This window comes from Roseomonas haemaphysalidis (assembly GCF_017355405.1).
GTDB classification, from domain to species: Bacteria; Pseudomonadota; Alphaproteobacteria; order Acetobacterales; family Acetobacteraceae; genus Pseudoroseomonas; species Pseudoroseomonas haemaphysalidis.
The window spans coordinates 394,657-441,338 of the sequence record NZ_CP061178.1 but is presented as its reverse complement, the minus strand read 5'-3'; the positions used below and the strand labels follow the sequence as shown (position 1 = coordinate 441,338).

The following is a 46,682-nucleotide window of genomic DNA, read 5'->3' as shown; positions in this document are numbered from 1 at the left end:
GGAAATCAAGCCGGAATGGCCGAGTTGGATGCATCCAACTCGGCGCTCAACTGCCGGCGATCACGCCCTTGCGGATCAGAAAGTCGCCATAGGGGCGGGCGTCGCCCACCTGCACTACCGCGAAGCCGGCACGAGCCGCATCGTAGAACGCGAAGCGCTCGATGCCCACCAGGGAGCGGGGCTGGCCAAGCGCGTGGTTCACGGCGTCCTGCACCTCCTGCTGCACGGGGGGAACCTGATCGGGGTGGTCCACCATCTCCATGCGTCGCACCGGGTCGGGCACGAACGTATCGACCGGCAGCACGGACAGGATGGCGCGCGCCACGGCCCCCATGCGCAGGCCCGGCAAGCGCACCAGGCGCCGGCTGGCGGTCACGTGGGCGATCGCCTCCGCCGGGAAATTGGCGTCCACCAGCGCCAGGTCGTCGCCATGCCCCATGGCGGCCAGGACCCACAAAAGGTCTGGCGTCAGCAGGGGGTCCATATGCTTCAACATCCCGCAAGCCTCCTTCCCCGACGTTCCAGATAGATCCGCGCTGCCGCGCCGCCCAGGATGGCCTTGCGCTCCGCGGCGCGGAGTGGTTGCAGCAGCGTTTCCGTCACTGCCACCCAACGGTCGTAATCCGCCGCCAGGTTCAGCACCGGCCAGTCACTGCCCCACAGCAGGCGTTCCGCACCGAAAATCCGCAACAACTGCGTGAAGACCGGTGCCACGACCGCGACATCCGCCCCCGGCGCAGCCTCGGTCAACAGCCCTGACAGCTTGCAACACACCAAGGGGCGTGCGGCCAGGGCCGCCATGTCCGCCGCCCAGCGCTCATTCCAGGCGGCGCGCAGGTCGGGCTTGCCGGCGTGGTCGATGACGATGCGCAGCTCCGGGCAGCGGTCGGCCAAAACGAGGATCCGCGACAGGTGCTGTGGCCGCACCAGCGCATCGAACACCAGCCCATGCCGCGCCATGGCCTGCAATGCGGGCGGCAGTGCGTCCCCCAGCACCCAGTCGGGGTCGTCTAGGTCGTGTAGCATCGGCCGCAATCCGACCAGCAGAGGGTCGGCCGCCAGGGCGGCGACCTGCGCCACGGCATCCGGTGCCGCAAGCGGTGCCCAGCCGACCACGCCCGCCACGCTCGGCGTGGCAGCCGCGAGGTCGAGCAGGAAGCGCGTTTCCGCCACGGTGGGCGCCGCCTGCACCAGAATGGTGGCATCGATCCGGTGACGCAGCAGCAGGGGCTGCAGGTCGGCCGGACCGAAATCCCGGTGGATCGGCGCCAGGGCGGGGGAAAGCCAACCGTAGTCGCCGCGGGCGGTGCGCCAGTAATGCTGGTGCGCGTCGATCCGGGCGGTCATGCCGGAACCGGTGCGTCGGCGTCCAGAAGCCGCTCGTCCTTCAAAGCCTGCCAAAGCGCGGCCGGCACCGGCTCTGCTGCCGCAGCGGCGTTGGCCGCGACCTCCTGCGGTGTCACGGCGCCAAGCACGACCGAGGAAACCGAGGGATGCCCGAGGGGGAATTGCAGTGCCGCGCGCGCGAGTGGCACGTCGTGTGCCCGGCATACCGCCTCGATCCGGCGCACCCGCTGCAGCACTGCCGGCGGGGCAGGGGCGTAGTTGTAGTGCGCGCCCTCCACCGCGCCGGTCGCCAGGATGCCGGAGTTGAACACGCCGCCCATCAGGATGCCCATGCCCTTGCGTCGCGCGACCGGCAGGAAGCGCTCCAGCGCCGGCTGTTCCAGGAGCGAGTAGCGGCCGGCCAGGAGCATGGTGTCGAAGTCGCCGGCCTCGGCGAAGCGCGTGGCGATGTCCGCCTCGTTGACGCCGATGCCGATGCCTTTCACCACCCCCTCGGCCCGCAGGCGTTCCAGGGCCGGGTAGGCACCTTCCATGGCTTCGCGGATGCGTCCCTCGATGGCGTCGGGGCCATGCGTCCAGACATCGATATCGTGGATCAGCAGCAGGTCGATGCGGTCGGTGCCGAGCCGCAGGAGCGACTGCTCGAAGGCGCGCATGGTGCCATCGAAGGAATAGTCGAAGGCCGCCGCGTGCGGCAGTCCGCCCGCGAAGCCAGGGGAGATGACGCCGGCCGGCGGCGGCGCCGGGGCGCGGCGCGGGTCCATCACCCGCCCGACCTTGGTGGACAGCACGACCCGGTCCCGTCCGAAGCGGCGCAACGCGGTGCCGACGCGGTGCTCCGCCAGGCCGTTGCCGTAGTGTGGCGAGGTATCGAACAATGTGATGCCGGCGGCGGCCGCCGCCTCCACCGTGGCGATGGCCGTGCTGTCGTCGAGCTTGGCGTAAAGGTCGCCCAGGGGTGCGGCGCCGAAGCCGATCGTCGAAACGCTCAGGCCTGTGCGGCCCAGGCTGCGCTGGGATATCACGACGTTGTTCCTCCCCGGCCGCTCGTGTGGTGGCGGCCTCGGCGCCGAGGCTACCACGCACCGGCGGGGGAGGGGAGGCGGATCAGTCCACCGCGGTTTCCACCGAGCCCAGGCCAGGGAACTCGGCCAGAACGCGGGTGCCGGGCTCGATCATAAGCAGGCCGGTGCAGCTGCCGGTGGTGATCACCATGCCGGCGGACAGGCCGCCATAGGCGCGCGCGCCCGTGTCGGCCAGCCATTGCAGCAGGCGCACCGGGTCGCCGGCGGTGTTGCCGCCGACCTGCTCCAGGACCGTCTTGCCGTCGAAGGACAGGCGCACCGGTTGGTTCACCGGGTCGATGCCGCGCCAGTCCGCCAGCGCGGGGCCGATCACCAGGGCGCCGTGATTCACCTGGTCGGCCGTGTGGCTCAGCGGGTCGGTGCTCTTCAGGCGCTTGAAGCGGGTGTCCACCAGCTCGATCACCGGGTGCAGGCTTTCCACCGCGTCCAGCACCTCCTCGCGCGTGTAGGGCGCGTCGCGCGGCGGCAGGTCGCGACCCAGCAGGTACGCGATCTCGGCTTCCACGCCGATGACGTTGAAGCGGCTGGCGGGCAGGGGGCCGGGCGTCATCTGCAGATCGGCGGCGTTCAGCGGCGCGCCGCCCGGCGTCGCCTGCGGGTTGGCGGCGCCGACTTTCCAGCCGCCCACCGGGCCACGCGCCTCGGCGACGAGGCGCTGGATGGCCGCGGCTTCCTCCAGCGTTTGCGGGCGGGCGCCCTCGGGCAGGGCATCCAGCCAGACGCCGCTTTTGCGGGCCTGCAACAGGGCTTCGGCGGCGGCGGCAATATCGGTTGGCATAGAGGACTCCTTCCCTTTGTTGCTTTGTGCCGCGCCGTGCGGCCGGCAGCCAGCCCCGCTGGCTCAGATAGCGAAGTTGAGGGCTTCTGGGGTGGGGCGGCGGAGGCCCTTGGCGGCGGCCTGCTGCAGCAGCTGCGCGACCGTGGTCTCGCCCAGCCGGTCCAGCAGCAGCGCTTCCAGCGCGTCCCACAGCGGCGCCACCACCGCGGCATTCAGCGCCCCGCCCGCCGGTGCTCCGCCTGCCGGTGCTTCGCCTGCCGGTGCTTCGCCCGCCGCGCGGCCCGCGCCGGGCCCCGCCGCGTCGCCGTCCTCCTCGCTGGCCCCGCTCACCGCCCCCACCACCTCCGACAGCCGCATGTCCCGCGCCGCGCGCCCCAGCCGGTAGCCCCCCTTCGGGCCCCGCGTGCTGCCCAGCAGCCCCGCCCGGCTCAGCGCCTGCAGCACCGGCTCGATCCCCCGCCGCGCTTCCCCCAGCCGCTCCGCAATGTCGCCCGCCGGCACCGTGCCCCCGCGCCCCGCGTGAAACGCCACGTCCAGCACAATCGACACCGCCACCATCGCCCGGTCCCGCCGCAACAACATTTTTCCGCCCTTTCCCGCGATCCACGCCTGCATCACGTGGTATAGCGCCCCATGCCCCACGGTCACATGCCCCCGCCGCGGCCCGCCGCACCCCGCCTCTACAACAGCATCCTCGACACCGTCGGCCACACCCCCCTGGTCCGCCTGCCCCGCCTCGAGGCCGAGCGGGGCCTGACCGCCCGCCTCGCCCTCAAGCTCGAGTTCTTCAACCCGCTGGCCTCGCTGAAAGACCGCATCGGCCGCGCCATGATCGACGACGCCGAGGCCAGCGGCGCCCTCCGCCCCGATGCCAGCCCGCCGCAGACCATCGTCGAGCCCACCTCCGGCAACACCGGCATCGCCCTCGCCTTCGCCGCCGCCGCCAAAGGCTACCGCCTGGTCGTCACCATGCCCGACGGCGCCTCCGCCGAGCGCCGCAAGATGCTCCGCCTGCTCGGCGCCGAGGTGGTGCTGACCCCGGCCAGCCAGGGCATGGCCGGCGCCATCAGCCGCGCCGAGGCCATCGCCCAGCAAACCCCCGGCGCCTGGATGCCCCGCCAGTTCGACAACCCCGCCAACCCCGCCATCCACCAGCACACCACCGCCGCGGAAATCTGGGACGACACCGCCGGCACCGTGGACGTCGTGGTCGCCGGCCTCGGCACCGGCGGCACGCTGACCGGCATCGGCCGCGCCCTCAAGCCCCGCAAGCCCGGCCTGCTGCTGGTCGGCGTGGAGCCGGCCGAATCCGCCGTGCTGTCCGGCGACGACCCCGGCCCGCACGAGATCCAGGGCATCGGCGCCGGCTTCAAGCCCGCCGTGCTCGACCTCGAGCAGGTGGACACCCTCAAGCGCGTCACCGAGCGCGACGCCTTTGCCGCCGCCCGCCTGTGCGCCCGCAGCGAAGGCATCCCCATCGGCATCTCCTCCGGCGCCGTGCTCCACGCCATGCTCGACCTCGCCGCCCATCCCCAGCACCACAACCACCTCATCGTCGGCATCGCCGCCTCCTTCGCCGAACGCTACCTCTCCACCGATCTCTTCCACGGATTGTGAGCGGCTGACGCAGGGATGATGTGACGGCCCGCAAACCCCATGTGAGGCTCAGCCAATCCAGGGAGACGCCCGATGATCCAGCGCATGGCCATGGCCCTGCTCGCCGCCGCCGCCACGGCGGTGCCCGCCATGGCGCAACCCGCGCCCGCGCGCCCCACGCTGCTGCCGACCCGCGACGTCGCCATCACCTATCGCCTGGAAGGCAGCGACAAGGTGCGCGGCGACATCGATGCCAGCTGGTCGGCCAGCCAGCGGCTGCTGCGGGTGGACAATGACTCCGCCCCCGGCTGGGTGCTGGTGGAGGAACGCTCGCGCCGTGCCTCCATGGTCATGCGGCAGGGGCTGGTGATGCGCCTGCCGGACTCGCCGGAGATCGCCATGCTGATGGACGACCCGTCGTCCCAGGGGCAGGTGACGCGCCTTGGTCCGCGCACCGTGGCGGGGCTGCGCTGCACCGATTGGCGGCTGGACCGCAGGGACGGCAAGGGCGGCACTGCCTGCCTGACCCCGGACGGCGTGCTGCTGCGCTTGCAGCAGACCGGGCGGCGGGAAGTGCTGCTGGCCACGCGCGTCGCCTATGGCGCGCAGGACCCGGCGCGGTTCCGCCTGCCGAGTGGCGCGCCGCAGATCACGCTGCCGCAGGGGCTGCGAGGCCTGCGGCTGCCGGGGGGCTGAGGCCCCCGCGTTCTTTGCGGTCGGCAGGCTGAGCGTGCCCAGCTGCAACCCGTCGCGAGCAGGCGCGGCAACAGGCGGGCAGGGGTGAACCGACGCGGCGTTGGAAGCATCGTTTCCTCGGCAGCGACGATCTTTTATGCCGGAATGGTCGCACCCGGCGCGGAACCGCGTCAGTCGCCGCGTCCGGGCTCCAGGAACAGCGGCCGCGCGGCCGGGTCCCAGGCGATGCCGGCCGCGCGGAGCGAGGGTGCCAGCGCCGCGGCCGGCAGCCGCATGTAGCGTTCCAGCAATTGCAGGTAGAGGCCCATGAAGCGCGGCCCGTGCCCGTCGCTGTGCCCTTCCGCCGTGCTGCTCAGGGCATGCGCCAGCTCGTGCAGCAGCAGCCAGTCTGGCCATTCCGGCGGCAACCGCAGCCGCAGCCGGTTGGCATCGGCCTGCAGGCGGCGGGACTGGCGGGGCAGGGGCTCCACGGCGGGCGGGTGGCGCAGCCCTAGGTCGCGCCAGATGGCATCCACCATGGGTTGGGCCCGGCCGAAGGGCTGCGTGCCGCCGCCGCGCGGGGCCACCTCGGCATCCTCCCAGGCATACACGCGGGCGCGCTGCCGGTCGGCGGGGCGGCGCATCAGCCCAGCAGCCCGCCGCCCCCGCCGCCGTCGCGCAACGGGCGATTGAGGTTGACGCGGCTGCCGGCGGCCTCGCCGTGGCGGAAGGCGGCATCCTGGCGCAGCGGGCGCCGCCCGCCGGACACCAGCCGCGTGCCGGTTTCGCGAAAGGCGTCGTCCACCACGCGGTGCTTGACCAGCATCAACGCGCCGCCCTGCTGGCGCTGCTCGCCCACCTCGGCCTCGCGCGCCGCGTGCAGGGCCTCCAGCCGTTCGGCCAGGCGCATCGCCATGCCCTGCTGGAAGCTGATGGAGCCGCGGCGCAGCGGCGTGCCGCGCAATGCCGGGTGCGCCGCGCGAAACGCCACCAGCTCAGCCGCCATGGCGCGGCCGATGACCTCGTAAAGCCAGGCGGCCAGGGCGGTGTCCGTTTCAAAGCCGAAGAAGACGTAGCGCGCGGTGCCGCCGTCCCGCGCCAGCCACACCTTACAGTCGCAGAAGCGCGCGATGGCCGGCACGCAGCCGTCGATCGGGCGGCGCTGCCGGCCGGACAAGGGCACCTCCACCTGGGTGCAGCGCGCTTGCCGCAGGTCGATCTCCTGCATGCTGAGCGCGTAGCGCTCCAGCAGGCGGCCGACCATCTCAGCGGCCGCCATCGCCTCTGCCTCCGTACAGCCGTTGGATACGGTGCGTTCGGCCAGCGCGCGGATGCGCGCCTTCACGCGGTCGATCTCAGGGTCCTGGATGGTCGCCATCGCCGGGCGCGATCAAAGGCCCAGCCGCTCCAGCGCCCGCCGCAACTCGGCATTGGCGTAGGGCTTGGGCAGGAAGTCGATGCCGCCGTGGCGGTCGAAGCGCTGGCGCAGCTCCTCCGTGTCGGCGCCGCTGGCGATCAGCACCGGCACCTCCGGCCGCTGGGCGCGGATCTCCTGCACCATGTCGCGGCCGGCGGCGCCGGGGATATGCACATCCAGCAGCACGGCCCGGAGCGTGCCCTCGGCCGGGTCGATGCAGCTCATCAAGGCCGCGGCCGTTGCGGCCTCGACCGCCCGGAAGCCCATGTCCTCCAGCATCGCGACCGTGACCATGCGCACGATCGGCTCATCCTCGACCACCAGAATGGTCGGACGACTGGTATCGGCGAGGTCGTCAGCAGGCATGGCAATCTTTCCAACAGATAGCAGCGGTTGGTCCACCGCCAGCCCCATATGGGCAAGCCAAGCCGTTGCCAAGAGCCAAGGCCGGGGCAGGACACGCAAACGTGTGGTTCCTGCCGTAGGAACCTTTCATCGGCCACGGGGTTGCATGCCGATGGCGCTTCGGGTGCCCCGGCCCGTGAAAACATCGCCCCGGGCGCTGGACCGCACCCTGCCGCGCGGGCATTGAAAGGCTCCGCCATTCCAGGAGACAGCATGACCCCCACGGATATCGACCGCGTCCAGACCTACCTGCGCCGTTTGCTCGGCGCCGAGCGGCTCCGCATCGTGCCGCCGGCCCGCCAGGGCCTGTCGGTCGAGGTCGCCGTGGAGGACGAGGTGATCGGCACCGTGCACAAGGATGTCGACGAGGGTGAGACATCCTATTCCGTGCACCTCACCATCCTGGAAGAAGACCTGCCGCCGGTGCCGCGCAGCGCGCCCAAGCGCCCGGCGCGCTGACACCCGGGCGGGGGCCCGCCGCCCCCGCCCTCAGGCCTTCGCCACGCCCATGAAGGCCAGGGAGTCGTCCAGCGTCGGCGCCAGAAAGCGCACCGGTCCGGCCAGGGCGCCCGCGATGGTCGCGTGCCCCACGCCGGGATAGATCCGCTCCTCCACCCGCCCGCCCCGTTCCCGGATGCGCACCGCCAGGTTGCGGGTGTTGCGCGGCCCGACGGTGCTGTCCGCGTCGCCCTGCAGCAGCAGCATCGGCGGGGCCTGGCCATCTACGAAGTTGATCGGCTGGGTGCGGGCCAGCTGCTCCTCGGGGCCTAAGATCTGCTGGAGCTCAGCATCCCGCAGCGGCAGGAAGTCGTAGGGGCCGGCGATGCCGATCACCCCCGCGAGGTCGCGTTGCGGCCGCATCCCCACCGGGTCCAGCCATCGCGGGTCCAGACCCAGCATGACGGCGTTGTAGGCACCGGCCGAATGTCCCATCAGGAACAGCCGCCCCGGGTCGGCGTGCAGCGCGGTGCGCTGGTCAAACGCCCAGCGCGTCGCCTTCGCGCAATCCTCCAGGAAGTCGGGAAAGCGCACCTCCGGAAACAGGCGATAATCCGGGATCACCACGATGCAGCCGCGTTCCGCCAGGCTGGCGCCGACAAAGCGGTACATCGCCCGGTCGCCCGAGGACCAGTTGCCACCATAGAAGAACACCACCACCGGGGGCGAGGCCACGTCCGGCCGCGGCTGGTACAGGTCCAGCTTCTGCCGGGGCAGGGGGCCGTAGGCGATCGCCTCGCCCGCCAGCCGTTCCGGTGCCAGACCGTTCAGCACCCGCACCGGCGAGCAGGCGGCGGCCAGCAGCAGCCCCGCCGCGCCCAGGACCCGCCGGCCGCCGGACCAGCCGGCAGGGGCATCGGGCCGCCGGGCGGGGCGGGGGGGCGTCGTTGCTTCGGACATGGGAAGGGCGGCCTGCGGGCGGTTGCCGGCTGTGAATGGCCCAGCCTGCCAGCAGTTGCGCGGAACGACCGCGGAAGGGAGCAGATCCCCCCTTGGCCGCACCGCCCCGCGCCAGGCGCTCCGGCGCCCGCCGCCGCAAGCCGGGTTCGCGGCGGCTTTGGAATAGAAGGGTCGTTTCAGCGGGCGCTGTGCACGCCGGTCGCGACCGTTTCCTCGTCCAGGCGCGGCGTGTAGGTCAACCCGCGGCGCGTGGCCCAGACGCTCTTCTGGGTATGCAGCGGGATCACGGCGACGTCGTCCATCGCGATCTTCATGGCCTGCTGCATCAGCTTTTCGCGCGCCGCGTCATCCAGCGTGCGCATCGCCTCCTCGGTCACCTTGTCCATGGCCGGATTGGAATAGCGCCCGTAGTTGGACAGGCCGAGGCTGCTGCCTTCCCCGCGCGAGCCCATCACGGCGCGCAGCGAGGTGGACGGCTCGCCCGTGCTGTTGCTCCAGCCCAGCAGGTAGGCCGAGGCCTCGAAACGGTTCAGCCGGCCGATCAGCGTGGCCAGTGGCGCCGCCTCCACCTGCGTCTTGACGCCGACGCGCGCCCACATCTGCGCCACCACCTGCTGGATCTGGCTGTCGTTGATGTAGCGGTCGTTGGGGCCGCGCAGCGTGACGCTGAAGCCGTTGGGGTAGCCGGCCTCGGCCAGCAGCTTGCGGGCGCGGTCGGGGTCGAAGCGCGGCACGGGAATGGCCGGGTTGTAGCCGAAGGAATTGGCCGGCATGAACTGCCCGGCGGCCACCGCCACGTCCTCCATCACCCGCTGCACGATGGCCGGGCGGTTGATGGCGATGCTCAGCGCCTCGCGCACGCGGCGGTCGCGCAGCGGGTTGCTGTCCAGTGCCTCGCCGTTCGGCCCGCGCACGTCGGGCGTGGTGGTGCGCTCGGTGTCGAGGCCCAGGAAGATCAGCCGCAGGCTGGTGCCTTCCGAGATGCTGACGCGGTCGTTGTTGCGGATGCGCGCGACGTCGGCGGTGGGCACGTTGTCGATCACCGCGACATCGCCCGACAGCAGCGCCGCGACCCGCGCGCCGGAATTGGTGATGATGCGGTAGTTCACCCGCTCCCACTCGGGCTTGTTGCCCCAGTAGCTGTCGTTGCGCGCCATCTCGACCCGGTTGTTGGGGTCGTAGGACACGAAGCGGAACGGCCCGGTGCCGATCGCGGCCTTGCCGGAGTTGAAGTCAGACGACGGCACGTTCTCGCCGATCGCGCGGGGCACGATGAAGATCTGCGCCAGGTCGTTGGCCAGCAGGGGGTAGGGCGTCGCCGTCTTGAAGCGGATGGTCAGCGGGTCCACCACCTCCACGCCCGTGATGGCGCGCGAATACACGGCAAAGGAGCTGGGGCTTTGCACCGTCGGCACGCGCTTGAGCGAGAAGGCCACGTCCTCGGCCGTCAGCGGGTCGCCGTTGTGGAAGGTCACGCCGGCGCGCAGCTTGAATTCCCAGGTCAGGTCGTCCACCAGCCGCCAGGATTCGGCCAGCGACGGCTGCACGCGCACGTTCTCGTCGCGCCGCGTCAGCGCCTCGAACATGTGGCGCGACACCTGGATGCTCGGCGTCAGCGTGTAGTAGTGCGGGTCGATCGAGGCGGGCGGGGCGCTCACCGCCATGGACAGGGGCTGCGCCACGGCGGGCAGCGCCGCGAGCGGAAACAGCAGGGCGCAGCCCAGCAGGGCGGCGCGGCGGCAGAACGGGATCGGGCTCATCGGTCTTCCAGGCTCAGTTCCTGCTGCACGAGGCTCGCCCAATAGGCGGCGCCCAGGCCCAGGATGTCGTCGTTGAAGTCGTATTTCGGCGTGTGCACGTTGTGGAAGCTGCCATCGGCGTTGACGCCATTGCCGATGCGCATGAACACCCCGGGCCGCTGCTGCAGCATGAAGGCGAAGTCCTCGCCCCCCGTGCTCATGGGAAACTCGCCGAGGTTCTCGGGGCCCACCAGCGCCAACGCGGCGGCATTGGCCACGGGCACCTTTTCCGGCGTATTCACGGTGGGCGGGCACAGCGCCTCGTAGCTCAGCTCTGCCTCGCAGCCATGCGCCGCCGCCAGCGTCCGCGCCAGCTCGCCCAGGCGCTGGCGGATCACCACCTGCGCCTCGGGCCGGAAATAGCGCGCCGTGCCGCGCACCACGATGCGCGACGGCATGACGTTGGGCGAGCCGAAGGTGCCGCCCGACACATGGCCGACCGACAGCGCCGCCGCCTCGGTGGGCTTCAGGTTACGCGGCAGGATGGTTTGCACGCCCAGCAGGAAGTGGCCCAGCACCACGGTGGTGTCGGTCGCCAGATGCGGCGCGGCGCCGCCATGGCCGCCGGTGCCGGTGAAGGTGACACCCCAGAAGTCGGCGCCGGCCAGGATCGGCCCCGGGCGCGTGGCGAAGTGGCCGACCGGCATGCCCGGGGTGTTGTGCATGCCGTAGACGGCGTCCACCGGGAAGCGCTCGAACAACCCGTCCTTGAGCATCGCCGCGGCGCCCGTGCCGGCTTCCTCGGCCGGCTGGAAGATGAAGTGCACGGTGCCGGCGAAGTCCGGGTTGCCCGCTAGGTAGCGGGCCGCGCCGAGCAGCATGGTGGTGTGCCCGTCATGGCCGCAGGCGTGCATCTTGCCTTCCACTCTGGAGGCATGCGCGAAGTCGTTCTCCTCCTGAATGAACAGCGCGTCCATGTCCGCCCGCAGGCCGATCGCCCGCTGGCCGGGGCGGCGGCCTTGCAGCGTGGCGACCACGCCGGTCTGCCCAATGCCTTCTTCCACCGCCAGCCCCCATTCCCGGAGCTTGCTGGCGACGATGCCGGCGGTGCGGACCTCCTCGAAGCGGGTTTCCGGATGGGCGTGGATGTCGCGGCGGATCGCCACCAGCTCCGGCTCGAATTGCCGGATCGTGTCGAGGATCGCTTGCCGGGACATGCTGGGTCGCTCCATGGCGGGGTCGGGAAAGGCTGCAGAGTGAGGGCCTACCGGGGTTCGGTCAATCTCAGGCGGGAATCAACGGGTCGCGTGAGCTTGGCCGTCTGGAATGGAGAGGTCGTTTTTGCTGCTGCCTCGACGACCATTTTCCGCCGCGAGTCGCGGCGTGGTGGGAATGGAAGGGTCGCTATGCGGTGATACCGGCGTCATATGGACGCCGCAGGCCAACCGGGGCCGCCTCGGCCGGCCAAACCATCCACAGGCACGGTCAGTCAGTGTCTGATTCTCAGTCTATTTAGAAAGTCTATTTCGAAAAAGTTCGTTTGTTTTCCGAAGGCTGTTCCGTCGAAACGACCCGTTGCCTCCGGAATCCGACCCGGCTGTTCCCGTTGGCGACCCCGCCATTCCCAAAAGCGACCCCTCCCTTCAATCATCCACCAGGCTGTCCACAGCGACCGGCTGCCGGGCCAAGCCAAGAGGCGCAAAACGACCCGTTGATTCCCCACAGGTGCAATTTGGCGCCCGGCAATGCTAGCCTGCCGGGGCCTGCGGGAATCAAAGGGTCGGAAATCGTGTCGACAAGCAGCAGCGGCCAGGACCTGACGGAAGCTGAGCGCAAGCGCCTGGAGCGCTTTGAACGCGCCAAGGCGAACCGCCGTGGCCGCAAGGCGCCCACCGTCATGCCATCCCGCCTGGCACGCACCTCGGCCTTCGCGCCGCGCAAGAAAGGGCTGATCACCGACAGCGGCTTCCAGCGCCTGTACGTGGTGCGGCCACATACGGTGGTGGAGGTGCGTGGCCGCGAACTGGGCTCGCAGCACCGCGACGCGCTATACGCGCTGTTCCGCATGCGCGCCAAGCGCACCGAGATGGCGCCGCAGAACGGCGCGCAGCCGCTGCCCTACTATCACACCGAGACCACCTGGCGCGCGTTGCTTTCGGCCACCGGGCGCACCGCCCATGTCAACAACCTCGGCACCATGCTGCGGGTGTTCGAGGAGCTGCGCTCGGTGTCCTTCCGCTTCTACCAGGGCGATTTCGCGCAATACGAGGCCGCGACGCAGTCGGGCCGCCTTGCCGCCGCCGGCTATTCCGACAACCTGCTGGGCCGCATCGAGTGGGATGGCATCACCCTCGATTCCCGCGTCAAGGTCGCCTACGGCGAATGGGTGCGGGACATGTTCGAAAGCCGCACGCTGGCCAGCATCGACGGTGAAACCTATTTCAAGCTGCGGTCCGACTACGCCAAGGCCTTCTGGCCGTTCATCGATTCCCAGCCCGACTACACCTGGGTGGCCGTCGAGATGCTGTCCGAGCTAGCGGGGCGCGACTACAAGGCCGAGACCACCCGGCAACGCCTGAAGTTCCGCGAGGAGTGCCGCCAGGCCTTTGACGACATGATCAACGCCGGCGGCCTGGCGTCCTGGACCTGCGAGGAAGTCGGCAGCGGCCGGGCGAAGTCCTACCGCTACCGCTACGTGCACGCCTTGCCCAAGCAGGGCTCGCTGGACCTGGCAGCCGGAATCAACGGGTCGTAAGCGGCGGAATAGAAGGGTCGGAACGCCTGGCCATACGATCGGGTTTCACTGCAAGCCGCATCTGTCCTGATGCCCCGGCTTCCCCCCAAATGCACCGACGCGGTCTGGGCCCCGACCCCTCAACCTCGCGATCAGTCAGAAAAAAGATGGGGGCTTGGGGGAATTCCTTCCCCCAACCTTTCCCGGCCCCTCAGTCGCTGACCTTCACCAGCAGCTTGCCGAAGTTCTTGCCTTCCAGCAGCCCCGCGAAGGCCTCCGGCGCCCGGTCCAGCCCGTCCACCACGTCCTCGCGATAGCGAACCTTTCCTTCCGACACCCATTGCCCCATCTCGCGCAGGAAGTCGGGCTTCCTGGCCGCGAATTCCGTCTGAATGAAGCCACGGATGGTGAGGCTCCGCGACAGCACCTGCCGCATCAGCGCCGGCAGGCGGTCCGGGCTTTCCGAGGCAGCGCCGTTGTACTGCGATACCAGCCCGCAGACCGGCACGCGGGCGAACTTGTTCAGCAGGGGGAAGACCGCGTCCCACACCGCGCCGCCGACGTTCTCGAAGTAGACATCGATGCCCTCGGGGCAGGCGGCGGCGAGCTGGGCCGCGAAGTCCGGCGCCCGGTGGTCGATCGCGGCATCGAAGCCGAATTCCTCGCGCAGGGCGCGGCACTTGTCCGGCCCCCCGGCGATGCCGACGGCGCGCGCGCCGCGCAGCTTGGCGATCTGCCCGACCGCCGAGCCCACCGGGCCGGTGGCCGCGGCGACCACCACGGTTTCGCCCGCCTTGGGCTGGCCCAGCAGCAGCAGCCCGGCCCAGGCGGTGAAGCCCGGCATGCCCAGCACGCCAAGCGCCGTGCTGACCGGCGCGATGCCGATGTCCAGCTTGCGCAGGCTGTCGCCCGGGGCGGTGGCATGGGTTTGCCAGCCGGCATGCGACAGCACCACGTCGCCCGCCCGCAGGCCGGGGTGGCGCGATTCCAGCACGCGGCTGACGGTGCCGCCTTCCATCACGGCACCGATCGCGACCGGCTCGGCATAGGATTTGGCGTCGCTCATGCGGCCGCGCATGTAGGGGTCGAGCGACAGGAACAGGGTTTGCAGCAGCACCTCGCCCTCGGCCGGCGCGGCGACGGGGTGCTCCTCGAAGCGGAAGTGTCTGGCCTCGGGCCGGCCGTCCGGGCGGGCGGCGAGGCGGATCTGGCGGCTGGTCTGCGTCATGCTGTGCTCCATCGGTTGGTGCACCAGATGGGGGCGCCGGGCCCCCGATGGAACTGCCGCATGGATACATCCAACCGCCGCCGCCGGCGCTCAGCCCGGCAGCAGCTCCTGCACGCTGTCGAAGCCCTCGAACTGCGGCGGGCCCAGGTAAAGCGCGCGGTTGCCGCCGGCGCCGCGGTGCGCGGCGCGAAACGCCTCGGACTCCGTCCAGGCCTCGAAGTCGGCGCGCGAGCGCCAGACGGTGTGGGACGCGTACAACATGTGGTCCTCGGCCGCCGCGCCGCGCAGCAGGTGGAAGGACACGAAGCCCGGCACCTCCCGCAGGTGAGAATCGCGGCTGGCCCAGACCTCCTCGAACGCCGCCTCGGCGCCGGGCACGATGCGGAAGCGGTTCATGGCGATAAATGGCACGGACATCTCCATTTGAACTTGCGACTAATTCGCAATGTGCTAGGCCTAAGGACATGGCCCTTCAGCGCAACGCCGGGATCCGTCCGCCGATGCAGGTCCCGTCCGGGATCGTGTCGGTGGCCGACTACGCGCCGCACGCCCGGGCCCGCCTGGACGAGGCGGCCTGGGCCTATGTGGAGGCCGGCGCGGCCGATGGCCTGACCGCCGCCGACAACCTTTCCGCCTTTGCCCGGCTCAAGCTGAACGCCGCCGTGCTGGCCGACCTCGGGGGGGCCGGCACCCACCTGCATCTGTTCGGCCACGAGCACCGCCACCCCATCCTGGTGGCCCCCACCGCCTTTCACCGCCTGCTGCACCCGGAAGCCGAGCTGGCCACCGCCACGGGCGCGCGTGCCATGCAGGCGGGGTTGGTGGTCAGCGCCCAGGCCAGCACGGCGCTGGAACCGGTGGCCGCCCTGGCCGGGCATGCGCCGCCCCCCTGGTTCCAGCTTTACGTGCAGCCGGACCGCGGCTTCACCCTGGCGCTGCTGCGCCGGGCGGAACAGGCGGGCTTCGGTGCCATCGTCCTGACGGTCGATGCCGGCGTCAGCCTGCGCAACGCCGAGCAGCGTGCCGGCTTCCGCCTGCCGCCGGGCGTGGAGGCGGTGAACCTGCGCGGCATGCCGGCAGCGCCGCGCGCCGCCAACAGCGATACCTTCGCATTGCTGAGCGATGCCCCCAGCTGGGCCGATGTCGCCGCCCTGCGCGCCGCGACGCGGCTGCCGCTGCTGCTCAAGGGCATCATGACCGCGGCCGATGCCCGCCGCGCGCTGGATGCCGGCGCGGACGGGATCGTCGTGTCCAACCATGGCGGCCGGGTGCTGGACGGCGCGCCCGCCAGCATCGACGCCCTGCCTCCCATCGCCGCCGCCGTCGCCGGGCGCGTGCCGCTGTTGCTGGATGGCGGCATCCGCCGTGGCACGGACGTGCTGAAGGCTCTGGCGCTCGGGGCCCGTGCCGTGCTGGTGGGGCGCCCGGTGCTGCATGGCCTGGCCGTGGCGGGTGCCGCCGGCGTCGCGCACGTGCTCAGCCTGCTGCGCACGGAGCTGGAGATCGCCATGGCCCAGACCGGCTGCCCCACCCTGGCCGACATCGGCCCCCATGTGCTGTGGAACAGGCCATGACGCCGGATATCGACGCCCTGCTGACCGGCCCGCTGAGCTTCGCGCATGGCTACCTCGCCCTGGTGCCCGGCGATGGCGAGGTGATCCGTGGCAGCCAGCTGCGCCGGCCGGAGGTGCTGCGCACCCTGCTGGACCGCTATTGCCAGCAGTTCGGCGAGGCCGACCGCCGTGCCGGCGTGTCCATGTGGATGCAGAGCTATGCCGTGCGGCTGGTGTACCCCGTGCTGGCCGCCAACCTGATGGCCGGGCGCGACCTGCCCCTGGCGCTGGACGACGTCACCCTGCTGGTCGGCCCCGAGGGCGGGCCGCGTGGCTTTGTGCTGCCCCATGCGGGCGGCGCCGTCGCCGCGCGGGGCATGGCCCGCTTCGCCCCCCTGGTGCGCGACCACCTGGCGCCGCTGATCGAGGCGCTGTCCGCCGCCGACCGCATCACGCCCCGCCTGGCCTGGAGCAATGTCGGCGTCCGCATCGCCGGCACCGTGGATCTCGCGCGCCGCGCCGGGCGCCTGGGGGCCGAGGCGGAACAGGATGCGGCGATGCTGCTCGGCAGCGCCAGCTGGCCCGACGGATGGGCCAACCCGGTGCACGAGCCACTGCGCGCGCCGCCCGGCGGCGGCCCGGCGCAGCGGCGGGTGTGCTGCCTGCGCTACCTCCTGCCCGGCTTTGCCGGCTGCGGCGCCAGCTGCCCGGTGCCGGGCGGGCGGGCCGAGGCACGCGAAGCCGCCTGAGGCACCGCGGCGCCGATACGGCGGGCGGGGCCGTCGCCCCTCGCTGATTTCCCTGTCGCGTTGTTTGCTTTAAGCCGGGCGCCAAACAAGGAACGCCCCGATGACCCCCGCCCCCACCGCCCCCCGCCCTGCCGGCGGGCGGATGCGCGAGCTGCGCGCCATGCTGGCCCTGGCCTGGCCGCTGGCATTGACCAATCTGTCGCAGATCGCGCTGCTGCTGACCGACACGCTGTATCTCGGCCGGCTGGGCGAGGTGCCGTTGGCGGCGGCGACGCTGGGCGGCAACCTGTATTTCATCACCCTGTCCCTGCCATTCGGCCTGGCCTTCGCGGCCACGGCGATGCTGGCGCAGGAAAAGGGCCATGTGCGCCACCACGTGCGGGAGATGCGCCGCACCTTCCGCCAGGCGCTGTGGCTCGGAGTGCTGGGCTTCGTGCCGATCGGGCTGCTGCTGTGGCACGGCGGCGCGATCCTGCTGGCCTCGGGGCAGGAGCCGGCGCTGGCGCAGGAAGCAGAGCGCTTTCTGCGCGCCATCCTGTGGGGCGTGCTGCCGTTCTACGGCTTCATGCTGCTGCGCGGCTTTCTGTCGGCCCTGCAGCGGCCGCAGATGGCGTTGTGGGTGTCGCTGGCGGCGATCGGGTTGAACGCCTTGCTGGGCTACGTGTTCATCGCCGGCGGCTTCGGCGCGCCGCAGCTCGGCACGCTGGGGGCGGGGCTGTCCAGCGCCGGGTCCAACCTGTTCATGTGCGTGGCGCTGGCTGTGTTGATGTCGCGCGACCGGCGCATCGCCCGCTTCCGGCTGGCCGGGCGCTTCTGGCGCACCGATTTGCGCCGCATGGCGGAGATCGTGCGCGTCGGCCTGCCGATCACCGGCACCATGCTGCTGGAGATCGGGGTGTTCAGCGGGACGGCGCTGGTGATGGGCTGGTTCGGCTCCACCGCCGTGGCCGCGCATGCCGTGGCGCTGCAAGTGGCCAGCGCCACCTTCATGGTGCCGATGGGCGTCAGCCAGGCGGCCACCGCCCGGGTCGGGCTGGCCGCCGGCGCGCTGGACCGTGCCGGCGCGCAGCTGGCGGGCTGGACGGCGATCGGCATCTCCGTCGCCTTCATGGCGGCGACGGCGGTGATGCTGCTGGCCGTGCCCGGCACCATCGCCGCGCTGTTCCTGCCGCCCGAGCTGGCGCCGACGCGGGAGCTGGCGGCCTTGCTGCTGATGGTCGCCGGCGTGTTCCAGCTGGCGGACGGCGTGCAGGCCACCGCCGCCGGCGCGCTGCGCGGGCTGAAGGACACGCGCATGCCGCTGCTGTTCGCGGCGCTGGGCTACTGGGGGTTGGGGTTGCCCTTCGGCCTCCTGATGGGCTTTTCCGCCGGGATGGGGCCGGTGGGGGTGTGGTTCGGGCTGGCCGCGGGGCTGGCGGTGGTGGCGGTGCTGATGACGCTGCGCTGGCGGCGCATGTCGGCATTGCCGCCGGAACAGCTGGCGGCGCGCGCCCTGGCGGCGTGAACCGCAACCCGGCGGCGCCTCGGGGCTTTTCCTTCGCAGGACCGGCGCCGCCGTCGCGCGCCGGCCGGGGGGCTGCTCCATGCCATCCGCGACACTCGACCGTTACAACGCCAAGCGCGACTTCACCCGCACGGCGGAGCCGCCGGGCAGGGCAGGCCGCAAGCGCGGCGGGACGCTGTCCTTCGTGGTGCAGAAGCACGACGCCACGCGGCTGCATTTCGACTTCCGGCTGGAACTGGCCGGCACCCTGAAAAGCTGGGCGGTGACGCGCGGCCCCAGCCTGGACCCGGCCGACAAGCGCCTGGCGGTGCAGGTGGAGGACCACCCCCTCGATTACGGCACCTTCGAAGGCACCATTCCGGACGGCGAATACGGCGGCGGCACCGTGATGCTGTGGGACCAGGGCACCTGGGACAGCCTGGATGCCGACCCCGAGGCGGCGCTGGCCGATGGCAAAATGAAGTTCCGGCTGCACGGCGCGCGGCTGCGCGGCGGCTGGACGCTCGTGCGCATGCGCCCCCGCCCGCGCGAAAAGACCCCGCAGTGGCTGCTGATCAAGGAACGCGATGACGAGGCGCGGCCCGGGGAAGGCGAGGCGCTGGTCGCCGAGGATTCCTCCGTCGCATCCGGCCGTAGCATGGCGGAGATCGCCGCCGGCAAGAAGGCCAGGGCGCGCAAGCCCGCCAGGCCGCGCGGTTCCGCCGCCGCCAAGGCCGTGCCCGCCCCCGCCGAAACGGTGCCCGACGGTTTCCTGCCGTTGCAGATGTGCGACAGCGCCGCCAGCGCGCCCGGCGGCGAGGGCTGGGTGCATGAGATCAAGCTGGACGGCTACCGGCTTCAGCCGCGCATCGCCGGCGGCAAGGCGGTGCTGTTCAGCCGGTCCGGACTGGATTGGACCCATCGCTTCCCGGAAACCGCCGCGGCACTCGGCCAGCTGCCCGACATGGTGCTGGATGGCGAGGTGGTGGCCATGGACGCCGAGGGCCACCCCGACTTCGCCGCCCTGGTGGGTGCGCTGGAACGCGGCCGCACGGACGCGCTGCGTTTCTTCGCCTTCGACCTGCTGGCCGAGGGCACGCGCGACTGGCGCCCGCGGCCGCTGCGGGAGCGCAAGGCGCGGCTCGCGGCACTGCTGGACGAGGCCCCCGGGGCGGTCAGCTTCGTGGAGCATTTCGAGGCTTCGGGCACCGCCATCCTGCAATCCGCCTGCCGCATGGGGCTGGAAGGGGTGGTGTCCAAGCGGCTGGACGCGCCCTACCGGGCCGGGCGGGGCGGCGACTGGGTGAAGGCCAAGTGCCGGGGGCGCGACGAGTTCGTGATCGGCGGCCATGGCACCGGCCCCAAGGGCAGCATGACCCTGTTGCTGGGCGCCTGGCGCGACGGCGGGCTGGTGTATCTGGGCCGCGTCGGGTCGGGCATTTCCGGCGCCCGCGCGGCGGAGCTGAAGCGCCTGCTGAAGCCGCTGGCGCGCGGCGACACGCCCTTCAGCAACAAGCCCGCCCCGACCGACCGGCGCGGCGCCCACTGGGTGGAGCCGCGGCTGGTGGCGGAGGTGGACTACGCCGGCTGGACAGGCGAGGGCCGCATCCGCCAAGCCTCGTTCAAGGGCGTGCGCGACGACAAGCCCGCCGCGACCGTCCGCCCGCCCGCGCCCGCCGCCGGAAAGGACGGGGCGAAGCCCGGCGGGACGCGGCTGACCCACCCGGACAAGCTGCTGTGGCCGGAAGACGGCATCACCAAGCAGGAACTGGCGGATTACTACGCCGCCGTGGCGCCGCGCCTGCTGGGCTACGCGGCGCATCGCATGGTGGCGCTGCTGCGCATGCCGGACGGCACCCACGGCCCGCGCTTTTTGCAGCGCCACCCAGGCCAGGGCACGTCCAGCCTCTTGCGGCGGGTGGAGCTGGCGGGCGAGGCGGAGCCGTTTCTGGCGATCGACAGCGATGCCGCGCTGGGCGCCCTGGCGCAGGCGGCGGTCCTGGAAATCCACCCCGGCGGCGCGACGGAAGCGGATTTCGAGAAGCCCGACCGGCTGGTGTTCGACATCGACCCGGATGAGGGGCTGGGCTTCGACGCGGTGATGGAGGCGGCCGGGACCCTGCGGAAGCAGCTCCAGGCCATTGGCCTCGCCGCCTTCGTGAAGACCACCGGCGGCAAGGGCCTGCACGTGGTGGTGCCGTTGCAGCCAAAGGCGGAATGGCCGGCGGCAAAGGACTTCTGCCACGCCCTGTGCGCCGTGATCGCGGAAGCGGAACCGAAGCGCTACACCACCAACATCAGCAAAAAGGCGCGTCGCGGCCGGCTGTTCCTGGATTACCTGCGCAACGACCGCGTGGCCTCGGCCGTGGCCGCGTGGTCGCCGCGCGCCCGGCCGGGGGCCACCGTCTCGGTGCCCGTGGCGTGGGAGGAACTGCGACCCGGCTTCGACCCGCGCGCCTTCACTATCCGCACCGCGCCCGCGCGGCTGGACGGCCCGGACCCCTGGGCCGGCTATGCCCGCGCGGCCCGGCCGTTGCCCGACCTGCAAGGAAAGTCCAAGCACCGATGAGCGAACGTCCCCTTTGGCGCGGCACGCTGCGCCTGGCGCTGGTGTCCTGCCGCATCGCGCTGCTCAGCGCGCGGCAGGAGCGCAACAACCTGCACTTCAACATGATCAACCCCAAGACCGGCAACCGCATCCGCAACGAGGCGGTGGATGCCGAAACGGGCAAGGAGGTGCAGCGCAGCGAGCTGGTGCGCGGCTTCGAGGTCGAGAAGGGACAGTACGTGCTGCTGTCCGACGAGGACTTCGACAACGCGCGGGTGGAAAGCAGCCACACCCTGTCCATCGGCAAGTTTGTTGCCGCCGCCGATGTCGGGCCGCTGTACTTCGACACCAGCTACTATCTGGTGCCGGACGATGACGAGGGCGCCGATGTCTATGCCGTGCTGCGCGATGCGCTGGCCGAAAGCCGCATGATGGCGCTGTCCCGGCTGGTGCTGTTCCGCCGGGAACGGGCGGTGGGCATTCTGCCCCTGGGGCGCGGACTGGTGCTGCACACGCTGCATGAGCAGGGCGACCTGCGCGCCTCCGAGGACGCCTTCGACGCGGTGCCCAAGGCCAAGCCGGACAAGGAGATGGTCAAGCTGGCGCGGCAGCTGATCAAGCGCCAGGAAGCCGGGTTCGACCCCGCCGACACCGAGGACCGCTACGAGAACAAGCTGCGCGAGGTGATCGAGGCCCGCCGCCAGGGCAAGCCGCCGGAGCCGGAGCCGGACGAGGCGCCGGACAAGGGCAACGTCATCGACCTGATGGCCGCGCTGCGCGACAGCCTAAAGCAACGCGCGGCGGCCAAGCCCAAGAAGGCGGAAGCCAAGCCGGGCGCGAAGCCTGCCGCGCGCCGCAAGCGGGCATGAGCGAGACGGCCGCGCAGCACTTCGCTACAAGCGCCGCATGACCGATTCCGAGAACGGCCCCGCCCCGCGCCGCACCACTCTGCTGGGCATCCCCATGGACGCGGGCACCCACGTGCCCGGGGCGCGCATGGGGCCGGACGCGCTGCGCATCGCGGGGCTGGCCGGGCTGCTGCGCGAGCTGGGCCACGAGGTGGAGGACGCGGGCGACCTTTCGGCTCCCTCACCGCAACCCGTGGCGCTGGCGGCGGCGGACGCCGCGCGCTGCCTGAACCTGGAGGAGGTGGCGGGCTGGACGCGGGACATCCATGACCATGCGCACCGGCTGGCCGCCGCCGGCCGGCTGCCGATCTTCCTGGGCGGCGACCACGCGCTGTCCATGGGCAGCGTCAGCGGCATCGCCCGCCATTGCCGCGAGGCGGGGCGGGAATTGGCGGTGCTGTGGATCGACGCGCATGCGGATTTCAACACGCCGGCCACCACGCCGTCGCGCAACATGCACGGCATGTCGCTGGCGTTTCTGGCCGGCGAGCCCAGCTTGCAGCCCCTGTTGCCGGACCGCCCGCTGGCGCCGCTGACCCCGGGCGCGGTGTCCATCATCGGCCTGCGTTCCATCGACACGGAGGAGCGGCGCAACGTGCAGGCGCGCGGCGTGCGCTGCATCGACATGCGCGCGATCGACGAGGAAGGGGTCGCCGCGCCGATGCGCGCGATGATCGAGGACTGGCAGCGGCGCGGCGTGCACCTGCATGTCAGCCTGGACGTGGACATGCTGGACCCCTCGCTGGCGCCCGGCGTCGGCACCACCGTGCCCGGCGGCGCCACCTACCGGGAAGCGCACCTGATCATGGAGATGCTGTGCGATTCCGGCCTGCTCGGCTCGCTGGACATCGTCGAGCTGAACCCGTTCCTGGACGAGCGCGGCCGCTCCGCGCGGTTGCTGGTGGAGCTGGTGGCCAGCCTGTTCGGCCGCACCGTGTTGGACCGCCCGCCGGTGCGGATGCGCGCCTTCTAGGGCGCCTGTGGCAACCTTGCCCCGCCATGGGGCTTGAAACATGCAAAACACAAACGCCGGCGGGTGCCTCACATGACTTTCGCTTCGCTTTACCGCCACGGTTTCGCCCGCGTTGCCGCCTGCACCACCCGCGTGCAGCTCGCCGACCCGGCGGCCAACGCCACGGCTATCCTAGAGGCCGCGCGTGACGTGCACGCGCGGGGCGCGGCGGTGGCCGTGTTTCCGGAACTGTGCCTGTCCGGCTACGCCATCGACGACCTGCTGCTGCAGGACGTGCTGCTGGATGCGGTGGAGGATGCGGTGGGGCGCATCGTGACGAAATCCGCGTCCCTGCGGCCGCTGCTGCTGGTCGGCGCGCCGCTGCGCCACGCGGGCCGGGTGTACAACACGGCGCTGGCCATCCAGGGCGGCCGGCTGCTGGGCGTGGTGCCCAAGGTGCACCTGCCCAACTACCGCGAGTTCTACGAGCGCCGGCACTTCGCCAGCGGCGCCGGCACCGAGGGCCAGAGCATCCGCGTGGCGGGGCAGGACGTGCCCTTCGGCCCCGACCAGCTGTTCGCCGCCGAGGACCTGCCCGGACTGGTCGTGCATGCCGAGGTGTGCGAGGACCTTTGGGTGCCGGTGCCGCCCAGCGGCTTCGGTGCGCTGGCCGGGGCCGTGGTGCTGGCCAACCTGTCCGCCAGCAACATCACCGTCGGCAAGGCCGACACGCGCAAGCTGCTGGCCCAGGCGCAGTCGGCGCGCTGCCTCGCCGCCTATGTCTACGCCGCGGCCGGCGCCGGTGAATCCACCACGGACCTGGCCTGGGACGGCCAGCTCTCGGTCTTCGAGAACGGCGTGGCGCTGGCGGAAAGCGAGCGCTTTCCCGCCGAGGGCCAGGCCGTGCTGGCCGACGTGGACCTGGACCTGCTGCGGCAGGAGCGCGCGCGGCAGGGCACCTTCGATGACAACCGCCGCATCGCCGGCACCGGCGGCTTCCGCACCGCCCGCTTCCGCCTGGACCCGCCGGACGAGGACCTGGGGCTGGAGCGCCCGGTGGAGCGTTTCCCCTTCGTGCCCGCCGACCCGGCGCGGCTGCACCAGGATTGCTACGAGGCCTACAACATCCAGGTGTCGGGGCTGGTGCAGCGGCTGCGCTCGACGCGCGGCAAGATCGTCATCGGCGTGTCCGGGGGCCTGGATTCCACCCAGGCGCTGATCGTCGCCGCCAAGGCGATGGACCAGCTCGGCCGGCCGCGCACGGACATCGTGGCCTTCACCATGCCAGGCTTCGGCACCAGCGCCGGCACCCGCACCAACGCCCATGCGCTGATGGACAGCCTCGGCGTTGCCGCCAGCGAGCTGGACATCCGCCCCGCCGCCACGCAGATGCTCAAGGACCTCGGCCATCCCTTCGGCCGGGGCGAGCCGGTCTACGACGTGACCTTCGAGAACGTGCAGGCCGGGCTGCGCACCGACTACCTGTTCCGCGCCGCCAACCTGCACGGCGGCATGGTGCTGGGCACCGGTGACCTGTCGGAGCTGGCGCTGGGCTGGTGCACCTATGGCGTGGGCGACCAGATGTCGCACTACAACGTCAACAGCGGCGTGCCCAAGACGCTGATCCAGCACCTGATCCGCTGGGTGGTGGCGTCGGAGCAGTTCGACAAGGCGGTGGGTTCCATCCTGCTGTCCATCCTGGGCACCGAGATCTCACCCGAACTGATCCCGGCCGAAGGCCAGGCGCTGCAGAGCACCGAGCAGAAGATCGGCCCCTACGCGCTGCAGGACTTCAACCTGTTCCACACGCTGCGCTACGGCTTCCGCCCGTCCAAGACCGCGTTCCTAGCCTGGCGCGCCTGGAGCGACGCCTCGCGCGGCCGCTGGCCCGCCGGCTTTCCGGAAGACATGCGGCCGGAATACGACCTCGCCACCATCCGCCACTGGCTGGAGGTGTTCCTGGCGCGCTTCTTCGGCTTCAGCCAGTTCAAGCGCTCGGCCATGCCGAACGGGCCCAAGGTGGCGGCCGGCGGGTCGTTGTCGCCGCGCGGCGACTGGCGCGCGCCGTCGGACGGCACGGCCACCGCCTGGATCGAAGAGCTGCGCCGCAACGTGCCGGAGTCCTGAACCATGTCCGCGCCCGACCGCCCGCTGCAAAAGCCCCTGGGTCCGAACTGCGTGCACCTGTGCATCGACATGCAGAACCTGTTTTCCCAGGGCTCGGACTGGTTCACGCCCTGGATGCCGCGGGTGCTGCCGCTGGTGGTGCAGCTGGTGGAGGCGCATCCCTCCCGCACCGTCTTCACCCGCTTCATTCCCGCCGCCAGGCCGGGCGAGGGGCGAGGCACCTGGGCGGATTACTACCGCCACTGGCCGCAAATGACGCTGGAGGCCCTGCCGCCCGAGGCGGTGGAGCTGGTGCCGGGGCTGCTGCGCTTCGCGCCGCCGGCCAGGGTGGTGGACAAGGCGGTGTATTCGCCCTGGATCGGCACCGGGCTGGACCGCGGCCTGCGCGACGCGGGCGTGGACACACTGGTGATCAGCGGGGCGGAAACCGACGTCTGCGTGCTGGCCGCCGTGCTGGGGGCGGTGGATTTTGGCTACCGCGTGGTGCTGCCGCGCGACGCCATGTGCTCATCGTCCGACGCCATGCACGACGCGCTGCTGGACCTGTACCGGCACCGCTACGGCCGGCAGGTGGAGGTCGCCTCCGTCGCGCATATCCTGGAGATGTGGCGCTAGCGTCCCTGGAACGCCGGCGCGCGCTTTTCCGCCCAGGCGCGGCGGCCTTCCCCGAAGTCGGCGGACGCCGCAACCCCGGCGGCCCGCGCGGCGATCAGGGCATCGTCGGCCGCGCCGCACGCGATGTCGTTCAGCGCCGCCTTCATGCCGCGCACCGCCAGGGGCGCCAGGGCGGCGATCTGCGCGGCCAATGCCGCCACCCGCGCGTCCAGCGCCGCGGCCGGCACCGCCTCGTCCAGGTAGCCGCAGCCGAGCAGCGCGGCGGTATCCATCGGCTCGGCGGCGAGAAACAGTTTCTTGGCGGCGCCGAGGCCGAGGCGGCTGACAAAGCGGCGCAGGCCGCTGGGGTAGTAGTGCAGCCCCAGCCGCGCCGCCGGCATCACCAGCTTCATGCCCTCCACGCCGATGCGGAAGTCGCAGGCCAGCGCCAGGTCGGTCGCGCCGCCGTAGACGCTGCCGTTCAGGGCGCAGATGCTCGGCACGGGCAGGGCTTCCAGCGCGTCCACCACCGTGTCCAGCGCCGGGGCGCCGGAGCTTTCGCCAAAGGCGCCGATGTGGAAGCCAGAGCTGAAGGAGGCCCCCGTGCCCGTCAGCACCAGCACGCGCAGCCCCGGGGCGTCGCGCAGCTGCTGCAGCATCGGCAACAGCACGGCGAGGTCGCCCGGCTCCAGCCGGTTGTGGTGGCGCGGCCGGCGCAGCGTGATGGTGGCGCGCGGGCCGTCCAGCCGCAGCAGGGGCGGCTGGCCTTCCGGCAGGGCGGCGCTCACGCCGCGGGCTCGCCCGCCTCGCCCAGGGCGGTGGCCAGGAAGTCGAGAAAGGGCCGTGCCTTGCGCGCCGCCTTGGGGCCGGCGGCGTAAAGCGCGCTGATATGCATCTCGAAGCTTTCCATCGTGGTCACCTCATATTCCGGCAGCACGCGCTGGACCACGCCCTGGCGCAGCGCGCCGGTCGCCGCCCATTCGTGCAGCACGGCGAGCCCGAGGCCGGCCGCCAGCGCTTCCTGCAGGCTGGCCGGGTCATTGCTGCGCAGCGTGCCCGCCGGCTGCAGGCTACGGTCATAATCGCCGCGGCGGAAGCGCCAGCGTTCCGGCTCCGCTTCCGGCTGCAGCAACAGGCAGTTGTGCGCCTGCAGGGCGTCCGGCGAGGCGGGCACGCCGTGCCGCTCCAGGTAGCGCGGCGCGGCGTACAGGCCCTGCCGCGTGGTCAGCAGCCGGCGCAGCGCCAGCGAGGCCGGCTTGGCCAGCCCGTAGCGGATGATGATGTCGGCGCCCGCCGCCAGCGCATCGGCCGGCTCCCGCGCCGGCTGGTGCTCCAGCTGGATCTGCACCTCCGGGTTTTCTTCCAGAAAGCGCGGCAGCAAGGGCCCCAGCAGCCAGGTGCCGATGCCGGGCCAGACCTCAACCTTCAACGTTCCAGGCATTTGCCCGGCAAAGCGCGCGATGGCGATCTCGGCCGCCTGCAGCTCCGCCAGGATGCGCCCGACCGATTGGCTGTAGGCGGTGCCCGCGTCGGTCAGCGTCACGTCCCGCGTGGTGCGGCGAAACAACGCGACGCCGAGCCGCTGCTCGATGGCACCGATGCGGCGCGACACGGAGGACGGTGGCAGCCCCAGCTGGCGCGCGGCGGCGGAAAAGTTCTCCGCCCCGGCGACGCTCAGGAACATCTGCAGGTCGGCGAGCGAGTTCAACGGCAGGTCCCCCCCGACGCGGGTTCGTCGTTCGGCGGGATGACGCCGCATCGCAGCGGCATTGTCCAGCGCCGAATGCGCCCGCCGGACTGACGTCGCGCCGTGATTTTCCTTTTGATGACAAAGATTTACGCCAGACGGGAAGTTTGCCCGCAGCTCAGCGCTCCGCCCCCGCGCGGGCCCGCACGAGGCGGGGCAGGCGGGCTAGGAAACCGGCGCCAAGGCGCAGGTGCATCCAGCTCAGGAGGATGTTGTCGCGCACGTAGTGGAAATGCGACACGCCGCCGTCCTCGGCCTTCAGGTAGCGCACCGGCACGCGCACGTTGCGCGCCGGCACGCCCCGCCAGGCGAGCCGCACCGCCGCCTCGGCATCGAAGTCGTAGCGGCGCATCCACCGGTGGGCGCGCATCACCGCCAGCAGCGGCGCCACGGGATAAACGCGGAAGCCGAACAGAGAATCGCCGATGCCCGCCCACAGGGTTTCCAGGTTGGCGCAGGCATTGGACAGCCGGCGCCCGCGCACCCGGGCCAGCGGGGCCTCGGGCCCGAAGATCGGCTCGCCCAGCACCATGGCGGCCGGCTCCGCGGCGGACAGCGCCATGAACTCGGCGATGCGGTCGGCCGGGTGCTGGCCGTCGGCATCCATGGTCAGCGCGTGGGTGAAGCCGGCGGCGGCGGCGGCCTCCAGCCCGTGCAGCACGGCGGCGCCCTTGCCCTGGTTGCGGGGTAACAACATCACCCGCAGCCCCGGGTCCCCGGCCGCCATGGCCTGCAGCGCGGCGCCGGTGCCGTCCGTGCTGCCATCCACCACCACCCATACCGGGCTCCAGGCCGCGCGCGCGCCGCGCACCGTGCTCAGCACCAGCGGGCCGCTGTTGAAGGACGGGATCAGCACGAGATGCGTGGCGGAGCGGTCGGTCATCGGACGGGTTCTAGGGGGGATTCGGGCTTGGCGAAATGCCACGGCCTAGCTGGGTCCGCCGAGGCTCTGCCGCAGGTGCTGCTCCACGGCCTCGCTCAGCTGCCGCGCGTCGCCGCCTGCGCCGGGGGAAAACCGCTGCCCCAGCCGCACCGTGAAGCGCAGCGGCAGCGGCGGCCGGCGGAACGGCGACCAGCCCTTGCGGAGGTAGGGCGAATCGGTCTCGATGATCACGGTCTGCACCGGCGCCCCGGCCTGCCGCGCCATCAGCGCGAAGGAGCGGCTGACCGGGCCGAGCGTGCTGCCGCGCGGCGTGCGGGTGCCTTCCGGAAAGATCACCACCTGCCGGCCGGCGCGCAAGGCGGCCGCGGCGTCGCGGATCATCGGCAGTGGCGCGTCGTTGCGCACATAGGCGGCCAGCCGCATGCCGCCGCCCAGCAGCGGATTGTCCCAGATAGCGGACTTAGCGATGCACACCGCCCGCGGCAGGCAGGAGGTCAGCAGCACCGCGTCCAGCAGCGAGGGGTGGTTGGGCGCGATCACCAGTCCCGGCTCGTCGCGCAGCCCTTGCAGCGCCGACAGGTCGCAGCGGAGCATGCCTGTCGCGCGCAGGGTGGACAGGTAAAGGCGGAACCCCCGGCCGATGGCGCGCTGCCCCAGCGGGGCGCCGGCCGCCGCCGGCAGCAGCCGGGCCAGCAGCGCGGCCGGCAGGCTCCAGCCCAGGCACAGCAGCGCGAAGCCCAGCAAGAGCACGTAGAACAGCGCGCCCCGCCCGGCATGGCGCAGCCGCGCCCGGAGCCCCCGGGGCCAGGGCGTGCCGGGCCAGGTCTGGTCGCGGGGCCGGGGCATGTCGCCCGGCCTCGGCGCATGGGGGTGGGTCGGCATGTCGGCTGGCAGGCATCTCTCCCTGGCGGGCAGCTTACAGCAGGAGCATGGGCGAAAGAAGCGGCCAGCCCGGCCTAGCCGAGTCCGCCCCGGGCGGTCTATCGCTGCCACTGCCACAACCGTCGCGCGAGGGAGACGCCGCCGTGACCGCACGCCTGCCGCAGGACGCCCCCGCCGCACCGCACCCCGACCTGTCCGGCTATTATGCCGGCAGCGCGGAGCGCGCGGGCTTCGTGCGGCGGCTGTTCGACGACACCGCGCCGCAATACGACCGCATCAACAGCGTCTTCTCGCTGGGCACCGGCGCCTGGTACCGCCGCCAGGCCCTGGCCCGCGCCGGGCTGCGGCCCGGCATGACCGTGCTGGACGTGGCCTGCGGCACCGGGCTGGTGACGCGCGAAGCGCTGCGCATCGTGGGCCCCGGCGGCACCGTGATGGGGCTGGACCCCAGCGCCGGCATGCTGGCCGAAGCGCGCGCGACCGGCGCGCCGCTGTTGCAGGGCCGGGCGGAGGCCATTCCCTTGCCAAACGGCAGCGTGGACATGCTGACCATGGGCTACGCGCTGCGCCACGTGGCCGACCTGTCGGTGGCCTTCGCGGAATACCGCCGCGTGCTGCGGCCGGGCGGGCGGGTGCTGCTGCTGGAGATCGGCCGGCCGGACAGCGCGCGGGCGCTGCGCTTCGCCCGATTCTACCTCGGCCGCGTGGTGCCGGCGCTGTGCCGGCTGACGGCGCCGCGTGCCGGCACGCTGATGCAGTACTACTGGGACACCATCGAGGCCTGCGTGCCGGCGGACACCATTCTGCGCCACCTGGGGCAGGCCGGCTTCCGCGACGTGGGCTGCGAAACCTCGGTCGGCATCTTCCGCGCCTACGCCGCGACGCGCTGACCGGCGTGCCCGACGCGCGGCGCTGGTCGCCCGCCCCGGCGATCCGCTTTTCCGCCGGCCTGCACGCGGGCGCCGGCGTGGCGGCGCTGCTGGCGCCCGCCACCTGGCCCTGGATGCTCGGGCTGCTGGCGCTGAACCACGCGGTGCTGAGCGCGGCCGGCATGCTGCCGCGCTCCGCCCTGCTCGGCCCCAACCTGCGGCGCCTGCCGCCCGCCCAGGCGGCGCGGGGCGAGGTGGCGCTGACCTTTGACGATGGCCCCGACCCGGCGATGACCCCCTGGGTGCTGGCGCGGCTGGCCGAGGCGGGGGCGCGGGCCTCGTTCTTTCTGATCGGCCACCGCGCGGCGCGGCACCCGGCGCTGGTACGTGCCATCCTGGACGGCGGCCACACGGTGGAAAACCACACGCAGGACCACCCCCTGCATTTCGCCGCGCTGGGCATGGCCGGGCAGCGGCGGCAGGTGCTGCTGGCCCAGCGCAGCCTGGAACAGGCCGGGGCCGCCCCGCGCTGGTTCCGCCCGCCGGTGGGGCTGCGCAGCCCGCTGCTGGACCCGGTGCTGGCCGGGCTGGGGCTGCACCATGCTTCCTGGACGCGGCGTGGCGCCGATGGCGCGCTGGCCGACCCGGCGCGCATCCTGCACCGGCTGCGCGGCACCGCGGCGGGCGACGTGCTGCTGCTGCACGACGGCACCTGGCGCCCGGCGCCGGATGGCACGGCGCCGCTGCGGGCGGTGCTGCCGGCGCTGCTGTGCCAGCTGCGCGCGGCGGGGCTGCGCGCCGTGCCGCTGCCGCCGCCGGAGCGGCTTGCCGGGGCGCGTCCGAAAGCTTAACAGCAGGCCATGCAGCCGCCGCGCAGCGATCTTTCGGGCCTGATTCGCGCCGTGACGGCGCGCTACACCGGCGCATCGCGCCACACCCGCTGGTATGTCGCCTCCAAGCTGAGGCGCGACCCGGCCAACGCCGCCATCCTGGCGCTGGCGGCGCGGCCGGGCGGCTTTGGCATGGTGGCGGATCTGGGCTGCGGGCGCGGGCAGCTCGGCTTGGCGCTGCTGCTGGCCGGCGGCGCGCGCTCCGTGCTGGCGCTGGACCGCGATGGCCCCAAGCTGCGCGAAGCCGAGGCCGCCGCCGCCGGCCTGCCCGCACGCTTCGCGGTGGCCGATCTGGCGCAGGGGCGGCTGCCGTCATGCGACACCGCCTTGCTGGTGGACGTGCTGTACCAGCTGCCGGAAGCCGAGCAGCGCGACCTGCTGCGCCGGGCCGGCGACGCCGCCCGCCGGCGGCTGGTGATCCGCGCCTTCGACCCCGACGCCGGCTGGCGCAGCACCGTCGGCCACGTCATGGAATGGCTGAACCGCGCCCTGCGCGGCGACGCGCGGCGGGCGGCAATCCGCCCCATGCCCTTGCCGGCGCTGCGCGCGCTGCTGGAAGGGCAGGGGTTCCTGGTTACCGCCACGCCGTGCTGGGGCGGCACGCCGCTGCCCAACGTCCTTGTTCTAGCTGAAAGGCGCGCCGCATGAGGGTCCGGATCATCATGCTGCTGGCCGCGCTCGCCCCGGCCCCGGCGCTGGCGCAGCAGCCGGAGGCGCGCCAGCCGAAGCTGGAAGCCGGCATTGGCGGCGGCGGCGGCTGGCTGCCGGATTACCCCGCCGCCGGGCAGAACCATGTCCAGGGCATCGCGGTGCCGTTCCTGATCTATCGGGGCGAGATCCTGCGCAGCGACGACCGGGGCGTGCGCAGCCGCTTCTACGACGGCGAGGCGCTGGGGCTGGACCTCAGCTTTTCCGGTGCCTTTCCGTCACGCTCGGAAGACAACGACGCGCGGCGCGGCATGCCGGACCTGGACTGGCAGGGCGGGGTCGGGCCCTCGCTGCGACTGACGCTGTGGCGGGACGACACGGCCCCGCAACGGCTGAACCTGGAACTGCCGGTGCGGGCGGTCTTCTCGTCCGACCTGACGTCGGTGCATTTCCGTGGCTTCACCGCCTCGCCGGAGCTTGCCCTGGAGCGCCTGGGGGTGGGGCGGCCCGGGGCGCGGCTGCGCGTCGGGCTGGGCCCGGTCTTCGCCACGGGGCGGCTGATGGATTACTTCTACGAGGTGGAGCCCCGCTACGTCCGCCCCGGGCGCCCCGCCTATGACGCCGAGGGCGGCTACCTCGGCACGCGGCTGCAGTTCTCCTACCGCCTGCCCTTGACGGAGCGGGTGGCACTGGTCGCCGGCGGGCGGCTGGAAAGCTTCCACGGCGCCACCAACGACAGCAGCCCGCTGTTCAGGCGCAACTGGAACACCAGCGTGGCGCTGGGCTTTTCCTGGTCGCTGTATCGGTCCGAGGCCACGGTCGCCTCCACCTCCAGCCCGTTTGATTGAGCCGATGACGCCAAAGACCGCGCTGCTGCTGGTCACCTTGCTGCTGGTGGTCGGGCCCTGGCTCCTGTGGCGCGTGCCGGCCATCCGCCGCGTGGCGCCGCTCGCGGTGGTGCAGATCGTGGCGGGCCTGCTGCTGGGTCCCACGCTGTTCGGGCGGCTGGCGCCGGAAGCCTCGGCCGCTGTGTTCTCACCCTGGGTGCTCAGCGCGCTGAACGGCCTGTCGGGCATCGGCGTGGCGCTCTACGTGTTCTGTTCCGGCCTGCACCTCGACACCGCGGGGCTGCGCGACAGCGCCCGGCGGCTCGGCCCCATGGCGGCGGGCAGCATGGGCCTGCCGCTGCTGCTCGGCCTCGGTGCCGGCTTCTGGATCGCCGCTGCCTGGCCGGAAGCGATGGGGGCACGCGGCGACCGGGTGGGCTTCGCCATCTCGGTGGCCATCTGCGTGGCCGTCACGGCACTGCCGGTGCTGGCGGCCATCCTGCGCGAGCTGAACATGATCCAGGGCCGCCTGGGGCAGACGGCCCTGGCGCTGGCCGCGTTGAACGACATGGCGCTGTGGCTCGCCATCGCCGCGCTGCTGGCGCTGGCGCGCGGCAGTGCGGCGCATTCGCTGCTGGTGGCCGCGCTATCACTGGCCTGGATCGCCGCCATGGCGCTGGTGGCGCGGCCGCTGCTGGCGCGGCTGGCCGCCCGTTCCGTGGGGCCCGACACCGTGCTGGTGGCGGCGCTGGGCACCGCCTTCGCCTCGGCCGCCTTGGCCGAGGCGATCGACCTCGGGCTGATCATCGGTGCCTTCGGGGCGGGCGTGGCCATGCCGGCGGCCTGGCGCGTGGCACTGCTGGCGCGGATCGAGCCGCTGACGGCCGCCGTGCTGCTGCCGTTCTTCTTTGTGTCCACCGGGCTGCGCGCGACCATCGATCCCGGCTCGGGCGCCTTTCTCGGCATGCTGGCGCTGGTGACGCTGGCCACCGTGCTGGGCAAGGTGGCCGGCACGGCGCTGCCCGCCCGCGCCGCCGGCGAGCCCTGGCCCGAGGCCCTGGCGCTCGGCGCGCTGATGCAGACCAAGGGGCTGATGGAGGTGGTGGTGCTGGCGGTGTTGCTGGACGCGGGGCTGATCGGCGCGCCGGTGTTCTCGGCGCTGGTCGCCATGGCGGTGGTCTGCACCCTGGCCACCGCGCCCCTGCTGCGGCTCGCGCTGCGGCCCTGGCGCAGCTTGCCGCATGCGGGATTGGTGGCACGCGGCGGGAGCGTCTATGCTGACGGTGACGGTCAGGCTGGGACGGCCGGGGGAGAAAGACGTTGAGCACTGCACTGGGCATCGAGCCCGAAGTCGCCGCCCTGATCGTGGAGGCGCTTCACCTGGAGGTTTTGGCCGGAGAGATCGACCCGGAGGCACCGCTGTTCGGCGAAGGGCTGGGCCTGGATTCCATCGACGCGCTGGAGATCGCCCTGGCGGTGTCGCGCCGCTACGGCTTTCAGCTCCGCTCGGATGACGAGCACAACGGGCAGATCTTCGCTTCTCTGCGCAGCCTGGCCGCGCATATCGAGAAGAACCGCGTCAAGTGACCTCGGGCGGCGCCGGGCTGCGTCGGCTGCTGTGGCTGCGCCTGGCGCCGGCGCTGCCCTTCGCGGGTGGCGCCCTGGCCTGCCGCGCCGCCGGGCGGCCGGGGCTGGCGGCGCTGCTGGGGCTGGCGGCGCTGGCCTTCGCGCTGGGGCAGCGGCTGGCGCTGCGCGCGCGTTGCGGCCTGGCGCTGGCGCTGGTCCTGGTGTTCGCCGCCTGCTGGCACTGGCCCGGTGCGGCCAGCCGCCTGGCGCTGCTGCTGCCTGTGTTGGCCGACCTCGCCATGGCCGCGCATTTCGGCGCCACGCTGCGCCCGGGGCGGGAGCCGCTGATCGCCCGCTACGACCGCTTCGACCCCGCGTCCGACCCCGCCGAAAGCGCCGGCTATACCCGCGGCCTGACGCGGCTCTGGGCGCTGCTGTTTCTGGCGCTGGCACCGCTGCATGCGGTGCTGCTGGCCGGGCTCGGACTGCCGCCAGTGCCGGTGATGGCCGCGACCTTCGCGCTGATGCTGGGGGTGTTTCTGGGCGAGCATGCGGTGCGCAGCCGGCGCTTCCCGCGCCTGGGCGGGGCCACGCCGGCCCGCACGCTGCGCGCCGTGGTCGCCGCCCACACGGCCCGCCACCATGCCTGACACCGCCCCGCTGACCGACCGCGCCCCCGGCGAGGTGATCTTCCGCCGCGGCGCGGAGGCCATCACGGTCGGGCGCTTTCTGGCCGACGTGGCGGCGCTGGCCGCCGTGCTGCCGGACAGCGAATACGTGCTGAACCTGTGCGCCGACCGTTACCACGCGCTGCTCGGGCTGGCGGCGGCGCTGTCGCGCGGGCAGGTGATGCTGTTGTCGGCCGACCGCAGCGAGCGGCGGCAGCGCGAGATCGCCGCCGGCTATCCCGCGCTGTACGTGATGGCCGACCACGCGGAACCGGGCTGGACCCCGCCCGAGGGTGCGCTGATCGTCGCCGCCGCCGGCCGGGGCGACGGCGGACCGGTGCCGGAGATCCCGCTGGAACGCACCGCCATCATCGGCTTCACCTCCGGCAGCACGGGCGAGCCGGCGGCGCATCCCAAGCCCTGGGGAGCGCTGGTCGGGGCGACGCGGGCGGCGGCGGCCCGCTTCGGCCTGCGGGGCCCGGCGGTGACCACGGTGGTGGCCACCGTGCCGCCGCAGCACATGTATGGCTTCGAGCTGACGCTGGCGCTGCCGCTGCACGCGGCCACCGCCAGCCAGTCCGGCCCCTGGTTCTACCCGGTGGAGGTGGCGGAAGCGCTGCGCGCCGCCCCCGCGCCGCGCCTGCTGGTGACCACGCCGCTGCAGATGCGCGCGCTCCTTGGCTCGGGAGAGGCGCTGCCGGAGCTGGCGGGCGTGGTGTCGGCCACCGCGCCGCTGGCGCCGGAGCTGGCCGCCAGCTGCGAGCAGGGCTGGGACACGGCGGTGCGCGAAATCTACGGCGCGACGGAAGTCGGCTCCATCGCCAGCCGGCGGACCACGGCGGGCGAGTTCTGGGCGCCCTACGACGGCGTCCGGCTGCGCCCGGCGGGCGAGGACACGTTGGTGGACGTGCCCGGCATGCCGGCCCCAGTGCCGCTGGCGGATGCCGTGGAGTTCCGCGCCGACGGTGGCTTCCGCCTGCTGGGGCGGCGGGCGGATATGGTGAAGCTTGGCGGCAAGCGCGCCTCGCTGGGCAGCCTGAACCGCATCCTGCTGCGGGTGCCGGGCGTCGAGGACGGGGTGTTCGTGGCACCCGACGACCTGGACAGCAACCCGGCCGCGCGGCTGGCGGTCTATGCCGTGGCGCCGGGCCGCACGGGGGCGGAGGTGCTGGCGGCGCTGCGCGGGCAGATGGACCCGGTGTTCCTGCCGCGCCGCGTGGTGCGGGTGGCGGCGCTGCCGCGCAACGCCATGGGCAAGTTGACCCGCGCCGCGCTGGACGCGCTGAAGCACCAGGCGGTGGTGGAATGAGCGCGCCCTGGTCCATGCCGCCGGACCATCCCTGCCTGGCGGGCCACTTTCCCGGCCGCCCGCTGGCGCCGGGCGTGACGGTGCTGGACGCGGTGTTCCAGGCCATCGGCGCCGCCGGGCACGGCGCGGTGGTGCGGCTGCGCCATGCCAAGTTCCTGGCGCCGGTGCTGCCGGGGCGGCCGGTGGAGATCGTGCTGAGCAGCCCGGCGCCCGGCCGCATCGGCTTTCGCTGCCTGTGCGACGGCGTGCTGGCGCTGTCCGGCGAGGCCGAAGCCCGCCCTTGACCTGGACCCGGCAGAAAGAACGCGGCAGCACGGCGGCGCTGCGGCTGATGGCCTGGATCGTCACCCGCATGGGCTATGGCGTCGGCTTCGCGCTGCTGTGGCCGATCGCCGGCTATTTCTTCGTGACCTCGCCGCTGCAGCGCCGTGCCATGCGGCGCTTCCAGCGCCGCGCGCGGGGCCGCGCGCCCACGACGCGCGAGGTGTTCCAGCCGTTCCTGGTGTTCGCCGCCACCATCCTCGACCGGCTGTTCCTGTTGGACGGCCAGCGGACAGGCTACGACCTGCGGATCGAAGGGCTGGACCTGCTGAACGAGCGGATCGCGCGCGGCGGCGGCTGCATCCTGCTGGGCGCGCACATTGGCAGCTTCAACGCCATGCACGCGGTGGCCGACACCGGCTGCCCGGTGGAGGTGGTGTCGCTGATGCACACGCAGAACGCCACCAAGTCCGCCGAGTTCTTTGCCGAATGGGGCGCGCGCCACGGCCGCAACCCGCAAACCGAAACGGTGATCCCGCTCGGCCAGCCAGACGCCATGCTGCGCGCGGCGGAGGCGCTGGGGCGCGGCGGGCTGGTGGGCATCCTGGCCGACCGCACGCCCGGCACCGACAAGGTGGTGCGGCTGCCGTTCCTGGGCGAGGACGCGGCCTTTCCGCTGGGGCCGCACATCCTGGCCGGCGTGCTGGGCGCGCCGGTGATGATGGCCTTCGGCGTGTGGACCGGCAAGCGTCGCTACGAGGTGCATTTCGTGCCCTTCGCCGAGCGCATCGCGCTGGACCGGCGGGAACGGCAGGCGCAGCTGGAGGCGGTGGCCCGCGACTACGCCGCGCGGCTGGAGCGGATCGCCCGGCGCTACCCCGACAACTGGTTCAACTTCTTCGACTTCTGGGACGAGATGGACGCGCGATGAAAGCCCTGCTGACGGCCATGCTGCTCGCACTCGCCACGCCCGCCCTGGCGCAGGCGACGCTGGAAGGCACCATGCGCGCCCTGGCCGCGACGCCGAGCAGCCGCGCCACCTTCAGCGAGGAAAAGTCGATCCCCGAGCTGAGCAGCCCGCTGCCGTCCACCGGCACGCTGTCCTGGCAGGCGCCCGACCGGCTGGAAAAGCACACCACCTGGCCGGCGGAGGAAACCCTGCGCGTGGAAGGCGACCGGCTGCTGCTGGCTCGCCCGGCGCAGAACATCCGCCAGGAGCTGAGCCTGGACCAGTCGCCCGAGATCCGCCCCTTCATCGAGGCGATCCGCGCCACCCTGGCGGGCGATGCGGCGACCCTGCGGCGCTACTACGATCTGTCCTTCTCGCCGGAAGGCGAGGGCTGGCACATGGTGATGACGCCCCTGTCCATCCGCATCCGCGCCGTGCTGCAGCAGGTGGACATCTACGGCACCGGCGGCCAGGTGCGGCAGGTGGAAACCCGTGGCAACGACGGCATCACCCGCCTGAAGATCACCCCCGCGCCGTGAGGACCGCCGCGTTCCGCGTGCTGGCGGCCCTGCTGCTGCTGGCGCTGGTGGGGCTGGCGCTGTTCCGCGCCGTGCCGATCCGTGCCGAGATGACGGACCTGCTGCCCCCCGGCCGCACCCCTGCCGCGGAATTCCTGCTGCGCGAGCTGCGTTCCGGCGCCGCCACCACGCTGCTGCTGGCGGGCATCGAGGGCGCGCCGGAGCCGGAGCTGGCGCGCATCAGCCGCGCGGTGGGCGATGCCTTGCGCCAGTCCGGCCGCTTCAGCTTCGTCGGCAACGGGGCGTTCGACCTTTCGGAAGCGGAGCGGGACCTGATCTTCGCCCACCGCTACCTGCTGGCCCCGGCGGCCTTCGATGCCGCCACCCTGCGCGCCAAGCTCGGCGCGCTGCTGGAAGGGCTGCGGTCCTCCGCCTCGCCGCTGCTGGCGCAGTTCGGCTTCGCGGACCCGCCGGGCGCCTTTTTCGACCTGCTGCGCGGCTGGCTGGGGCAAAGCCGCGTGCGCATGGCCGCCGGCGCCTGGTTCGCCGACGACGCGGAGCATCCCCGCGCGCTGATCGTGGCGCGCAGCAACGCCTCGGGGCTGGACACGGCGGCGCAGGCGGCGGCGGTGGAAGCCTTTCGCGCCGCCTTCGCTTCCAGCACGCCGGGCGGCGCGCGGCTGCTGCTCAGCGGCCCCGGCGTGTTCGGCGCCGAGGCGGCGGCGGCGATCCGCGCCGACGTGGAAATGATCTCGCTGCTGTCCGGCCTGCTGATCCTGGGCTTTCTGTGGCTGCGCTACCGCTCCGTGCTGATGCTGTTCGCCGTGGCTGTGCCGCTGGCGGCGGGCACGCTGGCGGGCATGGCGGCGGTGGGGCTGGTGTTCGGCGCGGTGCATGGCGCGGCGCTGGGCTTTGGCATGTGCATGCTGGGCGTGGTGGTGGATTACCCGCTGCTGCTGGTGACGCAGCGCGGCGAGGGGGAGGCGCTGGCGGCTACGGCCCGGCGCATCCGCCCGACGCTGCTGCTCGCCGCCGCCGCCGCGGCATTGGGGCTGACGGGCATGGTGGCCTCGGGCTTTCCCATCCTGCAGCAACTGGGGCTGTTCGGCGCGGCAGGGCTGCTGGTCGGCGTGGCGGTGACGCTGTGGGTGCTGCCGCGGCTGCTGCCGGGTGCCGCCATCCGGCCGCGCCCGCTGCCGGCGCCGTTTTCGCGCGGGCTGGAATGGCTGCGCGGCCGCCGCGCCATCGCCCTGGCGGTGCCGCTGGCCGGCGTGGTGCTGCTGGCGCTGGGTGGCCCGCACTGGGAAGACGACCTCGCCCGCCTGAGCCCCGTGCCCGCCGCGCAGCTGCGGCTGGACGAAGAGCTGCGCGCCCAGCTCGGCGCCCCCGACGTGCGCGGGCTGATCGCGATCACGGCGCCGGATGCCGACGCGGTCCTGCAAAAGGCGGAGGCGGTGCAGCGGGCGCTGGCGCCGCTGGTGTCGGCCGGCACGTTGGCCGGCTTCGACAGCCCGGCGCGCTTTCTGCCGCCTGCCGCCACCCAGCGCGCCCGCCAGGCGGCATTGCCGGACGACGCGACCCTGCGCGCCAATCTGACCGTCGCCGCCGAGGGGCTGCCGTTCCGCCCGGCGGCCTTTGACCGCTTTCTGCTGGCCGTGGCGGCGAGCCGTGCGTTGCCACCCCTGACGGTCGCCGACCTGCCACGACTGCCGACCCTGGCGGCGCGGCTGGGGCCGTTGCTGTCGTCCGGGCCGGACGGGTGGCGGGGGCTGGTGATCCCGCAGGGCTTGAAGGACGACGCCGCGCTGCGCCTCGCGCTGGACGGGCTGCGCGATCCCGCCATCCTGTGGGTGGACGTAAAGGCCGAGACGACCGGCGTGGTGACCGAGGCAACGCGGCAGGCGCTGCTGTGGTGTGCCGTCGGCGGGCTGGGGGTGCTGGTGCTGCTGGCCTTCGGGCTGCGGCGCGGGCCGGGGGCGGCGCTTTGGACGGCCGCGCCGATCGCGGGCGCGCTGGTGGTGGTGGTGGCGGTGCTGACGCTGCTGCAGCTGCGGCTGACGCCGTTTCATTTGGCGGCTCTGCTGCTGGCGGCCGGGGTGGGCATGGACTACGCCCTGTTTCTCGGCACCGCCGCGCGCCAGCATGCGCGCGAGGCGCAGCAAACCCTGGGCGCCGTGTTCAACTGCACCATGACCACGCTGCTGACCTTCGGGCTGCTAGCCTTCTGCGCCACGCCGGTGATGCGCGGCATCGGGCTGACGGTGGCCATCGGCGTGGTCGCCGCCTTTCTGCTCGCGCTGTCGCTGGCCCCCCGCCCCCGGGCCGGCGACACCGTTGCGGCCGCCCCGGACACCCCCACCTGATGCCCCACATGACCGAAGCCTTCACGCCGCTCGCCATCGCCGCCTGCACCGCCACCAGCGCCATGGGCACGGGCATTGCCGCCACCCGCGCCGCGCTGCACGCCCGGCGCGGCGGCATCAGCGCCGCCCCGCCGGAAGACCGCCCCGCCCCCTTCACCGGCCGCGTGCCGGGGGTGGACGGAGTGGCGTTGCCGGAGGGGCTCGCGCGCTTCGACTGCCGCAACAACCGGCTGGCGGAGCTGGCCCTGCGGCAGGACGGCTTTCTCGCGGCCATCGAGCAGGCCCGCGCGCGCTTTGGCGCGGCGCGCATCGCCATTGTCATGGGCACCAGCACCTCGGGCATCGCCGAAACCGAGGCCGCTTATCGCCGCCGCCCCGAGGGGCAGGAAGCGCTGCCGGGGGATTTCGACTTCGCCGCCACACATGACCTGTTTTCGCTGCCGCGCTATCTGCGGGCGCGCCTCGGGCTGTCCGGCCCGGCGCTGACCATTTCCACCGCCTGCACCTCCGGCGCCCGTGCCTTTCTGGAAGCGGCGACGATGATCCGTGCCGGGCTGTGCGACGCGGCGCTGGTCGGCGGCGTGGACACGCTGTGCCGCATGACGGTGGAAGGCTTCGGCTCCCTGGCCCTGCTCGCCCCCGGCCCGACGCGGCCCTGCAGCGCGGACCGCGACGGCATCACGGTGGGCGAGGCCGCTGGCTTCGCGCTGCTGACGCGGGTGGCGGACGCGCCGCCCGGCACGGCGCGGCTGCTGGGCGCCGGCGCCAGCAGCGACGGGCACCACATGTCCTCGCCGCATCCGGATGGGCTCGGCGCCGTGTCCGCCATGCGCGCCGCGCTGCTGGCCGCGGGGCTGGCGCCGGAGGACATCGACTACATCAACCTGCACGGCACCGGCACCCGCGCCAACGACGCCATGGAGGACCGCGCGGTGTTTCACCTGTTCGGCGCCACGGTGCCGTGTTCCTCCACCAAGGGTTTCACGGGCCACACGCTGGGTGCTTCCGGAGCGCTGGAAGTCGTCATTGCCTTGATCTGCATGGAGGACGGGCTGGTGCCGGGGTGCCTGGGTGTCGAAACCGTGGACCCGGAGTTCCGCGCCGATGTCGCGACCGCCAACCGCGCCTTGCCGGTGCGGCGTGTGCTGAGCAACTCCTTCGGCTTCGGCGGCAGCAACTGCAGCCTGGTGCTGGGCGCGTGAGCGGCGCGCGCTGCTTCGTGGGCGGGCTGGCGCTGCTCGGCCCGGGACTGCCGAGCTGGGCGGACGCCGAGCCGGTGCTGGCCGGGCGCCAGTCTTGGCAAGACGCGGCCCCGGTGATCCCGCCGCCCGCCCTGCTGGCGCCGACCGAACGCCGCCGCACCAGCCTGGTGGTGCGCCTGGCGCTGGCCGCCGCCGGCGCGGCGGTGCAGGCCGCCGGCGTGGCGCCGGACAGGGTAGAAACGGTGTTCAGCAGCTCCAACGGCGACGGCGCGGTGGTCGGCGCCATCCTGGACAGCTTGGCGGCCGAGGATGGCGAGGTCTCGCCCACGCAGTTCCACAACTCGGTGCACAACGCCGCCGCCGGGTACTGGGGCATCGGCGCGCATTCCACGCAGCCCTCCATCAGCCTCGGTTGTCATCAGGACAGCTTTCCGCTCGGCCTGCTGCAGGCGGCGGCGCAGGTGGCCGGGCGAGGCGTGTCCGTGCTGTTCTGCGCCTATGACGCGCCGCTGGCCGGGCCGCTGGGGCCGCTGCACCAGGTGGACTTTCCCTTTGCCATGGCCTGCGTGCTGACGCCGGAGCCGGTGGCCGGCACGCGCGGGATGCTGACCGTGCGCCATCAGGCCGGCGCGGCGGCGGAAACGCCTTCCCCCTGGAATGCGCTGGGCGCCGCCAACCCGGCCGCGCGCGCCCTGCCGGTGCTGGCGGCGCTGGCCGCCGGAAAGCCCGCCACGATCGTCCAACCCCTGTTGGACGAAGGGCATGTGAGCATCGAGGTCGCGCCGTGCTGATCGACCACGCCGGCATCGCCGCCCTGGTGCCACATGCCGGCAGCATGTGCCTGCTGGACCGCGTGACGGGCTGGGATGCCGACAGCATCCGCGCCGCCGCCACGGGCCACCGGAACGTGGCCAACCCGTTGCGGCGGGACGGGCTGCTGCCGGCGGTCTGCGGCGTGGAATACGCCTTGCAGGCCATGGCGGTGCATGGCGCCCTGACCGGCGGCGAGGGGCAGCCGCAGCCCGCCGGCTTTCTGGCCAGCCTGCGCAACCTGTCGCTGGCGGCCACGCGGCTGGACGACGTGGCCGAGGACCTGCTGGTGGAGGCCACGGCGCTGGCGCGGGAAGCGCGCTCCTTTGTTTACAGCTTTTCCGTCGCCGCCGGGGGGCGCGTGCTGCTGGCCGGGCAGGCGGCGATCATCATTCCGGAGCATTCCGCATGAAGCGCGCCCTGGTCACCGGCGGCGGCAGCCCGATCGGCACCGCCATCGCCCGCAGGCTGGCTGCCGAGGGGCTGCACGTCATCCTGCACGCCCACCGCAACATCGCCGGCGCGCAGGCCGAGGCGCATGCGCTGCGCGAGGCGGGCCGCAGCGCCGAGGCCGTCAGCTTCGATGTCACGGACGCCGCCATTTGCGATGCGGCGATGAATGCCCTGCTGGAATCCGGCCCCATCCAGGTGCTGGTGCACAACGCCGGCACGCATGACGACGCGCCCATGGCCGGCATGAGCGCCAAGCAGTGGCATGGCGTGATCGACGTCTCGCTGAACGGCTTCTTCCACGTGGCGCAGCCGCTGCTGCTGCCGATGATCGGCACCCGCTGGGGGCGGGTGGTCGCCATCTCCTCCGTGTCCGCGATCATGGGCAACCGGGGGCAGGCCAACTACGCGGCGGCCAAGGCGGGTCTGTCGGGGGCGGTGCGGTCGATCTCCATGGAATGCGCGTCGCGCGGGGTGACGGCCAACGTGGTGGCGCCGGGGGTGATCGAGAGCCCGGCGGTGGAGGCCGTCATGACGCGCGAGCAGATCAGCCGCATGGTGCCCGCCAAGCGCGCCGGCAAGCCGGAGGAGGTGGCGGAATTGGTGGCCTTCCTGGCTTCCGACCGCGCTGCCTACATCAGCGGCCAGACCATCTCGATCAACGGCGGCATGGCCTAGAACCAGGCGATCAGCCCGAGCCCCGCGACCATCAGCAGCCCGCCAATCACCCGGCCCAGGCCGGCGGCGCGGACCTCGAACCCCAGCAGCCCGTAATGGTCCATCACCAGCGAGGTGATGACGGCGGCGGTGACCGTCAGGCCCATGAAGACCGCCGCCCCCAGCTTCTCCGCCATCAGCATCATGCTGAAGACGTAGATCGCGCCCAGCACGCCGCCAACCCAGCCCCACCAGGGCACCGCGGCGACGCCGGCGCCCGGCGGCAGCTTCTGCCCGCTGACCACGGCGGCCAGCAGCGCCGTGGCCAGCGCCACGGCGAAGACCACCACGACACTCCACAACGGTTGCTCCAGACCTTTCCGCAAGGTGGTGTTGCTGCCGCTCTGGACGGTGTTGAGGATGCCCGCCCCGAAGGCGAAGGCGACCAGGACCCATTGCATGGCGTGTTTCCGGCTCCGGTGCTGCGGGGGGAACACCCGCGCGGCGGGTGCCGTTGCACCGGCGGGCCGCCGCAGCTTGGCAAGGCACGTTGCAAATCGGCCATGCCGGCCGGGGCACCCGCCTTGACGGGCGGCGACCGGCACCTGCCCCGGTGGCCCGCGCGGGTTGCCGAGCGGGCCTTCCCTTCGTTAAAACGGCGGCATCGTTCTGGGAGAGGAACCGATGCCGCTGGACGCCCCCACCCCCGAGGCCGCCATCCTGGCCGAGCGCTGCGACGTGCTGGTGATCGGCGGTGGCCCCGCCGGCGCCACGGCCGCCGCCCTGCTGGCGGCGCGCGGCCGCAAGGTGGTGATGGTGGAAAAAGCGGTGCATCCGCGCTTCCATATCGGCGAATCGCTGCTGCCGCAGAACCTGCGCATCTTCGAGAAGCTGGGCGTGGCGGAACAGGTGCGGGCGCTCGGCGTGTTCAAGCCCGGCGCCTCCTTTATTTCGGACGAGCACGGAGCGAAGGTGTCCTTCGCCTTCGCCGACGGCATCAACAAGAACTACACCCACAGCTATCAGGTGAAGCGCGCGGAGTTCGACGAGCTCTTGTTCCGCAACGCGGCGGCCAAGGGTGTCGAGACACATGAAGGCACGCGGGTGCTGGACGTGGCGCTGGACGCCGTGCATGGCTCCCGCGTCACGGCGCGGGGGCCGGACGGCGCCACCCGCACTTGGCTGGCGCGCTTCGTGGTGGATGCCTCGGGCCGCGACACGCTGCTGGCCACCAGCCAGGGCGCCAAGCAGCGCAACCCGGACAACAACACCGCCGCCTTGTACGGCCACTTCCGCGGCGTCACCCCCTGCGAGGGATGCCACGAAGGCAACATCACCATCCACCTGCTGGAACAGGGCTGGGCGTGGCTGATCCCGCTGCCCGGCGGGCTGACCAGCATCGGCATCGTGTCCACGCCGGAATTCTTCAAGACGCGTTCGGGCGGCGTGGCGGAGTTCCTGTTGAGCAGCCTGGACCGCAGCCCCTCCATCCGTGCCCGGATGGCCGGGGCGGAGCTGGTGTCCGAGGTCACCACCACCGGCAACTACTCCTACCGCGCCAGGGAGATGCTGGGGGACGGGTGGCTGATGGTGGGCGACGCCTTCGCTTTCATCGACCCCGTCTTCTCGTCCGGCGTGATGCTGGCGATGGCGAGCGCCGAGCTGGGGGCAGAGGCGGTGGATGCCTGGCTGGATGACCCGCGCAAGGCCGCGGCGCCGATGCGCACCTTCGAGCGCAAGGTGCGGCGCGCCATCGGCTCCATGTCGTGGCTGATCTATCGCATCAACCAGCCGGTGCTGCGCGACATGTTCATGCAGCCCTCCAACCGGTTCCGCATGCGGGACGGGCTGGTGAGCCTGTTGGCGGGGGACGTGCACGCCAACACCAACCGGCAGCTGCCCGTGCTGGCCTTCAAGGCCACCTACGGCGTGCTGAGCGTGGCGCACCGCCTGGGCTACCGCCTGCGGGGCGGCACGCTGCGCAAGACCCCGACCGCCGCCTGACACCGAGGAGCCGCCCCGATGCGCCGACTGCTTGCCGCCTCCCTGCTTTGCCTGGGGCTCGCCGCCTGCGGCACCACCCAGGTCAGCATGCCCTATTCCGCGACCGCCACGCCCGTCGCGGTCGGCCGCCCGGTGGTGACGGTGGCCGCCGTCACCGACCGCCGCGAGGACGGGCGCGAGGACGCCAACTGGATCGGCACCATCCGCGGCGGCTTCGGCAACCCGATCAAGCGACTGGAGGCCGACCGACCGGTGACCGAGGTGGTGCGCGCCGCATTCACCGACGGCCTGGCCGCCCGCGGCATGCTGGCCCAGGGCACCGGGCGCTATGCCCTGTCGGTCGAGGTGCTGCAGTTCAAGTCGGACCAGCTGTCGCGCCGTGAGGCGACCGTCGAGTTCCGCGTCTCCCTGGCCCCCGCGACGGGCGGCCCGCCGGTGCTGGTGGTGCAGGAGCGCGCCAACCAGGTGGGCGGCAGCGCCATCACGCTGACGGCCGGCGTGTTCGGCTCGCTGGACGACCTGCGGGCCATCGCGCTCAGCACCATGAACGAGGCGGTGGACCGCGTGCTGAACCGCCCGGACTTCGCCGCCGCGCTGCGGTAGTTCCAAACAACGGAACGGGTGACAAGGCAACGGTTCGGCTTCACACTGATGCCCGAGACGGCAACGAATGCCGCCGGGACTCCATCGGGAGGAGCAGGACCAAGCATGATCAGCCGCCGCCTCATGGCGGGCAGCGCTTTGGCGGGCACCGCCGCCGCGCTGGCCGCCCCCGCCATCGCCCAGACCGCGCCCGAGATCCGTTGGCGCATGGCCAGCAGCTTTCCCCGCTCGCTCGATACCATCTACGGCGCCGGCGACCATGTGGCCAAGCGCGTGGCGGCTATGACCGACGGCAAGTTCCAGATCCGCGCCTTTCCGGCCGGCGAGCTGGTGCCCGGGCTGCAGGTAGCCGATGCGGTGCAGGCCGGCACGGTGGAATGCGCCCACACCGCCTCCTACTACTTCACCGGCAAGGACCCGACCTTCGCCTTCGATGGCGCGGTGCCCTTCGGGCTGAACGCGCGGCAGATCAACGCCTGGCTGCAGCAGGGCGGCGGACGCGAGGTGATGCGCGACTTCTTCGCCGGCTACAACATCGTCTCCATCCCGGCCGGCAACACGGGCGCGCAGATGGGCGGCTGGTTCCGCAAGGAGATCAAGACCGTCGCGGACCTGAACGGGCTGAAGTTCCGCATCGCCGGCATCGCGGGCGCCATGATGCAGAAGCTCGGCGTCATTCCGCAGCAGATCGCGGGCGGCGATATCTATCCTTCGCTGGAAAAGGGCACCATCGACGCCGCCGAATGGGTGGGGCCCTATGACGACGAGAAGCTGGGCTTCAACCGGGTCGCGCCCTTCTACTACTACCCGGGGTTCTGGGAAGGCTCGCTGAACCTGTCGCTCTACGTCAACAAGGCGACGTTCGACGCACTGCCGGCCACCTACAAGGAAGTGCTGGAAAGCGCCTGCCGCGACAGCACCATCGAGACGCTGGCCAAGTACGACGTGCAGAACCCCGCCGCGCTGCGCCGGCTGGTGGCCGCCGGCACCCAGCTGCGGCCCTTCCCGCGCGAGGTGATGCAGGCCGCCTACAAGGCTGCCTTCGAGCTGTACGACGAGATCTCGGCCAAGAACGCCGACTTCAAGAAGGTCTACGACCACTGGAAGTCGTTCCGCGACGCCGAGTACGGGTGGTTCCGCGTCACCGAATACAGCTTCGACCAGTTCGCCTATTTCATGTATGGGCAGGAACAGCAGCAGCAGCCGGCCACGCCGCGCCGCTGACCTTCACCGATACGCTGAGGAGCCGCCCGCCCCATG

Annotated in this window: 50 protein-coding genes (1 of these 50 running past the window's edge); 32 read left to right on the top strand and 18 right to left on the bottom strand. The window is 72.3% G+C overall.

Features of this window, described 5'->3' with window-relative positions:
• Positions 1–46: 46 nt before the first annotated feature.
• The 5 genes from IAI59_RS19645 to IAI59_RS19625 form a co-directional block, all read right to left on the bottom strand.
• Positions 47–496, bottom strand: a complete 450-nt coding sequence (locus IAI59_RS19645; RefSeq protein ID WP_207415697.1) for an RbsD/FucU family protein — start codon at positions 494–496, stop codon at positions 47–49.
• Entirely contained in the window at positions 490–1,347 is an 858-nt protein-coding gene (locus tag IAI59_RS19640; protein WP_207415696.1) for an amidohydrolase family protein, read from the bottom strand. Before IAI59_RS19640 ends, IAI59_RS19645 begins: the two co-directional genes overlap by 7 nt.
• Positions 1,344–2,369: an aldo/keto reductase gene (locus IAI59_RS19635; protein WP_207443912.1), complete on the bottom strand. Its 1,026-nt coding sequence runs from the start codon at positions 2,367–2,369 to the stop codon at positions 1,344–1,346. The genes IAI59_RS19640 and IAI59_RS19635 overlap by 4 nt, the downstream gene beginning before the upstream one ends.
• 85 nt (positions 2,370–2,454) lie before the next feature.
• Positions 2,455–3,210 (bottom strand): 2-keto-4-pentenoate hydratase, encoded by a 756-nt coding sequence (locus IAI59_RS19630; RefSeq protein ID WP_207415695.1) that lies wholly within the window; start codon positions 3,208–3,210, stop codon positions 2,455–2,457.
• Positions 3,211–3,273: 63 nt separating this feature from the next.
• Positions 3,274–3,792, bottom strand: coding sequence for an RrF2 family transcriptional regulator (locus tag IAI59_RS19625; protein ID WP_207415694.1), 519 nt, complete (start codon positions 3,790–3,792; stop codon positions 3,274–3,276).
• A 66-nt stretch (positions 3,793–3,858) separates the two neighbouring features.
• Between IAI59_RS19625 and cysK the strand changes: the two genes are divergently transcribed.
• Positions 3,859–4,827 carry a cysteine synthase A gene (gene cysK / locus IAI59_RS19620; protein WP_237180482.1) on the top strand — a complete coding sequence of 323 codons (969 nt, stop codon included), beginning with the start codon at positions 3,859–3,861 and terminating at the stop codon, positions 4,825–4,827.
• 72 nt (positions 4,828–4,899) lie between these two features.
• The gene (locus IAI59_RS19615) at positions 4,900–5,502 is read left to right on the top strand and encodes a hypothetical protein (RefSeq protein WP_207416064.1); all 603 of its coding nucleotides are present in this window, start codon (positions 4,900–4,902) and stop codon (positions 5,500–5,502) included.
• Positions 5,503–5,672: 170 nt separating this feature from the next.
• Here the strand turns inward: IAI59_RS19615 and IAI59_RS19610 are convergent, their stop codons facing one another.
• Genes IAI59_RS19610 through IAI59_RS19600 form a run of 3 tightly spaced genes read right to left on the bottom strand, consistent with a single transcriptional unit; the run spans position 5,673 to position 7,264 of the window.
• A complete protein-coding gene (locus IAI59_RS19610) occupies positions 5,673–6,125 on the bottom strand; it encodes a hypothetical protein (RefSeq protein WP_237180502.1) in 453 nt (150 codons plus the stop codon).
• The gene (locus tag IAI59_RS19605; protein ID WP_207416063.1) at positions 6,125–6,859 is read right to left on the bottom strand and encodes a DUF7168 domain-containing protein; all 735 of its coding nucleotides are present in this window, start codon (positions 6,857–6,859) and stop codon (positions 6,125–6,127) included. Before IAI59_RS19605 ends, IAI59_RS19610 begins: the two co-directional genes overlap by 1 nt.
• Positions 6,860–6,871: 12 nt before the next feature.
• The gene (locus tag IAI59_RS19600) at positions 6,872–7,264 is read right to left on the bottom strand and encodes a response regulator (RefSeq protein ID WP_207416062.1); all 393 of its coding nucleotides are present in this window, start codon (positions 7,262–7,264) and stop codon (positions 6,872–6,874) included.
• A gap of 252 nt (positions 7,265–7,516) precedes the next feature.
• Between IAI59_RS19600 and IAI59_RS19595 the strand changes: the two genes are divergently transcribed.
• Complete coding sequence (locus IAI59_RS19595; RefSeq protein WP_207416061.1) at positions 7,517–7,762, top strand: DUF3126 family protein; 246 nt, start codon at positions 7,517–7,519, stop codon at positions 7,760–7,762.
• Between the two features lie 30 nt (positions 7,763–7,792).
• Here IAI59_RS19595 and IAI59_RS19590 read toward each other — a convergent pair whose 3' ends face one another.
• The 3 genes from IAI59_RS19590 to IAI59_RS19580 form a co-directional block, all read right to left on the bottom strand.
• Positions 7,793–8,701 carry an alpha/beta hydrolase gene (locus IAI59_RS19590; protein ID WP_207416060.1) on the bottom strand — a complete coding sequence of 303 codons (909 nt, stop codon included), beginning with the start codon at positions 8,699–8,701 and terminating at the stop codon, positions 7,793–7,795.
• A 176-nt stretch (positions 8,702–8,877) separates the two neighbouring features.
• Positions 8,878–10,461 carry an ABC transporter substrate-binding protein gene (locus tag IAI59_RS19585; protein WP_207416059.1) on the bottom strand — a complete coding sequence of 528 codons (1,584 nt, stop codon included), beginning with the start codon at positions 10,459–10,461 and terminating at the stop codon, positions 8,878–8,880.
• Complete coding sequence (locus IAI59_RS19580; protein ID WP_207416058.1) at positions 10,458–11,657, bottom strand: amidohydrolase; 1,200 nt, start codon at positions 11,655–11,657, stop codon at positions 10,458–10,460. The genes IAI59_RS19585 and IAI59_RS19580 overlap by 4 nt, the downstream gene beginning before the upstream one ends.
• Before the next feature lie 572 nt (positions 11,658–12,229).
• On the opposite strand from IAI59_RS19580, the gene IAI59_RS19575 reads away from it, so the two are divergent.
• Complete coding sequence (locus IAI59_RS19575) at positions 12,230–13,195, top strand: hypothetical protein (RefSeq protein ID WP_207416057.1); 966 nt, start codon at positions 12,230–12,232, stop codon at positions 13,193–13,195.
• Between the two features lie 190 nt (positions 13,196–13,385).
• Here IAI59_RS19575 and IAI59_RS19570 read toward each other — a convergent pair whose 3' ends face one another.
• Together IAI59_RS19570 and hmuQ are read right to left on the bottom strand one after the other, a co-directional pair.
• Positions 13,386–14,402 carry an NADP-dependent oxidoreductase gene (locus IAI59_RS19570; RefSeq protein WP_207416056.1) on the bottom strand — a complete coding sequence of 339 codons (1,017 nt, stop codon included), beginning with the start codon at positions 14,400–14,402 and terminating at the stop codon, positions 13,386–13,388.
• Positions 14,403–14,492: 90 nt separating this feature from the next.
• Positions 14,493–14,798 (bottom strand): heme-degrading protein HmuQ, encoded by a 306-nt coding sequence (gene hmuQ / locus IAI59_RS19565; RefSeq protein ID WP_237180549.1) that lies wholly within the window; start codon positions 14,796–14,798, stop codon positions 14,493–14,495.
• Positions 14,799–14,902: 104 nt separating this feature from the next.
• Here hmuQ and IAI59_RS19560 point away from each other — a divergent pair, with 104 nt between their 5' ends.
• The 8 genes from IAI59_RS19560 (at position 14,903) to IAI59_RS19525 (ending at position 25,337) form a co-directional block, all read left to right on the top strand.
• Complete coding sequence (locus IAI59_RS19560; RefSeq protein WP_207416054.1) at positions 14,903–15,976, top strand: alpha-hydroxy acid oxidase; 1,074 nt, start codon at positions 14,903–14,905, stop codon at positions 15,974–15,976.
• Entirely contained in the window at positions 15,973–16,704 is a 732-nt protein-coding gene (gene fhuF / locus IAI59_RS19555; protein ID WP_207416053.1) for a siderophore-iron reductase FhuF, read from the top strand. The genes IAI59_RS19560 and fhuF overlap by 4 nt, the downstream gene beginning before the upstream one ends.
• Positions 16,705–16,804: 100 nt before the next feature.
• Positions 16,805–18,208, top strand: a complete 1,404-nt coding sequence (locus IAI59_RS19550; protein ID WP_237180501.1) for an MATE family efflux transporter — start codon at positions 16,805–16,807, stop codon at positions 18,206–18,208.
• 79 nt (positions 18,209–18,287) lie between these two features.
• Complete coding sequence (gene ligD, locus IAI59_RS19545) at positions 18,288–20,756, top strand: DNA ligase D (RefSeq protein WP_207416052.1); 2,469 nt, start codon at positions 18,288–18,290, stop codon at positions 20,754–20,756.
• Positions 20,753–21,604 (top strand): non-homologous end joining protein Ku, encoded by an 852-nt coding sequence (gene ku / locus IAI59_RS19540; RefSeq protein ID WP_207416051.1) that lies wholly within the window; start codon positions 20,753–20,755, stop codon positions 21,602–21,604. The genes ligD and ku overlap by 4 nt, the downstream gene beginning before the upstream one ends.
• A gap of 37 nt (positions 21,605–21,641) precedes the next feature.
• Positions 21,642–22,616 carry an arginase gene (gene rocF / locus IAI59_RS19535; protein WP_207416050.1) on the top strand — a complete coding sequence of 325 codons (975 nt, stop codon included), beginning with the start codon at positions 21,642–21,644 and terminating at the stop codon, positions 22,614–22,616.
• Between the two features lie 72 nt (positions 22,617–22,688).
• Positions 22,689–24,722, top strand: coding sequence for an NAD(+) synthase (locus IAI59_RS19530; RefSeq protein WP_207416049.1), 2,034 nt, complete (start codon positions 22,689–22,691; stop codon positions 24,720–24,722).
• Positions 24,723–24,725: 3 nt separating this feature from the next.
• Positions 24,726–25,337, top strand: a complete 612-nt coding sequence (locus tag IAI59_RS19525; RefSeq protein ID WP_207416048.1) for a cysteine hydrolase family protein — start codon at positions 24,726–24,728, stop codon at positions 25,335–25,337.
• Here the strand turns inward: IAI59_RS19525 and IAI59_RS19520 are convergent.
• The 4 genes from IAI59_RS19520 to IAI59_RS19505 form a co-directional block, all read right to left on the bottom strand.
• Complete coding sequence (locus IAI59_RS19520; RefSeq protein ID WP_207416047.1) at positions 25,334–26,104, bottom strand: enoyl-CoA hydratase/isomerase family protein; 771 nt, start codon at positions 26,102–26,104, stop codon at positions 25,334–25,336. The genes IAI59_RS19525 and IAI59_RS19520 overlap by 4 nt on opposite strands.
• Positions 26,101–27,024 (bottom strand): LysR family transcriptional regulator, encoded by a 924-nt coding sequence (locus tag IAI59_RS19515; protein WP_207416046.1) that lies wholly within the window; start codon positions 27,022–27,024, stop codon positions 26,101–26,103. Before IAI59_RS19515 ends, IAI59_RS19520 begins: the two co-directional genes overlap by 4 nt.
• 157 nt (positions 27,025–27,181) lie before the next feature.
• Positions 27,182–27,946, bottom strand: a complete 765-nt coding sequence (locus IAI59_RS19510; RefSeq protein ID WP_207416045.1) for a glycosyltransferase family 2 protein — start codon at positions 27,944–27,946, stop codon at positions 27,182–27,184.
• Between the two features lie 45 nt (positions 27,947–27,991).
• The gene (locus IAI59_RS19505; RefSeq protein WP_207416044.1) at positions 27,992–28,792 is read right to left on the bottom strand and encodes a lysophospholipid acyltransferase family protein; all 801 of its coding nucleotides are present in this window, start codon (positions 28,790–28,792) and stop codon (positions 27,992–27,994) included.
• A 179-nt stretch (positions 28,793–28,971) separates the two neighbouring features.
• On the opposite strand from IAI59_RS19505, the gene IAI59_RS19500 reads away from it, so the two are divergent.
• From IAI59_RS19500 to fabG, 16 genes are read left to right on the top strand one after another with little or no spacing between them, the layout of a single operon-like run.
• A complete protein-coding gene (locus IAI59_RS19500; protein ID WP_237181238.1) occupies positions 28,972–29,718 on the top strand; it encodes a class I SAM-dependent methyltransferase in 747 nt (248 codons plus the stop codon).
• A gap of 5 nt (positions 29,719–29,723) precedes the next feature.
• Positions 29,724–30,548 (top strand): polysaccharide deacetylase family protein, encoded by an 825-nt coding sequence (locus IAI59_RS19495; protein ID WP_207416042.1) that lies wholly within the window; start codon positions 29,724–29,726, stop codon positions 30,546–30,548.
• A gap of 9 nt (positions 30,549–30,557) precedes the next feature.
• The gene (locus tag IAI59_RS19490; protein ID WP_207416041.1) at positions 30,558–31,235 is read left to right on the top strand and encodes a methyltransferase domain-containing protein; all 678 of its coding nucleotides are present in this window, start codon (positions 30,558–30,560) and stop codon (positions 31,233–31,235) included.
• Positions 31,232–32,083, top strand: a complete 852-nt coding sequence (locus IAI59_RS19485; RefSeq protein ID WP_207416040.1) for a MipA/OmpV family protein — start codon at positions 31,232–31,234, stop codon at positions 32,081–32,083. Before IAI59_RS19490 ends, IAI59_RS19485 begins: the two co-directional genes overlap by 4 nt.
• A gap of 4 nt (positions 32,084–32,087) precedes the next feature.
• Positions 32,088–33,386, top strand: a complete 1,299-nt coding sequence (locus tag IAI59_RS19480; RefSeq protein WP_207416039.1) for a cation:proton antiporter — start codon at positions 32,088–32,090, stop codon at positions 33,384–33,386.
• Positions 33,383–33,649 (top strand): phosphopantetheine-binding protein, encoded by a 267-nt coding sequence (locus tag IAI59_RS19475; protein WP_207443890.1) that lies wholly within the window; start codon positions 33,383–33,385, stop codon positions 33,647–33,649. Before IAI59_RS19480 ends, IAI59_RS19475 begins: the two co-directional genes overlap by 4 nt.
• Complete coding sequence (locus tag IAI59_RS19470; protein WP_207416038.1) at positions 33,646–34,278, top strand: hypothetical protein; 633 nt, start codon at positions 33,646–33,648, stop codon at positions 34,276–34,278. Before IAI59_RS19475 ends, IAI59_RS19470 begins: the two co-directional genes overlap by 4 nt.
• Entirely contained in the window at positions 34,271–35,605 is a 1,335-nt protein-coding gene (locus IAI59_RS19465) for an AMP-binding protein (RefSeq protein WP_207416037.1), read from the top strand. Before IAI59_RS19470 ends, IAI59_RS19465 begins: the two co-directional genes overlap by 8 nt.
• The gene (locus IAI59_RS23385) at positions 35,602–35,889 is read left to right on the top strand and encodes an ApeI family dehydratase (protein ID WP_207416036.1); all 288 of its coding nucleotides are present in this window, start codon (positions 35,602–35,604) and stop codon (positions 35,887–35,889) included. Before IAI59_RS19465 ends, IAI59_RS23385 begins: the two co-directional genes overlap by 4 nt.
• Positions 35,886–36,797 carry an LpxL/LpxP family acyltransferase gene (locus tag IAI59_RS19455; protein ID WP_207416035.1) on the top strand — a complete coding sequence of 304 codons (912 nt, stop codon included), beginning with the start codon at positions 35,886–35,888 and terminating at the stop codon, positions 36,795–36,797. Before IAI59_RS23385 ends, IAI59_RS19455 begins: the two co-directional genes overlap by 4 nt.
• Positions 36,794–37,354, top strand: a complete 561-nt coding sequence (locus IAI59_RS19450) for an outer membrane lipoprotein carrier protein LolA (protein ID WP_207416034.1) — start codon at positions 36,794–36,796, stop codon at positions 37,352–37,354. Before IAI59_RS19455 ends, IAI59_RS19450 begins: the two co-directional genes overlap by 4 nt.
• Entirely contained in the window at positions 37,351–39,696 is a 2,346-nt protein-coding gene (locus tag IAI59_RS19445) for an MMPL family transporter (protein ID WP_207416033.1), read from the top strand. The genes IAI59_RS19450 and IAI59_RS19445 overlap by 4 nt, the downstream gene beginning before the upstream one ends.
• Before the next feature lie 8 nt (positions 39,697–39,704).
• Positions 39,705–40,898 carry a beta-ketoacyl-[acyl-carrier-protein] synthase family protein gene (locus tag IAI59_RS19440; protein ID WP_207416032.1) on the top strand — a complete coding sequence of 398 codons (1,194 nt, stop codon included), beginning with the start codon at positions 39,705–39,707 and terminating at the stop codon, positions 40,896–40,898.
• A complete protein-coding gene (locus tag IAI59_RS19435; protein WP_207416031.1) occupies positions 40,895–41,689 on the top strand; it encodes a beta-ketoacyl synthase chain length factor in 795 nt (264 codons plus the stop codon). Before IAI59_RS19440 ends, IAI59_RS19435 begins: the two co-directional genes overlap by 4 nt.
• Positions 41,683–42,120, top strand: coding sequence for a hotdog family protein (locus IAI59_RS19430; protein ID WP_207416030.1), 438 nt, complete (start codon positions 41,683–41,685; stop codon positions 42,118–42,120). Before IAI59_RS19435 ends, IAI59_RS19430 begins: the two co-directional genes overlap by 7 nt.
• Complete coding sequence (gene fabG, locus IAI59_RS19425; RefSeq protein WP_207416029.1) at positions 42,117–42,836, top strand: 3-oxoacyl-ACP reductase FabG; 720 nt, start codon at positions 42,117–42,119, stop codon at positions 42,834–42,836. The genes IAI59_RS19430 and fabG overlap by 4 nt, the downstream gene beginning before the upstream one ends.
• On the opposite strand, the gene IAI59_RS19420 is transcribed toward fabG, so the two are convergent.
• On the bottom strand, positions 42,833–43,276 hold the full coding sequence (locus IAI59_RS19420) for a DMT family transporter (RefSeq protein WP_207416028.1): 444 nt from the start codon (positions 43,274–43,276) through the stop codon (positions 42,833–42,835). The genes fabG and IAI59_RS19420 overlap by 4 nt on opposite strands.
• 223 nt (positions 43,277–43,499) lie before the next feature.
• Here IAI59_RS19420 and IAI59_RS19415 point away from each other — a divergent pair, with 223 nt between their 5' ends.
• From IAI59_RS19415 to IAI59_RS19400, 4 genes are all read left to right on the top strand, one after another.
• Complete coding sequence (locus IAI59_RS19415; protein ID WP_207416027.1) at positions 43,500–44,819, top strand: NAD(P)/FAD-dependent oxidoreductase; 1,320 nt, start codon at positions 43,500–43,502, stop codon at positions 44,817–44,819.
• 18 nt (positions 44,820–44,837) lie between these two features.
• Complete coding sequence (locus tag IAI59_RS19410; RefSeq protein WP_207416026.1) at positions 44,838–45,422, top strand: YajG family lipoprotein; 585 nt, start codon at positions 44,838–44,840, stop codon at positions 45,420–45,422.
• A gap of 105 nt (positions 45,423–45,527) precedes the next feature.
• The gene (locus IAI59_RS19405) at positions 45,528–46,646 is read left to right on the top strand and encodes a TRAP transporter substrate-binding protein (protein WP_207416025.1); all 1,119 of its coding nucleotides are present in this window, start codon (positions 45,528–45,530) and stop codon (positions 46,644–46,646) included.
• Positions 46,647–46,679: 33 nt separating this feature from the next.
• Positions 46,680–46,682: the 5' end (the start) of a TRAP transporter small permease subunit gene (locus tag IAI59_RS19400; protein WP_207416024.1), read on the top strand. The gene runs 546 nt beyond the window's last position; only the first 3 of its 549 coding nucleotides appear in the window; the start codon lies at positions 46,680–46,682; the stop codon falls past the right edge of the window.

Bases quoted from the DNA above. Each gene is read 5' to 3' on its own strand.
- IAI59_RS19415 (WP_207416027.1), top strand. From the start codon at position 43,500: ATGCCGCTGGACGCCCCCACCCCCGAGGCCGCCATCCTGGCCGAGCGC.
- IAI59_RS19645 (WP_207415697.1), bottom strand. From the start codon at position 496: ATGTTGAAGCATATGGACCCCCTGCTGACGCCAGACCTTTTGTGGGTC.
- hmuQ (WP_237180549.1), bottom strand. From the start codon at position 14,798: ATGAACCGCTTCCGCATCGTGCCCGGCGCCGAGGCGGCGTTCGAGGAG.
- IAI59_RS19560 (WP_207416054.1), top strand. From the start codon at position 14,903: ATGCAGGTCCCGTCCGGGATCGTGTCGGTGGCCGACTACGCGCCGCAC.
- fhuF (WP_207416053.1), top strand. From the start codon at position 15,973: ATGACGCCGGATATCGACGCCCTGCTGACCGGCCCGCTGAGCTTCGCG.
- IAI59_RS19600 (WP_207416062.1), bottom strand. From the start codon at position 7,264: ATGCCTGCTGACGACCTCGCCGATACCAGTCGTCCGACCATTCTGGTG.
- IAI59_RS19480 (WP_207416039.1), top strand. From the start codon at position 32,088: ATGACGCCAAAGACCGCGCTGCTGCTGGTCACCTTGCTGCTGGTGGTC.
- IAI59_RS19630 (WP_207415695.1), bottom strand. From the start codon at position 3,210: ATGCCAACCGATATTGCCGCCGCCGCCGAAGCCCTGTTGCAGGCCCGC.
- IAI59_RS19590 (WP_207416060.1), bottom strand. From the start codon at position 8,701: ATGTCCGAAGCAACGACGCCCCCCCGCCCCGCCCGGCGGCCCGATGCC.
- IAI59_RS19640 (WP_207415696.1), bottom strand. From the start codon at position 1,347: ATGACCGCCCGGATCGACGCGCACCAGCATTACTGGCGCACCGCCCGC.
- IAI59_RS19440 (WP_207416032.1), top strand. From the start codon at position 39,705: ATGACCGAAGCCTTCACGCCGCTCGCCATCGCCGCCTGCACCGCCACC.
- IAI59_RS19530 (WP_207416049.1), top strand. From the start codon at position 22,689: ATGACTTTCGCTTCGCTTTACCGCCACGGTTTCGCCCGCGTTGCCGCC.
- ku (WP_207416051.1), top strand. From the start codon at position 20,753: ATGAGCGAACGTCCCCTTTGGCGCGGCACGCTGCGCCTGGCGCTGGTG.
- IAI59_RS19595 (WP_207416061.1), top strand. From the start codon at position 7,517: ATGACCCCCACGGATATCGACCGCGTCCAGACCTACCTGCGCCGTTTG.
- IAI59_RS19465 (WP_207416037.1), top strand. From the start codon at position 34,271: ATGCCTGACACCGCCCCGCTGACCGACCGCGCCCCCGGCGAGGTGATC.
- IAI59_RS19410 (WP_207416026.1), top strand. From the start codon at position 44,838: ATGCGCCGACTGCTTGCCGCCTCCCTGCTTTGCCTGGGGCTCGCCGCC.
- IAI59_RS19550 (WP_237180501.1), top strand. From the start codon at position 16,805: ATGACCCCCGCCCCCACCGCCCCCCGCCCTGCCGGCGGGCGGATGCGC.
- IAI59_RS19485 (WP_207416040.1), top strand. From the start codon at position 31,232: ATGAGGGTCCGGATCATCATGCTGCTGGCCGCGCTCGCCCCGGCCCCG.
- IAI59_RS19450 (WP_207416034.1), top strand. From the start codon at position 36,794: ATGAAAGCCCTGCTGACGGCCATGCTGCTCGCACTCGCCACGCCCGCC.
- cysK (WP_237180482.1), top strand. From the start codon at position 3,859: ATGCCCCCGCCGCGGCCCGCCGCACCCCGCCTCTACAACAGCATCCTC.
- ligD (WP_207416052.1), top strand. From the start codon at position 18,288: ATGCCATCCGCGACACTCGACCGTTACAACGCCAAGCGCGACTTCACC.
- IAI59_RS19570 (WP_207416056.1), bottom strand. From the start codon at position 14,402: ATGACGCAGACCAGCCGCCAGATCCGCCTCGCCGCCCGCCCGGACGGC.
- rocF (WP_207416050.1), top strand. From the start codon at position 21,642: ATGACCGATTCCGAGAACGGCCCCGCCCCGCGCCGCACCACTCTGCTG.
- IAI59_RS23385 (WP_207416036.1), top strand. From the start codon at position 35,602: ATGAGCGCGCCCTGGTCCATGCCGCCGGACCATCCCTGCCTGGCGGGC.
- fabG (WP_207416029.1), top strand. From the start codon at position 42,117: ATGAAGCGCGCCCTGGTCACCGGCGGCGGCAGCCCGATCGGCACCGCC.
- IAI59_RS19615 (WP_207416064.1), top strand. From the start codon at position 4,900: ATGATCCAGCGCATGGCCATGGCCCTGCTCGCCGCCGCCGCCACGGCG.
- IAI59_RS19610 (WP_237180502.1), bottom strand. From the start codon at position 6,125: ATGCGCCGCCCCGCCGACCGGCAGCGCGCCCGCGTGTATGCCTGGGAG.
- IAI59_RS19420 (WP_207416028.1), bottom strand. From the start codon at position 43,276: ATGCAATGGGTCCTGGTCGCCTTCGCCTTCGGGGCGGGCATCCTCAAC.
- IAI59_RS19580 (WP_207416058.1), bottom strand. From the start codon at position 11,657: ATGTCCCGGCAAGCGATCCTCGACACGATCCGGCAATTCGAGCCGGAG.
- IAI59_RS19490 (WP_207416041.1), top strand. From the start codon at position 30,558: ATGCAGCCGCCGCGCAGCGATCTTTCGGGCCTGATTCGCGCCGTGACG.
- IAI59_RS19510 (WP_207416045.1), bottom strand. From the start codon at position 27,946: ATGACCGACCGCTCCGCCACGCATCTCGTGCTGATCCCGTCCTTCAAC.
- IAI59_RS19625 (WP_207415694.1), bottom strand. From the start codon at position 3,792: ATGTTGTTGCGGCGGGACCGGGCGATGGTGGCGGTGTCGATTGTGCTG.
- IAI59_RS19605 (WP_207416063.1), bottom strand. From the start codon at position 6,859: ATGGCGACCATCCAGGACCCTGAGATCGACCGCGTGAAGGCGCGCATC.
- IAI59_RS19525 (WP_207416048.1), top strand. From the start codon at position 24,726: ATGTCCGCGCCCGACCGCCCGCTGCAAAAGCCCCTGGGTCCGAACTGC.
- IAI59_RS19405 (WP_207416025.1), top strand. From the start codon at position 45,528: ATGATCAGCCGCCGCCTCATGGCGGGCAGCGCTTTGGCGGGCACCGCC.
- IAI59_RS19585 (WP_207416059.1), bottom strand. From the start codon at position 10,461: ATGAGCCCGATCCCGTTCTGCCGCCGCGCCGCCCTGCTGGGCTGCGCC.
- IAI59_RS19505 (WP_207416044.1), bottom strand. From the start codon at position 28,792: ATGCCCCGGCCCCGCGACCAGACCTGGCCCGGCACGCCCTGGCCCCGG.